Origin of the sequence: Segatella copri (assembly GCF_019249655.2) — a bacterium.
GTDB lineage: Bacteria > Bacteroidota > Bacteroidia > Bacteroidales > Bacteroidaceae > Prevotella.
This window is the reverse complement of the sequence record NZ_CP137557.1, coordinates 2,819,614-2,877,284: the sequence shown is the minus strand read 5'-3', so window position 1 is coordinate 2,877,284 and position 57,671 is coordinate 2,819,614. Positions and strand designations below refer to the sequence as shown.

Below are 57,671 nucleotides of genomic sequence, written 5' to 3'. Positions count from 1 at the left end.
GAAGTTGTTTTTGAGCAGAGTGTTAAGGTGAAATGCTCTTCTTCTGCAGCAGGAAGAACTGCCGAGGTGCTCTTTCCCGACAAGAATGGCGGGAAGGATGTGAACCTGACGGGGAAGATGGCGAATGCCTTTGTGAATTATCTCAAACTGCATCATCTTTCGAACGAGCAGCTTTCTACTTCGGATGGGGTGATGAATGAGAGTGTGGTGGCTTTCTACCAGTATTGGTCCGAGCAGGGTTACTTATATTCGGGTACTCCCAACGGGGCTTCCATTACTAGATTCCTGCAGGAAGACTGTAAGCTAGAGATGAAGGTGACTCCCAAGTCGTATGGCGATTATATCAGAAAGAAGATTAATGCCGGTCATGTTGATGTGGATGTGGAGTGTAATGTTGCGGATTATATGGATTCTATTTGACGTAAAGAAAATATAGTTAATGGCATAACTTGTTAGTATATAGGGCAATCCGAAAGGGTTGCCCTTTTTTATTTTCCGCCGAATTCAATTTGGCGCATTTGGCGGAAATGGCGTAACGGAGATTTCTTTCTACTTTTGCCCCGGATTTCAGAACGAGCCGTGTTCTGGGATTCGGGGCTTTTCCGTTTCCTATCGCCAGGGTGCTGGCATGGATTTCGTGCCATGTTGTAGTTGGCGCAGCGTATCAGCCCATCGTTCTTTGACAAGGCTGATACAATTTTTTAATTTCTATTTTTTATTTATTGAAGTTTCGCAAGTAGCATTCTACCGTCCCCGAAGGGGGCGAATGTGAATAACCGCGGGTGGAATGACCGAAGGGAATGGAACCTGCGGATAGTGACAGAAACTCTCTTGTCGTCCCCGAAGGGGGCGAACAGGAGCAAGACTGGATGAGGTTCGCCCCCTTTGGGGACGCTTTCTCCCTACTATTGGTTGTCCGCAGGTTCCATGACCTTCGGTCATTCCACCAGCGGTTATTGAAAGTTGGCCCCCTTCGGGGACCGGAGGTTACTTGCGAAACTTGAGTTATTTACATTAAATTTTATTCGTTATGATGAAATCAATGAATCAGAAGGCAGAGGGCAGCAAGGCTGCTGGCTCTGCCAAGTGTGGTGCGCTGTCTTCTAAGAATAAGAAGAAGGCGGCACCTGTGTGTGTGTTTGAAAATCCGGAGTTTGGAATGGTTCGCACGGCTACTGATGAGAAGGGCGAACCTTGGTTCTGTGCTAAGGATTTGTGTGATGCGCTGGGATATAAAAATTCGTCAAGTGCTGTAAGTCAACATGTTAGGTCTAGCGATATCGTAAAACGCTATGTTGCTAGACCTGCCAAAAATCGCTTTGGTGTTTGCGAGGGTAAAATGCAGATTGTGCAGATGATCTTCGTTAACGAAAGCGGATTCTATGCCCTGGTGTTGGGTTCCAAGCTGCCATCGGCTCTGATGTTTAAGGATTGGGTTACCTCGGTGGTGCTGCCGCAGATTCGCAAGACGGGCGGTTATATCCCGGTGAATGAGGGGGAGAGCGAGGAGGAGATGATTCGCAATGCCGAACAGATTCTCCGTGCTACCCTGAAGGAAAAGGAGAACCTGCTGGAGAAACAGAAGAAGCTGATGGAGGAGCAGAAGATTCTGATGGAGGAGCAGAAGATTCTGATGGAGGAGCAGAAATCAAAACTGCATCAGCAGGAAGTGCAGATGGGACTCGACAAGAAACTCATCGGCGAGCAGGATGAGGAGATTCATCGACTCAATGAGGAGGTGAACGACCAGATGGTCCGCATGGCTATTCAGGGACAGAATGTGGTGGCTCTGGAGCGTCAGGTGGACGGACTTCTGCCAAAGGCGATGTATTCGGATAATGTGCTGGATTCCGTTTCGTGCTTCACCACCACCCAGGTGGCGAAGGAGCTGGGCATCACGGCGCAGGAGCTGAACCGCTCGCTCTGTTCGCTGCATGTGCAGTATTACCAGAGCGGACAGTATATGCTCTATGCGGAGTATGCGCACATGGGGTTGGCGAAGAGCCGAACCAAGTATCGTGCCTTTATGACGCCTGCGGGCGACGGAACGAAGCGTAAGGTGGGAAAAGTGGTGACGAACACTTACTTGGTATGGACCGAGAAGGGCAGAAAGTTTATCCACGACCTGGTGCATCGCTTCTGGGAACTCGCAGAAATGTATGAGGTGAAGAATCTGGGGTAAATTATTAATCATTTATTATTCATCTTATTCATCGGATTACTCGCGGATTGTTTTTTAGGTCACGCGGATTGTTTTTTAGGTCACGCAGATTTCGCAGATGACGCAGATTTTTCTTTGCTGCTTTTTCTTTAGATGTGACGCAGATTTTTGACCTGTTCGGTCTGGGATGACGCAGATTTCGCAGATGACGCAGATTTTTGACCTGCTCGGTCTGGGATGAAGAAAATTATCCGTGACGCAAGAATGTTCCGTTAACTCTGCGTAATCCGATGAAGAAAATTTAAAAATCATGAGTGTACAAAATGAAACGATGCAACATCTGATTGCATTCAATGAGTTCCGAGGGGGCAACAAGGGCAGCGCATGCTGCCAGCCGCTCTCGGAGTATGACAAGACCATCTCGCTGCCTTGGCTGCACGAGATGGTGCTGCAGATTCGTGGCGAGAAGTCCATTCGCAGCGTGGACAGGGCTGATGAGGCCAAGATTGCCAAGGCGCAACAGAGAATCAAGGGGCAGTTGCCTTTCCGTTGTGCGCATTACTATCGTTTTCTGAAGAATCGAAGGGCGCAGGATAATGCTGATCCTACGGCTTTCCTCTTTCAGACTACCGTGGATGTGGATGAAGCTGAGTATGTGGATCAGGCGATTGAGCGTGCGAGGGTGCTGAACTGCAGCGACACCATCTGGAAGGGGATGCTGCTGCATCTGGAGTATTCCGCCAGAAAGAAACTGCATATCGATATCCGCATGCCGGTGGGGATGACCATCGAGGAGACGCAGCGTGCGTATTGCGAGGCGCTGGGTGTGCCTTATGATGAGAGCTGCATATCGCCCGAGAGAATGATTTACATCACGGATAAGGATTCCGAGATTTACCGTTCGAAGGAGTGGTATGGGGTGCTGCCCGCAGAGGAGATTTCATTGAGAAGAGAGGCTTTCGTGAAGAGGGGGCTGACGATTGACGGAAGAGGTGTGGCAGTTAATAGTTTAAAGTTAAAAGTTAATAGCCTTCAGAAAGTTAATAATTTAGAGTTAAAAGTTAATAGTAATCATAAAGTTCAAAGTTCAAATCTCAAAGTTCAAAGTAAAGACAATGTTCAAAGTAATCGATTTCAGGGCACTAACGGCGATAACGCTGTTTATGCTGGCACTGCTGCTCAGCCTGCCCAACCTGTTGATAGCCATCGTGTTGATGATTCTCATCTCAGCCCTGCTGGAGATGCTCAAGATGTTGGCGGAGTGGCAACCCAAGAAGCAAGTGAGAAGAATCTCATAGCTTTCGAACTCTTCAAGGAGGCTGCGGGATTGAGCGGGATGGATATCGATACCGTGGGGTCCAGACATTCCTCTCTGCTTGCTATTATGAGCGCAGGAGCATCTAGAGTAATGAGCGAGGAGGAGCTGATGAAGGTGGTGGCGAAGAAGATGCCTAGCTATTATGAGGAGCGAGACTGCCACCAGCTGATTCATGACTTCTATGCGAAATATGGAGACAGTTCGAAGCCTTTTTCGCGTGATGTAATCCGCATCAATGCCACGGCAGAGAAGGCTGCCAGCGGCTTGGTTGGGGGTACTATTATGGGGGATGCTGGGTACAGCTTGCTTGCCGGGGATTGCAAATCCCCGGGGCGCCTGGCGGGCTTTAATTCCGATGTTCAAAGTGAAGACGATGAATACCCAGCTCCGCCACCCATGCCCGAGAAGCTGCCCAAGCTGGTAGAACTCCTGGTATCCAAGACTCCGGATATCTACAAGCCTGCCGTGGCTTGCGCCATCTTTCCGCCACTCGCCACGCATCTCTGGCGAACACGCTTCAGATATATTGATAACGTGGAGCATGAAGCAACACTTTCCGTGTGCCTGCTTGCCGGTACCGGTGCCGGAAAATCGTGCGTGCAGATGCCCATCAATTATATCATGGAGGATATCCGTAAGCGTGATAAGGAAAACATGCGCCGTGAAAAGGAATGGAAGGATGAAATGGTGCGAAAAGGTGCCAACAAGGACAAGCGCAAACGTCCGGAAAACCTTATCATCCAGGAGATTGATGCCGATATGACCAATCCGGCTTTCGTGATGCGTACCGCCGAGGCGCAGGAGCATTTTCTCTATACTTCCATGAACGAGCTCGACCAGTTTGACGCCCTCAGGGGAATGGGAAACCAGCAGTTTCGCATCATGTGCCTCGCCTTTGACCCAGGAAATACCTTTGGTCAGCAGCGTGTTGGTGTTCAGAGTGTTACGGAAAGAGTTACCATCCGGTTCAACTGGAATGCGTCTTCCACCATCGACAAGGGACAGCGCTATTTCTCGAAGGTGCTGATAGACGGACCGCTGAGCCGCATCAATTTCTGCACCATCCCCGAACGGGAGATAGGCGAGGACATTCCTGTTTACGGCACCTACGACGAGGCTTATCGCACGGCTTTGAAGCCTTACATCGAGAACCTCTGCATGGCCACTGGACTTGTAGATTGTCCGGAAGCCTTCCAGCTTGCCACGGTGCTGAAGAACGAGAATGCCGAGTTTGCCCGCACCTCCCAGAACCGCATCTACGAGAATTTCAGTTTTCGTGCCAACGTGATAGCCTATCTCAAGGCATGCGTGCTCTATGTGGCGAATGGTTTCAAGTGGGAGCCTGAGATTGATGACTTTATCCGCTGGAGCGAGCGTTACGACCTGTGGTGCAAGATGCGTTTCTTTGGTGATATGATTGCGAAGGAAATGAACAGTGCCGAGAGAAGTTCGAAGCGTGGACCGGAGAATCTGCTGCAGCTTTTGCCCGATGTGTTCACCCTGTCGCAGTTGGAGGCTCTCCGATTGGAACATGGATTGGAGCAGAAGGGCACCAAGGGCATCATCCGCCAGTGGGTTCACCGACAGTATATCGAGCGAATCAAGCCGCAGGGCGAGGATGGGCGTGACAGTTACAGTTGTGACAGTTTTAGAAAGCTTAAGTATAGACACGATTTATAGTTTACAATTTATAGTTTATAGTTTATAGTTCTTTTTTATGGAAATCATTTTGAAGCGTATTGCCAGGAAGGATGCCTATACCATTGGGCATCTGTATATCCTGAAGGATGGGGAGGTGACGAGAAAGGTGAATTGTGCCATGATGAACCCGCATCTGAAGCGTTGGTTCACAAGCACCTTCGACCCCGGGTTGCTGAACGGGGAGTCCTGTTTTTGTGATACCCTGGAGCCTACTTGGCGCAATCTTCTGGGGGTGGAGCTGAAGCCCGAAGAGGAGAATGTGCGATTGGGGCGTGTGTCGGGTAAGAAGGCGCAGAAGATGAAGGGCGCCACGGCGATTCCCGAGGGCACTTACCCCGTGCTGGTTACCAAGTCGCCGAGATTTAAGGAGTGGTTACCCTATGTGCAGGGCGTGCCCGGTTTCGAGGGCATCCGGATTCATGTGGGTAATGAGCCGAAGGATACGCAGGGGTGTATTCTGGTGGGTGAGAACAAGGTGAAGGGAATGGTTGTGAATTCCCGCATCTGGCTGCATCGCCTGATGCAGCGCATTTCGGAAGCGAAGGAGCGGGATGAGGCCATCTGGCTTACCATTGTATAATCGAAAAAGTGGAGGGTGTGTCAAAAGTCCAAGACACACCCTCCTCAACTTTTTCTTAGAACAGCTTGGCGAATGCCTCGGCTGTCTTGCCGGTATATACCTTCATTTCGGTGACTGGCTGGTAGCTGAAGTCCTTGAAGCTCAAAAGCTGGGCGGCAACAAACTGGCCATCCTGCGAGATGCATGCCTCCAGCTTTATGTTGCCCATACCTACGGCAGAAACGGGAAACTTGCTGATGGCTGCCTCCATGTTCTCAGGGGCAGAAGAGAGGATGTTCTCCAGTTTTCTGCCATCCTCTATGGGGTACTCCTGTTCCTTCACCTTGAGCACGCTGTTGGTTGGCTTGTAAACAAGTTTCATAGTCCAACCCATGAAGCCTTTCTTTACCTCGATGTCGTTGAGTGCCATCAAATTCTCTGTCATTTCCAAATGATTTATCTTTGCCATAATAATGTTTCCTTTTCTAAATATAATTGTTTTGTATATATATAATTGAACTGTTTTTTCTTGATAATCAGGGGATTCTGTTAATCCTGCTGATTTAGGATAGGGGTGTGCAAATCCTTATCGCATACCAGAGGGATATACGATATATATGCTCATCAATAAAATGAAAAAAGGAAACTAGCAGAGGAGACGCCGCAGGCAAATGACATAATATTTGCTGGCGACATCAAAGTGGATAGGGGCACTCTCCTGGCGGACAGGCTCCATGCCACCATAAAAGGCGGATAAAAGGGTGGATAATAAACGGATTCTATGTAAGAGCAATCTACTTGCTGCCTGATTGCCACCATGAATATTGCCACTCGGCAATAATCGCTGAGGACGCTCGCTGCATGCCCTGTAGGCCTGTGAAGAGGCATTCTCCAACTGGGCTTCCTGCTGCTGGTCGTGGTGCTCTACCTTCGCCAAGCCGTCCTTCTTCGGGAGGGCTCCGGAAGCAAAATTAGAAGCAGCCGATACATCGCCATGACCTATTAAGACCATGGATACAATCAAAAGAATGTATCGCACCAGCTGCTTCATCATTACCTAAATCTAAATTTTATTCAAAACCTAAATTATGATTTTGAAAACCCACTTTTTTATATAATTTTTAATAACTTCTTGCGATGATGACACGGGCTACGGCTGGCTTGCCGCTAACCATATCTACACCAGGAGTCTGCTCGTAAGCGAATGGCACGCAACGGATAGTTGCCTGTGTCTCCTCCTTGATCTTTGCCTCTGTCTCGGCTGTACCGTCCCAGTGGCAGAGGAAGAAACCGCCATCCTTCACGCGCTCCTTGAACTCCTCGTAGTTGTCGCACTCGTATACGTGAGCATCACGGTAAGCACGGGCTTTCTCGAAGATGTTCTCCTGAATCTCGTCGAGCAGGTTCTTCACGCGATCTACGATGCCATCGAAGCTGACGTTCTCCTTCTCCAATGTATCACGACGCATAATCTCGATGGTGTTGTTCTCCAAGTCGCGGCCACCCATGGCGAGACGCACTGGAACACCCTTCAGCTCATAGTCGGCAAACTTGAAGCCAGGACGCTTAGCGGTGTTGTCATCATACTTCACGCTGATGCCCAGCTCGCGGAGCTGGTCGATAACCGGCTGCAACTTGGCTGTGATCTGAGCCAACTGCTCGTCGCCCTTGTTGATAGGAATGATAACCACCTGGATTGGAGCCAGCTTTGGAGGCAATACCAGTCCGTTGTCATCGCTGTGAACCATGATGAGGGCACCCATCAATCGGGTAGAAACACCCCATGAAGTAGCCCAAACGTACTCAGGCTTGTTCTCCTTGTTCAGATAGGTTACGTCGAAGCTCTTGGCGAAGTTCTGGCCCAGGAAGTGGGATGTACCACTCTGCAGTGCCTTTCCATCCTGCATCATAGCCTCGATGGTATAAGTGTTCAGGGCACCGGCGAAGCGTTCAGTCTCGCTCTTCACACCCTGCAATACAGGCACGCCCATATACTTCTCGGCGAACTCAGCGTAAACCTTCAGCATCTCCTGAGCCTTTGCCTCAGCCTCTTCCTTGGTGGCGTGGGCTGTATGGCCCTCCTGCCAGAGGAACTCTGAAGTGCGGAGGAACGGACGGGTACGCATCTCCCAACGCATTACGTTGCACCACTGGTTGCAGAGGATAGGGAGGTCGCGCCAGGAATGAATCCAGTTCTTGTAGGTGTTCCAGATGATGGTCTCGGAAGTAGGGCGGATGATGAGCTCCTCATCGAGCTTTGCATTCGGATCAACCTCCACCTCGGTGCCATCCTCTGTAGAGCGCAGGCGATAGTGTGTAACCACGGCACACTCCTTGGCGAAACCAGCCACGTGCTCAGCCTCACGAGAGAAGAAGCTCTTCGGGATGAGGAGAGGGAAGTATGCGTTCTGTACACCAGTCTGCTTAAACATCTTGTCGAGCTGCTGCTGCATCTTCTCCCAGATAGCGTAGCCGTATGGTTTGATGATCATACATCCGCGAACTGGCGAGAGCTCTGCGAGGTCAGCCTTCACAACCAAGTCGTTGTACCACTGACTGTAGTTATCAGCGCGCTTGGTCAAATTCTTAAGTTCTTTAGCCATATTCCTATTTATATTTCTTTTTTTTTATATTTTCACTTTATATATAATAATGTATAGCGCCCTGGGCGGAGAAGGAGAAACCTTGATGGAAGGGTCGTCCTGAGTCTCCCGAAATTGGCATTTAGGGGATTTCCTACATGGAAATAGGCATTTTCCCTGCCTCAATTCGGCAAATACATGTAAATTTGCATGCAAAATTACAAAAAAAATATTAGAAACCTATCATTTTTGGGGAAAAATAAGTATCTTTGCACCAAAAAATAGGTTTATTGAACAATTATAACATAATTATAGGAGAATTTTAAAATGAAAAAGATGAATTTAACTGCAGCAGCGCTCTCTATGCTGCTTGTTCTTGGTAGTTGTGGAACCAATCAGCAGACAGGTACTGCCGTTGGTGCCGGTTCTGGTGCTGCTTTGGGTGCTCTCGTTGGCGGTTTGCTGAACAATAGCCATCGTGGAACAGGTGCTGCAGTGGGTGCTGCCATCGGCGCTGCCGTGGGTGGTACTGCGGGTAACTTGATTGGAAAGCACATGGATAAGGTAAAGGCAGAGGCTGCGGCTGTGAAGAATGCACAGGTATCCACAGTGACTGATGCCAACGGACTGACTGCCGTAAAGGTGACCTTCGATTCTGGTATCCTCTTCCCATTGAACGGTTCTACTCTCAACGCCAATGCCAAGAACGATTTGGCTAAGTTTGCTCAGGTGTTGAAGAACAACAGCGACTGTGAGGTTGCTATCCAGGGTTATACTGATGCTACAGGTTCTGATGCCGTAAACGTTCCTCTGAGTGAGAATCGTGCCAAGGCGGTATACAACTATCTTTCTTCTTGCGGCGTATCTGCAAGTCAGGTAAAGAGCGTACAGGGTCTGGGTTCTTCTAACCCAGTGGTTGCTACCAAGGCTGCATGTGCCCAGAACCGCCGTGTAGAGGTTTATCTCTATGCTAGCCAGGCAATGGTTAACGCTGCCAACAACGGTACTTTGAAGTAAGAATCTTTCTTTGCTTCGAAGTTAGGAAAGAAGTAATAAATCGACTTTAAAATTTTTTGTTTTTCAATCTATGGTATTGAAAAAAGTTAGAAATATAATCAAATGGGTGGTGGTGCTGTTTTTCAGCACCACCATTCTTGCTGTAGTAGCCTATCGTTTCATCCCGGTGTATCTCACTCCGCTGATGATTATCCGCTGCTTTCAACAAGTGGCTGATGGCGAGAGTATTACGCTGCATCATCATTGGGTTTCGATGGAGAAAATCTCGCCCCACATGCCTGTGGCGGTGATGGCGAGCGAGGATGCCCGTTTTCTGAAGCATCATGGTTTCGACTTTGATGCCATTGAGCATGCGGCGAAGAACAATGCCCGTGGCGGCAAGGTGCACGGTGCCAGCACCATCAGTCAGCAGACGGCGAAGAACGTGTTCCTCTGGCCGGGCCGTTCGTGGACGCGCAAGGGATTCGAGGTATATTTCACCTTCCTCATCGAACTGATGTGGAGCAAGCAGCGCATCATGGAGGTTTATCTCAACAGCATCGAGATGGGTCCCGGAATCTATGGTGTGGATGCCGTGGCGGAGTATCATTTCGACAAGAAGGCGCAGGATCTGTTTCGTGGCGAATGTGCCCTGATAGCGGCCACGCTGCCTAATCCCCGCAAGTTCAGCTCCCTGCATCCTAGCGCCTACATGAAGAAGCGCCAGCGCCAGATAGAGCATCAGATGAAGTTCATCCCTTCCTTCCCTCGCGAAGGCGAGGATTACGACCCGGGTACTGCCGTGGGAGGATATAGGGGGAAGTGATTGATAATTAATAATTCAAGTTTCGCAAGTAACCTCCGGTCCCCGAAGGGGGCCAACTTTCAATAACCGCTGGTGGAATGACCGAAGGTCATGGAACCTGCGGACAACCAATAGTAGGGAGAAAGCGTCCCCAAAGGGGGCGAACCGCATCCAGTCTTGCTCCTGTTCGCCCCCTTCGGGGACGGTAAGAGAGCATCTGTCACTATCCGCAGGTTCCATTCCCTTCGGTCATTCCACCCGCGGTTATTCACATTCGCCCCCTTCGGGGACGGAAGGATGCTACTTGCGAAACTTCAGTTAATAATTAATAATTGATAAGGGGTGACCTTAAAATGGATTTTAGTCTCAAATATTGATTCATGGATTTACTGAAAGACTTGAACGAAGCGCAGCAACAGGCTGTGAGTTATATAGATGGACCTTCGCTGGTGATAGCCGGTGCAGGTTCCGGAAAGACGCGTGTGCTTACTTATAAGATTGCCTATCTGCTGCAGCAGGGTATGAAGCCCTGGAGCATTATGGCACTCACCTTTACCAACAAGGCAGCCCGCGAGATGAAGGAGCGTATCGGAAAACTGGTGGGCAACGACCTGGCTCAGCATCTCTACATGGGCACCTTCCACAGCATCTTCTCCCGCATCCTGCGTGCCGAGGCGGAGCATATCGGATTCAACAGCAATTTTACCATCTATGATGAATCCGACTCCCGTTCGCTCATCAAGGCGATTGTGAAGGAGAAGGGGCTGGACGAGAAAACCTACAAGCCCGCTGCCGTGCACGCCAAGATTTCGAAGGCGAAGAACAACCTGATGAGTGCTGAGGCATACGATGCCGATGCCGACATCTTTATGCAGAACAAGCGCAGCAACATGGAGAAGATGGGTGAGGTGTACAGGGAGTATGTGCAGCGATGCAAGCAGGCGAACGCCATGGATTTCGACGACCTGCTGGTGCTTACCTTCCAGCTTTTCAGAGACCATGAGGAGGTGAGACGCAAGTATGCCGAGAGGTTTGACTTTATCCTGGTGGATGAGTATCAGGATACCAACCATGTGCAGATGTCGATCGTGATGCAGCTGTGCAGGGAGAAGTTGCGCGTGTGTGCCGTGGGCGATGACTCGCAGAGCATCTACAGTTTCCGTGGTGCCAACATCGACAATATCCTCAACTTCCAGCATCAGTTGCCGGGTACCCGTCTCTTCAAGCTGGAGCAGAACTACCGCAGTACGCAGACCATCGTGGAGGCGGCAAACAGTCTGATTCGCCGCAACCGCAACCAGATTCCCAAGGAGGTGTTCAGCCGGAATGCCGAGGGCGAGAAGATACAGTATAAGCCAGCCTACAGCGACAAGGAGGAGGCGCTGATTGTGGCGAAGGACATCAAGCGCATCAAGCGACAGGACGATTGCGGCTATGATGATTTCGCCATTCTCTACCGCACCAATGCCCAGAGCCGAAGCTTCGAGGAGGAGTTCAGAAAGCAGGGTATTCCTTACCGCATCTATGGCGGACTGAGCTTCTACCAGCGCAAGGAAATCAAGGATATCATCGCTTATTTCCGACTCGTGGCAAATCCTGACGATGAGGAGGCGATTAAGCGAATCATCAATTATCCGGCGCGCGGCATCGGTGCTACCACGGTGGCAAAAGTGGCTGCCTGCGCCCACGAGAACCAGGTGAGCATCTGGGAGGTGATAGGCGAGGCGGCGCATTACGGGCTGAACGTGAACAAGGGTACCTTGACAAAGCTGGAGAATTTCCGACTGCTGATCAGTTCGTTCATCGACCGTTCGCATACGCTTGATGTGTATGCCCTGGGCGATGCCATCATCAAGGAGGCGAGAATCAGCGAGGATATCATGCAGGGCAAGGATGCCGACGACCTGGCAAGACAGGAGAACCTGGAGGAGTTCCTGAGCGGTATGCAGACCTTTGTGGCTGAGCGCCAGGAGGAGGGCAGGATGGATGAGACTTTCCTGACGGATTTCCTGCAGGATGTGGCGTTGCTGACGGATGCCGACAGTGACGGCGAGAAGGATGAGCCGAGGGTTTCGCTGATGACGGTTCATGCGGCGAAGGGTCTGGAATTTGCCACGGTTTTCGTGGTGGGTTTGGAGGAGAACATTTTCCCGAGTCCGATTGCGGCTACCACGATGAGGGAGCTGGAGGAGGAGCGCCGCCTGCTGTATGTGGCGATAACCCGTGCCGAGAAGCATTGCATCCTGACGAATGCGCAAAATCGGTTCAGATATGGCAAAATGGAGTTTGACAATCCGAGCCGATTTATAGAAGAGATTGATCCTGAGTTGATTGAGGAAGAGGGAATGAAGTCGAGATCATCATTTGGTGGCTATGGAAGAAGAAGTTCCTATGGTTCAGATAGAAGTTCCTATGGTTCAGATAGGAGTTCCGGCAGAGATTCTTATGGTTCAGATGGCGGTTATGGCGGAAGAATGCCGTGGGATTCTAAGTCTGTGTCATCGCAGTTTAAGGCAGATCCGAAGCCATCCTATACATCGCCGAAGCCAAAGCCAACTGCATCATCTGCATCATTCTCTTCATCATTAAAGCCTGCATCTGCTGCATCATCCTCTTCTTCATTGAAGCCTGCATCATCATCTTCTTCTTCTCTTCGAGAAGGATGCAAGATAGAGCATCAGCGTTTCGGCATAGGTGAAGTTTTGAAGCTTGAAGGCTCTGGCGAGAATGCCAAGGCAACGGTGGCATTCACCCATGCCGGCACCAAGCAGCTTCTGCTGAAGTTTGCAAAATATACGATTATCGAATAGAAGCCTATGAGGGTGTGTCATCAATCCATGCCACACCCCTGTGGGCTTTCCTTTTATCCCTCTACCTTAAAATACCTTAATATTTTTATGCTTTCTTTGCATTTCTTATCTTTTTTCCTTAAATTTGTACTGATTTTTAAGAACATGAATTTTAATTTAATCATATTTAGGAACAATGAAAACAAAACACTTGAAAATCAGGCTGTTCTCATCCTTGATCGTGATGGGAAGCCTCTTGGTAACCGGTTGTTCTGATAGCGACTATGATTTCAACAACATAGATGCTACCATTGGAATCGGAGGAGATGGGTTGGAATTGCCAGTCAGCAATACCGATAACATCAAACTATCTGAAGTGCTCGACCTGGAGGAAAACGGCTCCGTGGTGGCTGATGCCTCTACCGGATTCGACTATGTATTCCGCCAGCAGGGAAATGAGGTGGAGGCGGCTCATCCTTTTATCAACAGCATCACGGTGGCACGCCGACAGTCAAGCTCCAGCAATATCACGCTTTCGTTCAACTCTTCGGCTCGAAATTCAAGAGCATCAAGAGCTGCAGTCATGCTCCATGGCGAGGGCGACGTGTTTGAATTCTCTTACGAGGGTAACAAGCCTCAGGAGGTGGAAGAACTGACTGCTGCCGAGGTGAGCAGCACCATCAACCTGAAGGTTGACTTCCAGAACCTGGCTAACATGGTAGAGAAATTCGACAAGATTACCCTTACCTTCCCATCCTATATGAAACTTGCCGTGGATGGAAAGCCGGTTGAGGGCAATACCATCACATTAAATAATGTGTTTACTTCGGAAGATCTGGAGAAGAAGATTGACATCGTGGGACTCGATTTCACCAAGAAGGATGAACTGGGCGAACTGAAAATCGCAAAGACTTCACTTGGCGAGAAAATTCAGCTCACCGGTAAGGTTCACATGGCGGTGGAAACCAGCAACTACTCTTTTTCATCCGGTATCTCATCCGTTTCCATGAAGAACAATCTCTCGATGAGCGATATCAAGATTACCGGCGCTACGGGTAAGTTTAACCCAACCATCAACCTGAATACCCTGGGCAATGTTCACATCTCGGGCATTCCAGACTTCCTGAAGGATGGCAACGTGGTGGTGGATCTCTATAATCCGCAAATCTATCTCACACTCAACAGCAACCTCGATATCGAGGGCTTTGCGGGCGGTACGCTCAAAAGTCTGAAGGATGGCAGGGAAATCGCCAGCGTTGAGGTGCCTGAGTTTGCCGTCAAGGCGAATGGCACTACCCATGTGGTAATCTGCCGAAATGCTGCGGCAACGGAAGCTGGCAGCGACGTGGAGAAAGTGGAGGTTCCAAATCTTTCTAATCTCGTGAAGATCATGCCTGATGAGATTACCTTCCAGGCAAACGCCAGAGCCAACAACCAGAAGGCGGGTACCTTTAAGTTGGGCTATCATGACTACGAGGTGGCTCCATCTTACAGTATCGATTCGCCTATCGCCTTTGCCGAGGATGCCTGCATTGAATATTCCGATGATTTGGACGGATGGAACGACGATATCAAGGATTTGAACATGGCGGATGGTGCCTATGTCCAGTTGTCTGCCCAGGTAACCAGTTGTGTGCCAGCTTATCTCAACGTGAAGGCAACCCCTGTGGATGTGTACGGAAGAGAGATCAGCAAGGACGAGCTGGAGGTGGAGATTACGGGCGAAATCAAGGCTTCTGCCGATGGCACGACCCCAGCTACATCGCCTCTCAGCGTGAAGATTCTGCAGAAGAAAGCAGATGCCTTCAAGAAGCTCGACGGCTTGAAGGTGGTGGTTTCGGGCAAGGCCAAGGGCGAGGGCGGAAATGCCGTTACGGGCGTGGTGCTCAATGCCGAGAAGCATACCTTGAAGTTGAACGACATCAAGATTAAACTGGTAGGAAAGGTGATTGGTGATTTTAATTAAATCGAGAAATCTCTTTCGAAGATGATTTTAATTGAATAACAGTTAAGTAGATGATTATGAAGATTTTATCAAAGAAATATATCCTCTCGGCATCCCTGCTGGTGCTGAGTGGCGCAGCGATGGCGCAGAACTTGAACTCTGCCTATTTCACTGAGGGCTATCACTATCGCCACAACCTGAATCCTGCCTTTGGCGATTCATGCAGTTTCATCTCTATCCCGGCTTTGGGAAACATCAGCGTGAATACCCGTGGTAACTTCGGCTATCAGGACGTGGTGATGAAGAATCCGATGTACGGACAGCCGGGACAGAAGCGAATGACCACCTTCATGAACCCTTACATCTCTACGGGCGATGCGCTGAAGGGTTTCAGCAAGGGCGATAATAAGATTGTGGGCGACGTGAACCTCACCATCCTTGCCGCTGGCTTCAAGGCTTTTGGCGGATACAACACCATCGAACTGAGCGAGAAGACCAGCTTCGGCATGGTGCTTCCTTACGAGCTCTTTGAGTTTGCCAAGAACACGGGCAACCAGAATTACAACATCGGCGACGTGAGTCTGCGTGCCCGTTCATACGCTGAGCTGGCGCTGGGCCATTCCCATCAGATTAACGAAAAACTGAGAGTGGGTGCCAAGTTGAAGTTCCTGCTGGGTGTGGGCGCTGCCGACGTGGATTTGAAGAATGTGCAGGCTAATCTGGCGGGCACAGACCAGTGGACGCTTTCGGGTGAGGGAACCGCACAGGTTTCCGTGAAGGGCTTTACTTACAAGAGCAAGGTTTCGGAGTATAACGACCCTAGCCACGTTTCGCCAGACGGCAAACAGGGCAAGTATGAGCATGTGGACGATGTGGACGTGGATGGATTCGGACTGAACGGATTCGGCATGGCACTGGATCTGGGTGCTGAATATAAGATTAACGACGACTGGAGGGTGAGTGCTGCCGTGATGGACCTGGGTTTCATCAACTGGAGCAACAACATGAAGGCGGTGAATGCCAAGAACCAGTTTGTTTTCAACGGTTTCCATGATACCACTGTGGGCAGCGGTTCGGGCGGAACCCTGGATGACAAGATGGACAGTTACGGCGACCAGCTTTCTGATTTCGCCAATCTGAAGGATATGGGCGATGCCGGAAGCCGTTCTACGGCGTTGGCTGCTACCATCAACCTGGGTGCTGAATACACCCTGCCTATGTATAAGAAACTGTCGTTCGGTGCCCTGAGCAGTACCCGTCTGAACGGTTCCTACACCTGGACCGAGGGTAGAGTGAGTGCCAACTGGAAGCCTCTGAGATGGCTGGATGGCGGCGTGAACTTCGCCGTGAACAGTTTTTCAACCAGCATGGGTTGGGTGCTGAACATCCATCCTAGCGGCTATAACCTCTTCATCGGCATGGATCATCTTCTGGGCAAGACCAGCAAGGAGTTCATCCCTCTGAGTTCCAACGCCAGCATCGCCATCGGCATGAACGTGGCGTGGGGTGGCGTAAGCCAGAAGAAACTGGAGAAGGAATCGAAGAAAAAGGCTGTGGCCGAGTTGTAATACGAAAGCAGCTGTGCCCAAGTTGTAATACGAAAGAAGCCTGTTTAGCAGATTCGCTAAACAGGCTTTCTTATAATGCTTCGTTATCTATAATGCTTCGTCATCCGGCCGCTGAATCTGCGCTGGCGTTTTCAGCTTGGGCAGATGGCGCTTCTTTCTGAGCCATGCAGCTTTGCGCTGCTCGTAATCTTCGCGGTGGCGTTCAAGGAAATTATCTGCCATGATTCTATCAAATAAAATCTATCAAATAAATTCATTCAAATGATGAACTTATTCCTTGAATCGGCTGTAAATCACCTTGATCTGCACTGGGCCCGCTGCTACCTTGTTTCCACTCTTATCCAGGGTGTAATCCTTGTTGGCATCATCCGTAGCCTTGATGAGACGGGTAGAAGAGAGCGACATATCGTGGTTGATCTTGGTAACCACCGTAGAGTTGTTGATGGTGCTCGTCTTCAGCGTCACTGGCACCAGCATCACCTTGTTCCAGTTAGGATGCTCGTTCACCCAGTTGGCATTCTTCTTCTCGCCCTCCAGCTTGGCATTATGCATCTTCGTAACCAGGTTACTGATATTATAGAAGGTATAAGCGTTCTTCCTGCTTGTAGAGGCACTGTAGGATGCCGTATACGAAGAACGGTTGTCCGTGAGCTTGCTCTGCTCGAAGAAGGCATTCAGGCTATCAGCCTCTACCATCAGAATGGTGGAAGGAGCGCTGAACTGATACTTGCTGTCTTCTACATTATTCATTCTAGGGAATGAGATAGAGGCTGTGTTGAGCGTATCCTTCTCGTGACCCTTGATGATGTCTTCCACTGGCAGCGTTACCTCGGTGAAGATTCCGGCAGGCGACTTGATGAAGGTACACTCCTCGTTGCTGGCCAGCGTCTCCAATGTCTTGGTATCGTTGGTAATCTTGTTGAGCTGAAGCACCTCCTCGGTTCCGTCGAAGCGGTTGTAGGTGTAGCCCGAAACAATGCTGTCGTTGCCATGAGAATCCTTCACGGTCTTCTGAATCTTCCAGTAGAGCTGCAGCTCGGTGTTCCAGATGTTGGCCACGTTTCCGATACCGCCGGTGTTCTTGATGTAGAATCCAGGGCATACGTTGTTGAGGAAGCGGTAGTTAGACTTGAAGTACTCCGGATGCTCCACGTAGGTGTTCATGATGTAGGTACCGTAGTTCTTGTAGGTCTTTCCGTCTCTTGCCTTGTAAGGCCCGTTGAGATAGATTCTGAACGCCATGGTAGAGCCCTCGCTCAGGTTGTAGGTGGCGCTGGCGTGGTAGTTGTCCTCGCTAACCCATCCGCCCTTGAAGGCATCATAGTCGGAGTAATATTCCTCGTCTTCCGTCATCGGCTTGCTCATCTCGTATGCCGTCACCTTCATGGGTGCCAGCGAATCGCCGTAGATGGTTTTGTAGGAAACCAGCAGGAAGCAGGAGTCTGCCTCGATGTTTCCATTGTGTGCATTGCGGATATACTCCAGTGTGTCGAGAGAGAACGATGACAACACGCCAAACTGGGTCATATAGTCGCCGGTGACGTAGGTCCCCGTCTCTGGGTCTTTCACCATGCCTATCATACCCGTATTGTTTCGGCTCAAAACCGGTCCTGAGACTACCGAGCGGGATGTTACGTTGAACACCTTCTGCTGGATAGAGAGGTTGTCCACCTCGTTGGTGACGGACGAACCGATGTTGTCAGTCGTGTCATCGCAGGCGGTGATAGCCATGGCTGCGATGAATAACGCTGTAAATAGTCTTAAAATCTTCATTATCCTTGAAATGTGAATCTATGGTTTCGAGGTATTATTCCTCATCCGGGAACACCTCGTTGATGAATGTCTTGTAGGCATCTGCAAAGTCATCACCTGGATAGTTGAGCACAGGCTTGTTCTTTTCCCCGGCATATTCGAGGAGTTTGACGCCTGCACCGTCTTCACCCTGGATGACACCGTCGCTATAATCGATGGCCATCTTGCCCAGCTCCGTGAAGTCGAAATTCTCCTTGTAGTCGGCGAGCAGTTCTGCCTTGGCATCGCGATAGTCCACGCACTGCTTGAAGTTGGTTCCCAGTTCGGCCTTCAGCTCGTTGGTATAGAGTGAGAGGATTACCTTCGAGTTTGCGAATGAAGGCTCTTCAGCGTATGCGGTCTTGATATAGAAAGGCACCACGGCGCTCACCCATCCCTGGCATACGATGACATCTGGCTGCCAGCGAAGCTTCTTCACTGTTTCCAAAACGCCACGTGCGAAGAAGATGGCTCTCTCGCCGTTGTCTGCATATTCCACTCCCTGTTCATCGGCTGCCATCTGTCGGCGGTTGAAGTAATCTTCGTTGTCGATGAAATAAATCTGCTGTCGTGTTGTTGGTATAGATGCTACCTTGATGATCAGCGGATGGTCTGTATCATCAATGATGAGGTTCATACCAGACAGGCGAATAACCTCGTGCAGCTGGCCGCGACGCTCGTTGATGGTGCCCCATTTAGGCATAAAGGTGCGAATCTCAAAACCTGCTTCCTGCATCTTCTGAGGTAATTCGCGTCCCATGATGGACATGTGGGTCTCGGCTACGTATGGGTCGATCTCCTGATTGATAAATAATACTTTCTTTGCCATAAAATTTAAATTTTATTCTTACGAATTAGGTGCAAAGGTACAAAAAAATATCCGAAAAGTGGCATTTTTGCTCTGAAATTCAATAATTTCGGCAATAATTCGCATATTTTTAGGTTTTTTCTTTCTTATTTGAGAAAAAAGTTGTTATTTTGCACCCCGTAACAGATTAAGAAGATGAAAGTATTCAATAAGATTGTTGACCTCCAGAGCGAACTTGACCAGTGTCGCAAGGAGGGAAAGGAGATTGGCCTTGTGCCTACAATGGGTGCGCTTCACGAGGGTCACGCCTCGTTGGTGAAGCGAAGTGTGAAGGAAAATGGTGCTACGGTGGTTTCGGTGTTCCTGAACCCTACGCAGTTTAACGACAAGGGTGACCTGGACCGCTATCCTCGTACCCTGGATGCCGACTGCAAGCTGGTGGAGGCGTGTGGTGCCGACTATGTGTTTGCGCCTTCGGTGGAGGAGGTGTATCCTACTCCTGATACCCGTCATTTTGAGTTTCCACCGGTGAGCACGGTGATGGAGGGTGCCAAGCGCCCGGGTCACTTCAACGGTGTGTGCCAGGTGGTGAGCCGCCTGTTTGACATCGTTAACCCAACCCGTGCCTATTTCGGCGAGAAGGACTGGCAGCAGATTGCGGTGATCAAGCAGCTGGTGAAGTTCATGGGCAGCAGCGTGAAGATTGTGGAGTGCCCTATCATCCGCGATGAGGACGGCTTGGCAAAGAGTAGCCGCAACACTTTGCTGGCTGCTGACGAGCGTGCCATTGCTCCTGCTATCTTCAAGGCTTTGAAGGCGAGCGTGGAGTATGCCAAGAATCACAGTGTGAAGGAGACTCACGACAAGGTGGTGAACGAAATCAACGCCGTGGACGGACTGGAGGTGGAGTATTTCCAGATTGTGGATGGCGACAGCCTGCAGGATGTGGCTTCATGGGATGAGAGTGATTATGTGGTAGGTTGCATCACCGTTTACTGCGGCAAGACTCCTATCCGCCTGATTGACCATATCAAGTATAAAGGATAAAATATAGTATTATTATAGTGTTATTATAGTATTATGCAGATTGAAGTATTGAAGAGTAAGCTCCATTGTGTGACTGTGACTGAGGCGAATCTGAACTACATGGGCAGCATCACGATAGATGAGGACTTGATGGACGCAGCTAATCTGATAGCAGGCGAGAAGGTGCAGATTGTGGATAACAACAATGGTGAGCGCCTGGAGACCTATATCATCAAGGGTGAGCGTGGCAGCGGCTGCATCTGTCTGAACGGTGCTGCGGCACGCAAGGTTCAGGTGGGTGACACGGTGATTATCATCGCCTATGCCCTGATGGACTTTGAGGAGGCAAAGACCTTCAAGCCTACCGTGGTTTTCCCAAAAGAGGGAAACAAGGTATAGGATTCTATTCAATGGAAAATGATAGAAGGTGTGGCAGAAGTGAATATCTCGCTTCTGGCACACCTTCTTTTATGTCACGCAGATTTTTATGTTTTAGTCGCCGCAGATTTCGCAGGATGCACGCTTCTTCACCTTGATGGTGCGGAAGTTCATCGTCTTGGCATCGAAGGTGAGCAGTCGGTCGGTGAGCAGTTCGCCTACACCGAGGAAGTACTTCAATGCCTCGGCAGCCTGAATGGTTCCGAGCATACCGGCGATGGCTCCCAGAACGCCTGCCTGGCTACTGGTAGGAACAGTGCCTGCTGGAGGTGGTTCCTTGAAGAAGCAACGGTAACATGCCGTGCCTGGCAGGTGGGTAAAGGTCTGGCCCTGGAATCTCAGGATGCCGCCATGCGAGAATGCCTTGCCCAAGCGCACACAGGCATCATTGATGAGGAACTTCGCAGGGAAGTTGTCTGTGGCATCGATGATGAAATCCCATGGCTTGATGATTTCCTCGGCATTGTCTGAGGCGAGGAAAGTATGATATGTTGTCACCTCCACATCAGGATTGATGGCAATCATCTTCTCCTTGGCACTTTCCACCTTAGGAGTGTTCAAGTCCTTGGTCTGGTGGATGACCTGGCGTTGCAGGTTACTGAGGTCAACCACATCGGCGTCCACGATACCGATATGTCCCACGCCAGCCGCAGCGAGGTAGAGGGCTACTGGGGAACCCAAGCCTCCGGCACCAATGATGAGCACCTTGGCATTGAGGAGCTTTTCCTGTCCCTCGAGTCCTACATCCTGAAGGAGGATGTGGCGGCTGTATCTTTCAATCTGTTCTTCTGTTAAATCTATCATTTTATTGTACTTTATGTCTTTTTTCTTTGGTAAAAAAATACTTTGTATAGCAGTTTATGCTCATACAGCAGTATAGAAAAAGGTCGCAAACTATCGTAGCTTGCGACCTTTGATATTCTTTATAAATTCCCGAATCATAAATTCCCGAATCAGGAAGTATAATTCTCAAATTACTCGATAACCACGAGCGCATCCTCTTCGAGTACAGCCTGACCAGGCTTTACGCAGATAGCTGTAACCTTGCCATCCTTCTCAGCCTCGATGTTGTTCTGCATCTTCATAGCCTCGAGAACGACAACAGTGTCACCTGCCTTCACCTCCAGACCAACTGCTACCTCGATGCTGGTGATAGTACCAGGGAGAGGAGCCTTCACAGCGTTGGCTGTGTTTACGTTGGCAGCTGGAGTAGCCTCAGCATCATCAGATGCAGCGGCAGGCTGACCGAGCACTACCTTCTTCTTCTCTGGCTCAGCCTCCTGTTCCATCTCAACCTTGTAAGCTTCGCCATTCACGTTCACGCTTGCGATGTTACCCTCAACACCGTCAATCTGAACCTTATACTCTTTTCCGTCAATTGTATATTTAAACTCTTTCATTTCTATATCTTTATGGTTTAGCTGTTAAACTCAAGAACTTGGCGTTCCACATCGTCTGACGTGGCTTGATAGTGATGATGCCAGGCTCCTTGTCGTGTACGTTATTGCCCTGGTACTCATAGAGTGCCATGGCAATCGCAGCATAAATATTCTTATCCATTTATTCTAATGTTTAATTATATCATTACATTGGCATACAGCCATGCTTCTTAGCTGGCAAGTTCTGACGCTTGGTTGCGAGCTGAGCCAAACCACGGCAGATGCGGAAACGGGTGTTACGTGGCTCGATAACGTCATCAATGTAACCATACTGAGCTGCCTGATATGGATTAGCAAACTTGTCTGTATACTCCTGCTCCTTCTCTGCCAGGAATGCCTTTACATCCTCGCCAGCTTCCTTCTTAGCCTTAGCTTCCTTACCACAGAGAACGGCAACGGCACCGCTGGCACCCATTACGGCAATCTCTGAAGATGGCCAAGCGAAGTTCAAGTCGGCACGCAACTGCTTGCAACCCATCACGATGTGGCTACCACCATAGCTCTTACGCAATGTGATAGTAATCTTTGGCACGGTAGCCTCGCCGTAAGCGTAGAGCAACTGTGCACCGTGAAGGATGACAGCATTGTACTCCTGACCTGTACCTGGCAAGAATCCTGGTACGTCAACGAGAGATACGATAGGAATATTGAAGGCATCGCAGAAACGGACGAAGCGGGCTGCCTTGCGGCTAGCGTTTACATCGAGTACACCTGCGTAAGCTGCTGGCTGGTTGGCTACGATACCAACGCTCTGACCATTGAAGCGGGCGAAACCTGTGATGATGTTCTTGGCGAACTTAGGCTGAACCTCGAAGAACTCACCGTTATCGGTTACGGCGCCGATTACCTTATACATATCGTATGCCTGGTTAGGATCCTCAGGGATAATCTCGTTCAGAGAGTCGTCCATACGGTCGATAGGGTCTGTGCACTCTACGCGTGGAGCCTCTTCTGTATTGTTGCTAGGGATGAAAGAGAGCAGGCTCTTGATCATCTCGATAGCCTCTTCCTCTGTCTTAGCAGCGAAGTGGGTTACACCACTCTTGGTTGCGTGAACAGATGCACCACCAAGGTGCTCTGCATCGATATCCTCACCAGTTACGGTCTTAACCACCTTAGGACCAGTCAGGAACATGTAAGAAGTCTGCTCCTTCATGATGATGAAGTCGGTCAAACCTGGAGAGTAAACTGCACCACCGGCGCAAGGGCCCATGATAGCAGAAATCTGTGGGATGACACCAGAAGCGAGGATGTTGCGCTCGAAGATCTCACCATAGCCGGCAAGAGCGCAGATACCTTCCTGAATACGAGCACCGCCTGAGTCGTTCATGCAGATTACAGGTGCACCCATGGTCATAGCCATATCCATCACCTTGCAGATCTTCTGTGCCATTGTCTCAGAGAGTGAACCACCGTTTACGGTGAAGTCCTGAGCATATACGTAAACCAGGCGGCCTGCTATAGTAGCGCTACCAGCTACCACACCATCACCGAGGTACTGCTTCTTCTCCATGCCGAAGTTAGTGCAACGGTGCAACTTGAACATGTCATACTCCTCGAAGCTACCAGCGTCAACCAACATTTCGATACGCTCACGAGCGGTATATTTGCCACGTGCATGCTGCTTCTCGATGGCCTTCTCGCCACCGCCAAGACGAGCCTGTTCGCGCTTAGCGATCAGCTCCTTAATCTTTTCTACTTGTTTACTCATAATTGATTATTATGTATTATTTTCTTATTCTTTTAGAATGATATTCTGAATATATGGGGTGATGGAGCGAACCAACATCGCATAATTCGGGCGCAAAGATACGAAAAAAACCGCAGATAGCGAACTATCTACGGTTAAATATTTAGAATAATGTGAAAAATCACTATTTTCGGGTTCTAAATCTCCCGGCTTTCAGCTATATGTTCTCCGTTTCTGGCTTTGCGCTCTCCGTTTCTGGCTATGCGCTCTCAGTTTCCGGGTCCTTACTTATCAGAATTCTATCAGTACTCGTGCATTGAGCTGTCGACCCGTTAAGTAATTAGGCACGGCATACTGCTGGTTGGTTACATCCGTTACCCAGTAGTAGCTGTTCACATTGTCGATGCCGAAGAGGTTGAGGCAATCCACACCGAGCATCACGCTCTTGAGGAACGTCTTCTTCTCGTGGTGCTTGTTGTCGAGCAGATGATAGCTCATTCCGATATCGGCACGGCGATAGGCGGAAGCACGGAAACTGTTGGTTTCCAATTCTCTATGTGGAGCTGCAAAAGGCAAACCGTCGGCGAAGGCGAGCTTCAGCGACATCTGCCATTTCTTGCTTCCAGGGAAATAGTCGGTGAAATAGAGATTCACCGCATATCGCTGGTCGGTAGGCAATGGGATGCTCTTGCCATTGAGCTTCATCTTCGTATTCATCAGCGAGAGACTGATCCAGGAATCTGTGCCCGGTACAAACTCGCCATAGAGCTTGAAGTCCAAGCCTGCCGCATGGCCGCTACACTCGTTCTGACCATAGTAAACCACCTTCACATTGCTTACGGAGTAAGGCACCAGGTTGTTCAAAGCCTTGTAATATGCCTCAGCCGAGAACTTATATCGCTGGTTGTTCAGCGAGAAGCGATGGTCGTAGCCGGCAATGAAGTGGATGCTTCGCTGACTCTTGATCTTCTGGTTGAGCGTTGCCACGGTGATGCCGTTGACGGTGGATGTATCTCTAAGTTCCTTGAAGAATGGAGCCTGATAGTAGAGGCCTGCCGCAAAGCGGAGCGTGGTATTCTCGTGGTAAGCCGGAATGATGGCGAGGGAGACACGAGGACTGAAGATGGTTTCCTGATTGAAGTTCCAGTGGCTCATGCGCACACCATAGTTCAGGGTGTAGTGGGTCTGACCATGTCCCGTGCTGTCGGCTGCGCCACTCGCAAAGCGGTAGGTGTCTTGAATGTAGGTCTCTATACGGTTGGCATTCAGCTCGTTTCTGGCCTTCATCGAATAAACCATGTAGAGGTCCTTGCCGTTGTGCGGAATGCTGTATCCTGCGGAATCTCTCATCTCGTATTCGATGGAGTTCTCTTCGATATGCTCTCGCTTGAAGGTGAAGGCTGCCTCTACATCATGCTTCTTTGCCTTGTGCTTCAGCATCAGCTTGCCGCTCATCACTCGGGCTGAGAGATAGTTGCGGGCATGTTCAAAATAGGTTCCTACACCCAGGTTCTCCGAAGTTTCGGTCTGATCGAGCCAATACTGTCCCTGAATATCATATTTCTCCTGCTCCTTGGTGTAGAAAGCGCTACCCAGCAGCGAGATGCTAGTGTTGTCGGTGATGTTGCGGGTGATGCCGAGGGTTCCGAAGTAGGTGAGGAATCGGTCTTTTTCCTGTCCGTCGAAGAACACCTTGAAGCTCTTCACGTTCTCCATCGTTCCGAAAGTGGTCTCACGGTCGGATGGCTCGAAGTTGTAATGATTATCCGAGATGTATCCAATGAAGTCCAGTTTCCAGCGCTTGTTGGGCTGATAGCTCAGATAAGTCTGGTAATCGAGATAGTTTGGTTTATACTCGCCCTTGGTCTCCATGGTGCCCAGGAGATAGGAGGTGGTCTTGTATCTTACGCTGTTGAGCCATGACAGTTTCTGGGTTCCCAGCCCCACGTAGGCATCGGCTCCCAGCAGACTGGCTGCTGCGCTTCCTTCCACCACCGGTTTCTTGCCCTTCGCCTTCAGGGTCTTATAGGTGATATCGAGTGCCGAACTCATCTTGTCGCCATATTTCGCCCCATAGCCTCCGGTGGAGAAGCCAATCTTATCAACCATATAAGGGTTGATGACGGAGAGACCTTCCTGCTGACCGCTTCTGACGAGGAACGGGCGATAGACTTCCACATTATTTATATATACGGAATTTTCGTCGAAGGCACCGCCACGTACGTTGTATTGCGAGGAAAGTTCGCTGTGGGTACTTACGCCTGCCTGTTGCTGGATGATACCCTCCACGGTGTTTCCGCTAGCCGAAGGAGCCATCTTGATATCCTTGATCTTGATTTCCTGGGTCTGGTCGGTCTGGATTTTCTCGCCTGTTACGTTCACCTCGCCGAGCATGGTGGCATCGGCATGGAGCACTATCTGCAGGGTCTGCTTGCCGCGCGGGCGTCGCAGAACTCTCGTTTTCGACTTGTATCCAATCATGGAGAATTTAACTGCCACGCTGTCAGCCGAGTGTAGCCTCATGCTGAACTCTCCCTTCAGGGAGGTGAAAGCCACCTTCCCCTGGCTCAATACCGAGACGGTAACGAGTTCCACAGGGTTGTTGTCATCGTCCATGACTCTACCTTGCAGCGTAAATTCCTGTGCCATCATCTTCAGGGTGGCAAGCAGGCATATTGTAAAAATGATGATTCTCTGTTTCATACCTTATTAAACGCAGAAACGGGCGATTTATTATAAATGCTGGCTAAAGTTCAATAAAAAACCCTTAAGGAAAACAAATTGATTCCTTAAGGGCTCCTATTTGATTTTTAATGTGATATTACTTGTTCATAGCGAAGTACAAGCCGCCGTTCATGGCCATGCGAACCTGGTAGAGACCATATTCATCGGCAGAAACGTTCATCTTCTCGCCGCTAGGCAAGCAAGCCTGGATGCTGCCATCCTCGTTGAAACTGAAGAGTTCACGGATGTCGCCATCCTTGCTGTATGACCAGCTCTTGTTCTTCTTGTCGAATACAAAGTATGATTTCTCGCCTTCTGGGTCGGTAATCTCGTAACCGTTCTTCAAGGTCTTGATGGCATAGAGTCTGCCGTCCTTGCCGGTTACGTTCTTGGTCTTGCCCACGTTGGCTACCACCTTGTCGCCTGTCCAGAACTCGATAGTATTGAGTACAAACAAGTCGGCTACCGAGCATACTGCGTAGGCAGGAGAGATAACCAGGAAGATCAATTCGTTGATGAACTTGTTGTCAGTTGCACCCTTGTTCCAGTCGAGCACTTTGTTGGTCAAACCGAAAGAACCGATGCAGGAACTCAAAGTCATGGCGCCTAATGAGACTGCGATGACTGCATTAACCATAAATTTCTTCATTATTCTAATTGTTTAGAGGTTATAAAAAATAGGCTTGCATGCCAAATAATACAAGCATACAAGCCCATGTACTATTTTATTCTGGATGTATAGCCGTTCAAGCTGGTAGAGGCTGGCTTGTTCTGGCCAGTCTGATAGCGCAATGCTGTGTCGGCTTACTTGGCTGATTCGAATTCGCGCAGGAAGCGGGTATCGTTCTCCGAGAAGAGACGAAGGTCGCTCACGCGATACTTCAGGTTAGTGATACGCTCTACGCCCATACCGAAGGCATAGCCTGTATAGACATTGCTGTCGATGCCGCAAGCCTCCAGATCGTGAGGGTCAACCATACCGCAGCCCAAGATTTCAACCCATCCTGTGTGCTTGCAGAAGTTACATCCCTTACCGCCACAGATGTTGCAGGAGATATCCATCTCGGCACTAGGCTCTGTGAATGGGAAGTAGCTAGGACGCAGGCGGATCTTGGTATCAGCACCAAACATCTCGCGGGCGAAGGTAAGGAGCACCTGCTTCAGGTCGGTGAAGCTTACGTTCTTATCTACATAGAGACCCTCCACCTGGTGGAAGAAGCAGTGGGCACGGGCACTGATGGCCTCGTTGCGGTATACTCGTCCTGGGCAGAGCACACGGATAGGTGGCTCGTGGGTTTCCATATAGTGAGCCTCGTCGTTGGAAGTATGGCTACGGAGAATCACATTCTTGGTAACGTCGTCAGAATTGGTCTTCTCTACAAAGAAGGTATCCTGCATGTCGCGGGCTGGATGGTCGGCAGCGAAGTTAAGCATGGTAAACACGTGCTTGTCGTCATCTACCTCAGGACCCTGGAACAGAGTAAAGCCCATGCGGCCGAAGATGTCGATAATCTGGTTCTTGACTACAGTCAGTGGGTGGCGTGTACCGAGAGCCACTGGGTAAGCAGTGCGGGTCAGGTCGATATCATCGCTAGATGACTCGGCTTCTTCCATCTGCTCCTTCAATCCGTTGATCTTGGCAAGTGCTGCCTGCTTCAATTCGTTGATTTTGATACCCACCTCTTTTTTCTGGTCGCCTGGCACATTGCGGAAGTCGACCATGAGGGCGTTGATCTCACCCTTCTTGCTGAGATACTTGATGCGAAGCTGCTCTACCTCCTCAGCGTTCTGGGCTGTGAGGGCATCCACTTCCTTCAAGAGTTCTTCAATTTTCTCTAATAACATATCTTATTAAATTGTCTGTTTACAAATTTGTTGAATTGTCTGTTTGCAAATGAAAAAGCGGGTGATTTGCGTGCCTTTGGGCTTGCAAAACTCACTTATTTGCTTATTTTGAGTGCAAAGATAACATTTTTTGCTTAAAATATGAAATATCTCAAAAGAAAGTTGTACTTTTGCATGGAAAATTTGAGAAATTTTATAAGTTTATGAAGAAACTATCTTTGATAACAGTCATGATGGCGGTGTTTACCATCGTTTGCTTCACCTCTGTGGGATGCACAGACAAGAAGCCGGCACCTGCCATCGATTCGACTGCGGCTGATACAACCGTGGCCGACACACAAGCTATGGACTCAACGGAGAAGATCATCGAGGAGACTCCGATGCCGAAGGCAGCCGATGAGTTGTTTGATGATTTCGTGTTCAATTTTGCGGCAAACCGTAAGTTGCAGATGAGTCGTATCAATTTCCCTCTTCCTGTTTATCACAACGACAAGCTGAAGAAGCAGATTGAGAAGAAACATTGGAGGATGGAGCATTTCTTTATGCGCCAGGACTACTACACGCTCATCTTCGACAACCGCAGGCAGATGAATCTGGTGAAGGATACCACCATCGACCATGTGATTGTAGAGAAGGTGTTCTATCGCAAGAAAGTGGTGCAGCAGTTCCTCTTCAATCGCATCAACGGTCTCTGGATGATGACCAGCATCAACTACAAGCCGATGTATCAGAATATGAATGCCAGCTTCCTGAAGTTCTATGGCGCCTTTGCCACTGATACGGCTTTCCAGGCACGCCATCTGCATAATCCAGTGAAATTCACCGGTCCTGATCCTGATGATGATTTCAGTACGATGACCGGTGACATCGAGCCGGAGACTTGGCCAGCCTTTGCACCGCAGTTGCCTCATGGCATGATTTACAACATCATCTATGGTCAGAAATACACCGAAAGCAGCCAGAAAATCTTCGTGATTCGAGGCATTGCCAATGGGCTGGAGACCCAGCTTACCTTCAAGAGAATAGGTGGCAAGTGGCAACTGATGAAGCTGGAGATGTAGTTCTTTTAAAGTTGATAGTTAAAAGTTAATAGTTGATAGATTAAAGTTGATAGTTAACAGTTAATAGTTTAACCAGATATGAAGGATATTCGTGACTATAGCCTTTTGGCTCACAATACGTTTGGAATTGATGCCAAGTGCAGGAGATTCCTTGAATACTCATCGGTAGAAGAGGCGCAGCAGATTGTGGCTGCACTTACCGATGCCGATAAGCCGCTGCTCATCTTGGGTGGCGGCAGTAATCTCTTGCTTACAGGCGATTACGCGGGCACGGTGCTCCATTCTTCCATCATGGGTATCGAGGTGCTTGGTAATGGCGAATTGGCTGCTGCTGAGCATGATGATGCCTTGCTGAATCCGGAGTTCGTGTTCCTGCGTTGCGGCAGTGGCGAGGTGTTCGACGATGTGGTGGCTTACGCCGTGGAGCATGGCTATCATGGTGCCGAGAACCTGAGCATCATTCCGGGCGAAGTGGGAGCGAGTGCCGTGCAGAACATCGGAGCCTATGGCGTGGAAGCGAAGGATATTATATATAAGGTGGAAGCCGTGGAGATTGCTACGGGCAGGGTAGTTGTGTTCGATAACCAGGATTGCCATTACTGCTATCGCCAGAGCAAGTTCAAGCACGAGTGGAAGGATAAGTATCTGGTTACCCATGTCGTCTATCGACTTTCCCGGAGCTTTGTGCCTGATCTGGATTACGGCAATATCCGTGCATCCCTGGCTGCCAAGCATATCGAGAATCCTACAGCCCAGCAGCTTCGTGACGTCATCATTGAGATTCGCAACGCCAAGTTGCCAGACCCTAAGGTGCAGGGCAATGCGGGCAGCTTCTTCATGAATCCTATCGTGGAGAAGGCAAAGTTTGAGGAGCTGGCTGCGCAATATCCGGGCATGCCTCATTATACCATTGATGGGGAACACGAGAAGATTCCTGCAGGCTGGATGATTGACCAGTGTGGCTGGAAGGGAAAGAGCCTGGGCCGTGCCGGAGTGCACGATAAGCAAGCGCTGGTACTGGTGAATCGTGGTGGTGCCACGGGCGGGGAAATCGTGAACCTCTGCGAAACTATCCGCAAGGATGTGAAGCAGAAGTTTGGCATCGATATTCATCCGGAGGTAAATGTTAAGTGAAAAGTGAAGAACGAAGAGTGAAGAACGAAGAGTTAAGAACGAAGAGTTAAGAATTCGCGGTTTTTCAGATAAAGATTTGAATATTAATGAAGGTAACTTTATTGGGAACAGGAACATCGAGTGGTGTTCCTGTTTTAGGTTGTAATTGTGAGGTGTGTCGCAGCAAGGATCCGCGCGACAACCGCTTGCGCTGTGCAGCGTTGATAGAAACGGAGAATACCCGAATCCTGATAGATGCGGGACCTGATATCCGCCAGCAGCTCCTGCGTGTGCCTTTCCGCAAGATAGATGGTGTGCTGATTACTCATATCCATTATGATCACGTAGGAGGCATAGATGATTTGCGCGGTTTCTGCATATTTGGTGATATCAATATCTATGGAGATAAGCTGGTAACGGATTCCCTGCCGCATACCATGCCCTACTGTTTTCCGAAGGAAGCCGAGAAACTCTATCCGGGCGCACCGAAACTGAAGCTACATACCATCAATCCGCATGATACCTATCAGATAGGCGACATCGAGTTCATGCCTATCCGGGTGATGCACGACAAGATGCCTATTCTGGGCTACCGTTTCGGAAAGTTTGCCTATATCACGGATATGAAGTCGATGGACGATGCTGAGTACGCCTATCTGGATGGGGTAGAGACTCTGGTGATCAATGCCCTTAGATTCGATAAGCCGCACCATAGCCATCAGTTGGTAGCTGATGCCATCAAGGTGGCTCGCAGGATAGGGGCTAGGCAAACCTATCTCACCCATGTTACCCATCAGATAGGCTTGCATGATGCAGCCAATGCCCGATTGCCCGAAGGGTTCCAATTTGCCTATGATGGATTGATACTTTGATAAAAATATAACATTGTGGCTTTTCTTATTCCTGTCTTTAGGATAAGAAAAGCCTTTGTTTTATGGCGAAAAATAAAAAAGCACTACATTTATAGTTAATAAGAATTAAAAGAGTGTACTTTTCTTAGAAAAAGCTTGCAGGGTTCGTATATTATTTCTATATTTGCATGTGTGTTTTTCATAGTATTAGATTTAAGGTTAACAAGGTAATGGGTCACGGCGGTGACCCTTTTTTTATTTCTACCCCTTTGTATGGGCATTTTTCTCCCTTCGGTAAATGCATTTTTCTCCCTTCAGTAAATAAAGTATGGGCATAAAAAATGCGGCCTTTCGAGCCGCACTTCTTATTATAGAGTTCCCTCATTTCCGCTTTGGGATATTTGGAATCTTATTTCTTTCTTTTGAATTTCCGATAGAGCTTCCATGCCAGAAGCGCTCCATCGAAAGCACCCGTTCCAACGGAAATCATGCTTGCTATTCTTCTGCCCCTGCTGGCTTCCTTCGAGAAAGCGTCAGGTTTGGTGAAGAGCGAGTTCCATAGGGTCTTGATCTTCTTGTCGTCAGCCTCAATGCTCTTGCGGAGCGCCTCCTTGCGCAGTCTGATGTCGTTGAGGCTCCTGTACTCGATGCAGCTATCGCCGTCATTCATGCACAGCTCGTCGTTGTCTTGCTCTTTAGTCATCATAATGCTCAGGTATTATTTTTGCATGAGGAGGCTGGCCAGGAATTTCACCAGCGGTTTCTCGATCCATTGATGTCGGAACAGGATGAAGAGAACCAATATCAATAAGTATGCTCCCGCCACGATGCAGAATGCAGGTGCCAAGCCCACATAGTCGGCCAGGGCGAATGCGGCAGCAAACGAAAGATATATCATTGATATGGCAAGCAGGGTGAACAGCAGAAAGCAGATGGCAATTGCCGTAATCAACCTGACCACCTTATCCACGACATCAAGCTTCATGTACTCCGACTGAAGCCCGATGTAATGCTTGAGCACCTCTACGAGCTGCCCGATGGTTTCTACATTCTTGTCACTAGAAAACATCCTTATCGCCTGATAAAGTTAATTTCTTGCTGTTATACCTCAGGAGCAGCTTCCTTGATGTCGTCAACCAAGTCTTCCACTTCCTTGCGGCTCAACTTGATATCGTGCTTCTTGCAAAAATCATCCACTGCGCCAGCAATCTTGCTGCGTGTATCTGCGCCCTTCTCAGGAGCAAAAATCAAACCAAGTGCTGTACCTGCGAGTGCACCACCGAGGAATGCACCAATGTAACCTAATGCCTTCATAATTCTTAAGTTTTAAATGTTATACAATTATATAGCTGTTGATAGCCGAAATGCGCCTCGACACCCCAGGGGCATCTGTTGTGCGTGTTTTGCTTATCAACTGCAAATATACTAATATTTCTCCAAAAAACAAGTTTTTAACTCTTAATTTTTCGTTAAAAGTGTTGTTTTACCTTGAGTTTAACAAACTTTATGCAGTAAACCTTTCTTTCTTAGCAAAATATTTTGTATTTTCGCAGAACAAAAGCGAACTATGCCTGTATAACCAGTAAAAAAGTGCAGCGTAGGCGCTATATATAATAAGGTGAATTAATTAATATAACATTTAAACATCAATACATTTTTTAAAACAATTATGAAGAAATTATCAGTTTTCAGCTTAGGATTGTGTGCTGTATTGGCACTCGCTAGTTGTGGATCATCTAAGGAAAGTGCTTACAAGAAGGCATACGAGAAGGCTCAGCAGCAGGAGGCTCAGCAGGAGACTCCAGCTCCAGAACCAGTGGTTACTCCATTGGAGACTACTACTCCTGCAGAGAGCACAACTACAGAGGTTGACAATGCTACAGTACGTCAGGAGAACTTGGACCTCATCTCAGGTTCTGGTCTGCAGAACTACAGCGTTGTTGTAGGTTCTTTCTCACTCAAGGCTAACGCAGAGGGTTTGGCTAGCACATTGAAGAGTGCCGGCTATGATTCTCAGATTGCATACAACAGCGAGCGCAACATGTATCGTGTCATCGCTGCTACATTCGTAGACAAGGCAGGTGCCGTTAAGAGCCGCAACAAGCTCCGCGCAGGCAAGTATCCTGATGCATGGTTGCTCTTGAAGAAGTAATTCTTTTGCGTTTCACCAAGATTCTGAAATTTTCGTTTGAATGCGAATTTTATCAATAGATTACGGTAAGAAACGTACCGGACTGGCAGTTACCGACCCATTGCAGATCATTGCTAATGGGTTGGCAACTGTTGCTACGTCTGAGCTCTTCGAGTTTTGCGAAGCCTATATCCAGAAGGAGCAGGTGGAGCGCATCGTCATCGGAAAGCCTACTCAGCCCAACGGGCAGCCCAGCGAGAACCTGGCGCGAGTAGAGAACTTCTACAATCGCTGGCGCAAGGCGCATCCCGAGGTGCCTATCGAGTATTACGATGAGCGATTCACCTCTGTTCTTGCCCATAGGGCGATGATAGACGGCGGCGTGAAGAAGAAGACGAGAAGAGAAAACAAGGGATTGGTAGATGAGATAAGCGCTACCATCATATTACAGGATTTTATGCAATCAAGAAGATGATTTTACCAATTTATATTTATGGTCAGCCTGTTTTGAGAAAAGTGGCTGAAGATATTACTCCAGATTACCCTGAACTCAAGGAGTTGATTAATAATATGTATGAAACCCTCGATTCCAGCAATGGCATCGGCCTGGCTGCGCCGCAGATTGGCTTGGCCATCCGCCTGGTGGTCATCGACCTGGATGTGCTCAGCGAAGATCTTCCTGAGTATAAGGGATTCCGCCATGCGTTCATCAATCCGCATATCTTGGAGTATGATGAGGAGGCTGAGAAGGATTCTTCTGACGAGGGTTGTCTCTCTATCCCAGGCATCAACGAGAAGGTGGTTCGTCCTACACGCATCCACGTGAAGTATATGGACGAGCAGTTCCAGGAGCACGATGAATGGGTATCTGGTTACCTGGCGCGCGTCATGCAGCATGAGTTCGACCATTTGGAGGGAACCATGTTCGTAGACCGTGTGTCTCCACTGCGTAAGAACATGATTGCCGGAAAGCTCAAGAACATCATCAAGGGCAAGTTCCGCTGCAGCTATCGTACTAAGATTCGTCGATGAAAAAGTTTATTTTCACTTTTGTGCTGATGCTGACCGCTTTGTCGGCATCGGCGCAATATAGAGTTGACCGGCTCGTCACTGCCGGCAGAAGTGCCTTGTATTACGAGGACTTCGTTCTTTCCATTAAGTATTTTAATCTAGCCATCGGTGCCAAGCCTTATCTCTATGAGCCTTGGTATTACCGCAGTGTTGCCAAGTTTAATCTCGATGATTACATGGGTGCTGAGAGCGATGCCTCTGAGGCATTGAACCTCAATCCCTATATCAACGATATCTACGACTTGCGTGCCATCTGCCGTATCCGTCAGAACCGTTTCTCGGATGCCATCGCCGATTACGATGCAGCCATCCGTCTGGAACCGCGCAACCGCAACTACTGGTTCAATCGTGCACTCTGCCTCATGGAGGAGAAGCATTACGACCAGGCGCAGCTGCAGCTGGATACCATCATCACCAAATGGAAGGATTATTCCAACGCCTATTCCCTGAAGGCCGAGGTGTATCTGCATCAGAAGGATACCGTGCTGGCGGAGAAATGGCTCGACCAGAGCCTCAAGCTGAACCCTTTTGATGGAGATGCATGGACCACGCGTGCCTATATGGCACTTGCCCGAAAGGAATGGAAGACGGCGGATGAGGCGCTCACCAAGTCGCTGCATTTCAAGCCGAACAATGTAAACAGTTACATCAACCGTGCGTTGGCTCGTATCAACATCAATAATCTACGAGGTGCGATGAGCGACTATGATGCTGCCATCGACCTTGATCCCAACAATTTCCTGGCCCACTACAACCGTGGCTTGATGCGTGTGCAGTTGGGCGATGACAACCGTGCCATCACCGATTTCGACTTCGTCATCAAGATGGAGCCGAAGAACTTCATGGCCATCTTCAACCGTGCCCTGCTGCACGACAAGACGGGTAACCTGAAGGCAGCTATCCGTGATTATTCTACGGTTATCGGGCAGTTTCCAAACTTCTGGACGGGTCTTTCCTATCGTGCCCGCTGCTATCGCCGCCTGGGTATGACGGCAAAGGCTGAGATGGATGAGTTCCGCATCTTCAAGGCGCAGATGAACAAGCACATCGGCATTCAGCCTCGTTGGAGTGCGAAGACCAAGAAGGAGATGCGCAAGCGTTCGGAGATAGACCCGGATAAGTTTGCTTCGCTCGTGGTGGATGATGAGCCGAAGTATGAGCACAATTACAAGAGTGAGTATCGTGGCAGGGTGCAGAACCGCCAGGTGGAAACCAACTATCTGCCTATGTTCCAGCTCTCTTATTTCCCTAATGCTCAGAATGTGAGTGGGGTACAGGCGTTCGATAAGGCTGTGGAGGATTTGAACCAGCAGCTTAGTACTCTTGCTTTAGGTTCTTCTGCATCAGGTTCCAAGGCTGCTGCTAAGGGTAAGACTTCTGATAAGGTGTATATCGTATGCTCTAAGGAGCAGTTGGATGAGAATGGTTCCATGAAGATATTCTCTCTGATAGATAAGCTCTCGGCAGAGCTGAGTGTGGCAAAGGATATCGAGCAGAAGAAGCTGATTCTCATGCGTCGTGCCATCGCCCACAGTGTGCTTCGCGATTTCGAGGCAGCCATCAGCGATTTCACCTATTATATATCTCTGGATGATAAGAATGCCCTGGCCTATTGGCAGCGTGCCGTATGCCAGGCTGAGATGGACGAGTTCAACAAGGCAGAGGGCAAGGGAGTGGTGAATATCCATTCTGCCGAGGCTGATTTCAGCGATGCCATCCGCCTGAGCAGCAACAATGCCTACATCTATTATAACAGAGGTAATCTGCATGCCGGCAGAAACGAGCTTTCCAAGGCGATAGACGACTATTCCATCGCCCTGAAGATTGATAATCGATTGGCCGAGGCTTATTATAATAGAGGTATCGCCCGTGCCAAGAGTGGCAATAAGCAGGCTGGCATCCAGGATCTCTCCAAGGCTGGAGAGCTGGGCTTGTATGATGCTTACTCTGTCATTAAGCGATTGAATAAGGCGAAATAATAATAAAAAAATCCCGCAGATTGATAGTCTGCGGGATTTTTTTTTATATTCTCGTCACCTGCTTTACGCCCTTTACGGCACTCAGTTTCTTGATCAGTGCATCCGTCTTGCCGGCATCATCAATCATCACGGTTACATTGCCCGAGAACAGGCCATCTTTTGATGAGATGTTGATGCCTCTCATCACGAGCTTATCCTCTTTCGAGATGATGTTCGTGATGTTGCTCACGATGCCGATATCATCATTTCCGATGATTCTCAGGGTGATGGCATACTTCGATGTACCCTTGCCGCTCCATTTCGCCTTCACGATGCGATAACCGAAACGGCGGCGCAGCTCCTTGGCGTTAGGACAGTCGATGCGGTGAATCTTGATACCCTTGCTGATGGTCACGAATCCGAAGATAGGGTCGCCGTAGATAGGGTGGCAGCAGTGGGAGAGCTCGAAGTCGATGCCCTTCAGGTGCTCATCTATTACCAGCACGTCGTCGCTCTGCTTCAGCAGTTCCTCGGTAGGGTTCTCGAACTCAAAGTTCTCGGCACTCTCGGCAGGCTTGTTGGCGTTGCTGAGGTTGAGGTCGTGGTCGCGCTCCTCGATGTATTTTTCCACCACGGTGTTCACGTCGAGTTTCTCTTCTGCCACATCCTTGTAGAAATCAGAGTTCTCCTTGTATCCCATCTTCTTGATGATGCGCGCCATGGTGCTCTCGTCAATCTCTATCTTGCGGTTCTTGAATCGGCGTTCCAGCAGTTCCTTGGCATAGAGTCCGTCCTTCTTCTGCGTTTCCTTCAGGGCGAGGCGAATCTTGGCCTTTGCCTTCGAGGTCTGCACGATGTTGAGCCATTCTCTTCTAGGCTTCTGGTTGCTCTGGGTGAGGATTTCCACCTGGTCGCCCGAGTGCAGTTCCTGTCGGAAGGTCACCGCCTTGCCGTTGATTTTTCCGCCCACGCAGGTGTTGCCGATGCGCGAGTGGATGTAGTAGGCAAAGTCGAGCACCGTGGCACCCTTAGGGAAGTTCAGCAGGTCGCCCTTAGGCGTGAACACATATACCTCGTCTTCCTTCAGGTCGGTGGTAAACTGGTCCATAAGCTGCAGGTCGTCGTTGCTTTCCAGGGCGGCACGGATGTTGGCGAGCCATTCGTCTATGCCTCCTTCTCCCTGCTTGATGCCCTTGTATCGCCAGTGTGCAGCCAGACCGTGTTCGGCAATATCGTCCATTCTTTCGGTTCTGATCTGCACCTCCACCCATTTGTTCTCAGGTCCCAGAACGGTGGTGTGCAGACTCTCGTATCCGTTGCTCTTAGGCACGCTGAGCCAGTCGCGCATACGCTTCGGGTTCGGCTGATACATATCTGTAATCAGGGCGAATGTCTGCCAGCACTGCATGTATTCCTTCTCTCTTGGTGCATCAATGATGATGCGGATGGCGAAAAGGTCGTACACGCCCTCGAAGGCGCATTTCTGTTTCTTCATCTTCTGCCAGATGGAGTGGATGCTCTTGGTGCGTCCCTTCATGTGATATTTCAGTCCGGCAGCATCGAGCTTTTCCTGGATAGGCTGGATGAATCGGGCGATATAGGCATCGCGCGAAGCCTTGGTGGCATTCAGCTTCTCCTTGATCATGTAGTAGGCATCGTGCTCCAGATACTTCAGGCTCAGGTCTTCCAGCTCGCTCTTCAGCTTGTAGAGACCCAGCTTGTGGGCGAGTGGGGCATAGAGGTAGCTGGCTTCCTCGCTCACCTCGTGCTTCGCCTCCTTTTGGTCGGTGTCGCGAATCTGTCGCATCACGTTCACGCGGTCGGCTATCATGATGAGAATCACGCGCATGTCTTCCGAGAAAGAGATGAGCAGGTTTCTGAAGTTCTCGCTCTCGATGATAGGGTTGCGCTTGTAGAGGTCGTGGATGCGGAGCAGTCCGCTGATGATGTGCGCCACGCTGTCGCCGTATTTCTGCTGGATGTCCTCGATGGTCTGATAGCCGTCGATAACGCTGGTCTGCATCAGGATGGCGATGATGCCGTCTCTTTTCAGACCGATTTCGTTCACAGCGATTTCTGCTGTCTGCAGGGCTGCGAGTATAGGGTTCATGCCGAAGACGTTGCGCTTAATCTGGTGGTTGATGAAGGCATGCTGTATGTCTTCACGCAGATGCTGCTCGTCGCCCGGCTTGAATGTGTCGCCCACGGCGTTTCTCAGGCGCTCCAGTATCTGGAGTGTCTGTTCCTTTTCTTCGGTTGTGAATTTAAAAGTTGTTTCATTCATTGTCGTTCCCTCCCGTTGATTATATATTATTGAGTTTTATAACTCGTCTATCCATTTCTGGCCTGACTTGGTGTTGAGCCAGATGGCGAAGCTGGTGCTGATAATTAGTCCCAGCGAAAAAATAAACATTAATCCATCCATCATTACGATAGTTTTGGATTATAAATTGTTTATCCACTTTCTGCCAGATTTGGTGTAGCTCCAAATGGCTAAGCTCATACCAATAACAGCTCCTATACACATTACTAAAGCAAATCCTTCCATAAAACTTATATTATATGTTATAAACTATCTATCCACTTCTGGCCTGATTTTGTGTTAAGCCAGATGGCGAAGCAGGTTCCTATCAAGGCTCCTAGCCCCATAAATATAGTATATAGTTCCATGATTATAGCTCATCTATCCATTTCTGGCCAGACTTGGTGTTGAGCCAGATGGCGAAGCTGGTTCCTATTACCATCATGATAAACATGAATAGAGTAAATACTTCCATAATTAAAAATTTTAATCGTTATATTTCATTACTTTGTTTGCTGCATAGGCGAACATAAAAGCAGATAATGTACCAAATGCTAGACAGAGGTAATTGAATACTGCTATTTCTTCACCTGTGACAAGTGGTGATAAACCACCGATTCCTGTTCCGCTAAGAACAAGATTAGACACTCCATAAAGATAGTGTGATAGGCCTGTTCTGCGGTCGTGTTCTCTTGTTAATTTACTAACCATATCTGAAAGATCCTATTTTAAATTTGTCAAACAATGGCGTTTCGGCGTTAAAAAACGCCTACTTCGTTAAATTTTCATTGCAAAGGTACAAAAAAAAGCGGAAATATTTCTGATTATCAGAAAAAACTATTATCTTTGTAGCACATATAGTGTAAATTTAACATAAATATGGTATTATGAATCAGCAAGATCTAAACCAAATCGCTGCCCGCGGCATCTCCGAGCAGCAGATTGAACACCAGTTGGAACAAATCAAGAATGGTTTCCCATTCCTCAAACTAGAGGGTGCGGCTGCCATCGGTAAGGGTATCATGGCTCCTACAGCCCAGGAAGTGGAAGACTACGAGAAGGCGTGGAACGACTACAAGGCTGAGGGTCACAAGATTGTGAAGTTCGTACCTGCTTCAGGTGCGGCAAGCCGCATGTTCAAGAACATGTTTGCATTCCTCGATGCTCCATACGATGTTCCTACTACTGACTTCGAAAAACAATTCTTCGAGAATATCAAGAAGTTTGCTTTCCGCAAGGCGCTCTGCGACAAGTGTCATGTGAACAATGAGAAGGGCATCATGTGCCTCATCAAGAAGGGCGATTACAAGGCCATTGTGGCTAATCTCCTCAAGCCAGAGGGATTGAACTACGGACAGTTGCCTAAGGGATTGCTCCAGTTCCACGAGTATGAGGACGAGGTTCGCACCCCAATGGAGGAGCACCTGGTTGAGGCTGCGCTCTATGCCAGCAGCAACGGCGAGGCAAACGTTCACTTCACCGTTTCTCACGACCACCTGGAACTCTTCAAGCAGATGGTAGCCGAGAAGGCAGATAAGTATGCACAGCGATACGGCATCAAGTACAACATCTCATTCTCTGAGCAGAAGCCTAGCACCGATACCATCGCTGCCAATCCGGATAATACTCCATTCCGCAACGAGGATGGATCATTGCTGTTCCGTCCGGGCGGTCATGGCGCACTCATCGAGAACCTCAACGAGATTGATGCAGATGTAGTATTCATCAAGAACATCGACAATGTGGTTCCTGATCGCCTGAAGGCAGAGACTGTTACCTGGAAGCAGGTGATTGCAGGTGTATTGGTTACCCTCCAGAAGCAGGCTTTCGATTATCTGAAGGTTTTGGATTCCGGACAGTACAACCACGAGAAGCTGGAGGAAATCATTCGCTTCGTTCAGCGCGACCTCTGCTGCCGCAAGGCTGATATCAAGGAGCTGGAGGATGCCGAACTGGTTATCTATCTGCGCAAGAAGCTCAACCGCCCTATGCGTGTATGCGGCGTGGTTAAGAACGTGGGCGAGCCTGGCGGTGGTCCATTCCTTACCTACAACCAGGATGGCACTGTTAGTCTTCAGATTCTGGAGAGCTCACAGATTGACAAGAATAACGAGGAGTACATGAAGATGTTTACCGAGGGTACACACTTCAATCCGGTAGATCTCGTTTGCGCAACCAAGGATTACCAGGGCAATGCTTTCGATCTTCCTAAGTTCGTAGATCCATCCACCGGTTTCATCTCAAGTAAGAGCAAGAACGGTAAGGACTTGAAGGCCTTGGAGTTGCCAGGTCTCTGGAATGGTGCGATGAGCGACTGGAACACCATATTCGTAGAGGTTCCTCTGGGCACCTTCAACCCAGTGAAGACCGTGAACGATCTGCTCCGCGACCAGCATCAGGCCGTAGAGGGTGGCATCAAGCACGAGCATCACCACGACGGAGGTTGCTGCAAGCACTAGCCCACGGATTATTTTTTAGTCCCACGGATTATTTTTTTTAGTCCCACGGATTTCACAGATTTACACAGATTTTTTTCTGGTTAGAGAATTACATCTGTGTAAATCTGTGAAATCTGTGGGACATTGACTTTAATCTCCGTGGGACATTGACTTTAATCTCCGTGGGACATTGACTTTAATCTCTGTGGGACATTGACTTTAATCTCCGTGGGACATTGAATTTAATCTCCGTGGGGGGTACAAATACAATAAAGGCTCAATTCCCGATGCATCGAGGATTGAGCCTTTATCATTTTGAGATTAAGAGGTTGGTCATGAAATGAAGGAAAACTTATCTAGCTGCGAGAATACGACTTCTGCAAGAGATAGATTTTTGATGATTCCTTGATCTCGCTCTTCATTTCTTCTAAATGCATCAGATTTCTCCATTTTGTTAGTTTTTGGTTATATCTGACGCTTGTTACATCTGTTTTCTCTGATTCTGGTGGAATTCAATACTAATTGTACCAGATTTCTCCGCCTAAAACGTTTGGATACTCTTCAGATGCTGTTCTTTCTACGGGAGCAGTAATCTCTACGAACTCACCATACTTCTTAGTGTTGTTGATCTGCATAATTGTTGGTTTTGTTGATTGTGAATTATTGGATTGACTATATCGGTGATAGATAGCATGGGCTCTCGCCCTTCATCATATCATCTTTTTACTTTTCTATATCTTTACATCTTAATTTCTGATGCAAAGGTACGCAAAAAATTGATATAAAGCAAGTGTGTGTAGAAAAATACTATATTTTTTAATCATTTTTAAAACGAAAGTGAATAAAAAGTGTATAAATATAAAAAAGCACCTGCCCATCACGGGTAAGTGCTCTTAATAACCTTCGTTTCTATCCGCTGGTAGAAACTTACAAGGTTTTAGATATATTGTTTTTAATATCGATCTTGTTATTTAAATCGTGATTTCACCCGCAAGCGATTGCTTGAGCATCTCTCTCACCTTGCGGTTGTCCTCGTATCTGCCCTGCAGATACATCAGCTTCGTTACCGTCGCCTCCACCGTAGAGTCGTAGCCGCTGATTACGTGGGCGGTCTTCAGCTGGAATCCCGCTCCGTAGCGTTCCATCTCCACGCTGCCCGTGAGGCATTGGCTGATGTTAACGATGTTCACGCCGCGGTGGGCTGCCTGGTCGAGCAGGCGCATGATCCATGGCGCATGTGGCGCATTGCCCGAACCGAAGGTACGCATCACGATGCCTCGCAAGTCGGGCGATTCCATCACGTGGCGCACGATGTTGTCCTGGATGCCCGGAAAGAGACTGAACACAATCACGTTCGGGTCGAGCTTCAGATGGGGCACCATCGGCTTGTTGTAGTCTGGCGTGAGGATGTGGTGCCTGTGATACTGGAAGTTGATACCCACATCGCAGAGGTGCGGATGGTTGAACGATTCGAAGGCATGAAATCCCTCGGCATTGATCTTGATGGCACGGTTGCCGCGAATCAGTTTGCCGTTGAAGAAGATGCATACCTCCGGCACCATCGGATGTCCCTCCTCGTCCTTTGCCGAAGCAATCTCAATGGCAGTCATCAGGTTCTCCTTGCCGTCGGTGCGCAGTTCGCCGATAGGCAACTGGCTTCCGGTCAGAATCACCGGCTTGGTCAGATTCTCGAGCATGAAGCTCAGGGCTGATGATGTGTAAGCCATCGTATCCGTGCCGTGCAGGATAACGAATCCGTCGTAGTCATCATAGTTCTTGGCGATGATGCTGACGATTTCAGCCCATCTCATCGGGTCCATGTCGCTGGAGTCGATAGGAGGGTCAAACTTTCTCACGTCGATTTCCGCCTGAATCAGTTTGAATTCTGGCATGGAAGAGACGAGGTGGTTGAAGTCGAGAGGCTCCAGTACGCCTGTCACGGGATCCTTTCCCATGCCGATGGTACCTCCTGTATAGATGATGAGAATCTTGGGTGTTGCCATTTTATTTATCAATATTTACTTTTTGTCACTTAATCGAGTGCAAATATACAGAAAATATTCGATATGACCAAGTGTTTCCCCGAAAAATATGCCATGTTTTAACATTTTGTTATCATTCGATAGCAAATCCTGCCGGTTCCTTCCAATCCTGCGTTTTTTCAGAAATCCTATATATATAATAAGGTGTAACCACAAAAGTGTCGCCATTTAGTGGAGATTTGAAAATAAATGCATTTTTTATGCAAAAATATTCGCTCGTTACAAAAAGAAATAGTACTTTTGCACACGATTTAATAAAAATACTAAGTTGTTATGGTAAAAATCACATTCCCAGACGGATCTGTTCGTGAGTATGAGCAGGGCGTAACTGGCTTACAAATCGCCGAGAGCATCTCACCGGCTCTCGCTCGCAACGTTGTATCTTGCGGTGTTAATGGTGAGACAGTAGAGTTGAACCGTCCTATCAATGAGGATGCTAACGTAGAACTCTACAAGTTTGAGGATGAGCAGGGTAAGCACACATTCTGGCATACATCTGCCCACTTGTTGGCTGAGGCTCTCCAGGAGCTTTACCCAGGCATCCAGTTCGGTTTCGGTCCAGCCGTAGAGAGCGGTTTCTTCTACGACGTGATGCCAGCCGAGGGTCAGGTGATCTCAGAGAATGATTTCGCCAAGATTGAGGCTAAGATGATGGAACTCGCCAAGAAGAACGAACCAGTGGTTCGCAAGGAGGTGGCTAAGGCTGATGCTCTCGCTGAGTTCAAGGCCGATGGTCAGACCTACAAGTGCGAGCACATTGAGCAGGACTTGGAGGATGGTACCATCACCACATATACCCAGGGCAACTTCACCGACCTCTGCCGTGGTCCTCACTTGATGAACACTGGCCTTATCAAGGCAGTGAAGATTACAAGTGTGGCAGGTGCTTTCTGGCGCGGTGATGCCAAGCGCGAGCAGATGACCCGTATCTATGGTATCAGCTTCCCTAAGAAGAAGATGCTCGATGAGTACCTGGTTATCCTCGAAGAGGCTAAGAAGCGCGACCACCGCAAGATTGGTAAGGAGATGGAACTCTTCATGTTCTCAGAGCGTGTAGGTAAGGGTCTTCCTATCTGGTTGCCAAAGGGCACTCAGCTCCGCCTCCGCTTGCAGGAGTTGCTCCGTTCTCTCCTGAAGCCTTATAACTATCAGGAGGTTATCTGTCCTGGTATCGGCGGCAAGAGCCTCTATGTAACATCTGGTCACTATGCTCACTATGGCAAGGATGCATTCCAGCCTATCCAGACTCCTGAGGAGGATGAGGAGTATATGCTCAAGCCAATGAACTGTCCTCACCACTGCGAGGTCTACGCTCGTAAGCCTCGTTCTTACAAGGATCTTCCTTTGCGTATCGCTGAGTTCGGTACCGTATTCCGCTATGAGAAGAGCGGTGAGCTCCACGGTTTGACCCGTGTTCGTACATTTACTCAGGATGATGCCCACATCTTCGTTCGTTCAGATCAGGTGAAGTCTGAGTTCGAGAATGTAATCGACGTAATCTTGAAGGTATTCAAGATTTTCGGTTTCGAGAACTACGAGGCACAGATTTCTCTCCGCGACCCTAAGGATACAGAGAAGTATATCGGTTCTGATGAGATTTGGGAAGAGAGTGAGAACGCTATCCGCGAGGCTTGCAAGGAGAAGGGTCTTGAGACTCGTGAGGAGATTGGCGAGGCTGCCTTCTATGGTCCTAAGCTCGACTTCATGGTGAAGGATGCCATCGGTCGTCGCTGGCAGTTGGGTACCATCCAGGTGGATTACAACTTGCCTGAGCGCTTCAAGCTGGAGTATACCGCTGAGGATAACTCAAAGAAGACTCCTGTGATGATTCACCGTGCGCCATTCGGTTCACTGGAGCGTTTCACAGCCGTTCTCATCGAGCACACCGCCGGTCACTTCCCATTGTGGTTGACTCCAGACCAGGTTGCAATTCTTCCTATCTCAGAGAAGTTCAACGACTATGCTCAGAAGGTACGCCAGTACTTCGACAAGCAGGGTGTTCGTGCTTTGGTAGATGATCGTAACGAGAAGATTGGCCGCAAGATTCGTGACAACGAGTTGAAGCGTGTGCCTTACATGGTCATCGTAGGTGAGAAGGAGAGTGCCGAGGGCCTCGTTTCCATGCGTAAGCAGGGTGGTGGCGAGCAGGCTACCATGAGCATGGAAGAGTTTGCTCAGCGCATCAACGCCGAGGTTGCAGAGCAGCTGAAGGCAGCTGAGGAGTAGATTTTTTCACGCTGATAGATATTTTTTCACGCTGAAATATTTTTCACGCTGAAATATTTTTTTTAGTCACGCAGATTTCGCAGATGACGCAGATTTTTTCTTGGGGTATTCTTTGTTGTAGGGTACTGGAAAAACGGCGTAGTTTGGGGAGTCTGCGTGAGTTTTTTAGGGAATACTAAAAACTTGATGTTATGACAGAAAACGAAATATCTTATAAGGTTATCGGAGCAATATATAAGGTGTATAATGAGCTTGGTCCTGGCTTGTTAGAGTCTGTTTATGAAGCTGCCCTTTGCTATCAACTCAGAAAAGATGGTTTGAAGGTTGATAACCAGGTGAGACTCCCTGTAATATATGATGGGCACGTCTTGCCTGTAGATTTGCGATTGGATGTTTTGGTTGAGGATAAGGTAATCGTAGAATTGAAGGCGGTTGCAGAAATGAAGGCGGTTTATGGCAAACAGCTTCTTACTTATCTGAAAATATCTCATCTAAAACTTGGATTGCTGGTTAATTTTGATACGTCTGATATTCGTTCATCTATTCATCGGGTCGTTAATCACCTTTAGTTCACGCTGATATGTTTTTTTCTCACGCTTGATTATGTTTTTTTAGTCACGCAGATTTCGCAGATGACGCAGATTTTCATTGCCATGACATTCTTGGGAGAGTATCAAGAAAGATCTGCGAAATCTGCGTGACTTAAAAAGCAATCTGTGGGGTTAAAATATTAAATCCATTAGAAAAACAAAGAATCTGCGGGCAAAAATGAAAATAACCAGCTGAAAATTTGGTGGTTTCATGGAAAATTCGTAACTTTGCAGCCGTTTAATCAAAAAGACAAAAGAATATATCGAATAGTTAATGAAAAATGACAAAATGAAAAATCAGTACCGCGTAAACGAACAGATACGCGTACGTGAAGTGAGAGTTGTAAGTGAAGGCGGAGCTGAAGTGATGCCTACACGTAAAGCGTTGGACTTGGCACGTCAGCAAGAGCTTGACTTGGTCGAGATATCCCCTAATGCCCAGCCACCAGTTTGCCGTATTGTTGACTATTCTAAGTTCCTTTACCAGCAGAAGAAACATGCTAAGGAAATGAAGCAGAAGCAGGTGAAGGTGGAGACCAAGGAGATCCGTTTCGGACCTCAGACCGATGAGCACGACTACCAGTTCAAGCTCAAGCACGCCAAGGAGTTCCTCAGCGAGGGTAACAAGGTTCGTGCATACGTGTTCTTCCGCGGTCGTTCTATCCTCTTCAAGGAGCAGGGTGAAGTTCTCCTCCTCCGTTTCGCCAATGATTTGGAAGAATACGGAAAGGTAGAGCAGATGCCACGCCTCGAGGGTAAGAAGATGTTCCTCTACATGAGTCCAAAGAAGGCTGGCACAGCCAAGAAGAGCCAGCAGAAGATGGACCGTGAGAAGCGAGAGGCTGAAGCCAAGGCTGCTGCTGATGCAGAGCGCGAGGCTAATGCCGAGAAGAATGGCTTGCTCGCCAATGCCAAAGGCGGCGATGCCCTGAAGAAACTCGCAGAGGGAGCAGAGGATTAAGAATGAAAAAGATGCGTAACGCCCTGGTATATGCGTTGCCATCGCTATAATAAATAACAATTTAAATTAAAAGTAAAAATGCCAAAAGTAAAGACTAATTCCGGCGCAAAGAAGAGATTCCGTTTCACCGGTACAGGTAAGATTAAGCGTCATCACGCTTATCACAGTCACATCTTGACTAAGAAGACAAAGAAGCAGAAGAGAAACCTCCTCGGCGAGACTCTCGTAGACCGTTCAAACTTGAAGCAGGTTCGCGACTTGCTCTGCCTCCGTTAATTATTAACTTTTTAGTCGAACTTTTAAAGAAAAAAAATTATGCCAAGATCAGTAAATCACGTTGCATCTAAAGCAAAGAGAACAAAAATCTTGAAGCTCACTAAGGGTTACTATGGAGCTCGCAAGAATGTATGGACAGTAGCTAAGAACACTTGGGAGAAGGGTCTTACCTACGCTTATCGCGATCGTCGTAACAAGAAGCGCACATTCCGCGCATTGTGGATCCAGCGTATCAACGCTGCTGCTCGCCTCGATGGTATGAGCTACAGCCAGTTGATGGGTGCTCTTCACAAGGCAGGTATCGAGATCAACCGCAAGGTTCTCGCTGACCTCGCTGTTAACAACCCAGAGGCTTTCAAGGCTATCGTTGCTAAGGTGAAGTAAATCCGACGCTAAATTTTTTATCGTGTTAGTGATAACACATAGGGAGTTTAGCCTCTAGATTTTGAAAAGATTGAATCCCCAGCTATCATTCATTTGATGGCTGGGGATTTTTCATGTTCTATAAAAAATATATTTTCTATATAATTTTTTGTTTTCTGTATAATTTATTATTTTTTCAAGTTTCGCAAGTAACCTCCGGTCCCCGAAGGGGGCCAACTTTCAATAACCGCTGGTGGAATGACCGAAGGGAATGGAACCTGCGGACAACCAATAGCAGGGAGAAAGCGTCCCCAAAGGGGGCGAACCACATCCAGTCTTGCTCCTGTTCGCCCCCTTCGGGGACGGTAGAGAGTTTGTCTGCTATCCGCAGGTTCCATTCCCTTCGGTCATTCCACCCGCGGTTATTCACATTCGCCCCCTTCGGGGACGGTAGAATGCTACTTGCGAAACTTCAGTTATTTTCTATATAAAAAAAACATGCGTCCCGGAGTGGGGCGCATGCCTTTTATCTAAATATATTTTAACTTTTATTTCTTGATCAATTATTTCTTGATCATTTACTTCTTGATCATTTACTTCTTAATCATCTTCTTGCTCTCGCCGTTGGTATACTTTACAATGTAAACCTGGCCACTCTGCATGCTGGTAACCTGCTGACCTGCCATGTTGTAGATGGCCTTCACGCCATTTGGCAAGGTGATGGTCTCGAGGTTCTTAATGCCAGTGGTATAGTCCTTGAAGGTGATGGTGCGGGTTACGCAGTTCTTCAGGTCGTTGGATGTAACGGTGAAGCTTACGTAGGTATTAAAGTCATCTGCTGTAATCTTCTTGGTAACATAAGCACCGGCACCGATAGCCTCCAACTGGAAGTTGTTGATATCCAAATTCTTATTGTAGCCTTCAATCTCCAACTCGCCGGCTTCATCAAACTCGTTTGTGATGTCCTTACCATCCATGGTAACCTTCTTCACGTCAGCATTGTAAACCATCTCTACATCGTCTACATACAATACATCAGGATTGGTCTCGCTCTTGCTGCCGCCGCTTGGCACAGCGCAGGTTGACATGGTAACCAGGGCTGCCTTAGGCATTTCATTCTCATTATCATAGGTGAATGGGATGGTAATCTCCTGCCACTCGTCCTTGCTCTCGATAGAAGAGTTGTTGGCACGGGCGATGATGTTGGCTGCATACTTGTCATCTTCTGGGTCCTGAGCATACTCGCCGTTGGTCAAGAGGGCACTGATGGTAGCCTTAGGATTCTTGTTGCCGTCGCCAGCCTTGAACTTCACCCAAACCTTCATGGCATCAGGCTTGTTGTTGAGCACAGCATAGAATGGATCGCCGTTGGCATCAACATCTGTTGAGTTGAAATCCAGGAATGAGCAGTTGTCCTTGCTAGTTGCATCCATGTTGCCTGCCTTCAGACGACCGGTGGTGATGGTACCGTTGGCAGAAGCTGCAACAATTGGACCCACTTTCACTGGAGTAGAAACTATCTTTACACACTGCTTGTTGTCTTCTGCTGCGTTCTCGCGCACTTCAGAAGAAGCATAGGTATGTACAGGTGATGAAACCATGCTTGCGTACTTGCCGGTAGAGCTCATGAATGAGTGCCATCCGTCAGGCTCCTGGCTCTTGGCGCTGCTGTATGATGCCTCGTGGAATTTCTCGAAACCGGCGTTTGGCAACTGACCCATCTCATTGCAATTTTCGCCGAGTTTCACGCCGACAATCATGCCGCCAGCCAATGGAATGTTGAGGTAGGCGTTGAAATTGTCGCCCTTCAGTTCTCCCTTGAAGATGATGTTCACGTTGCCGAGACCTGGTCCCATCCATTCTACGTTCTTGTCGTCACCCTCGGTAATCTGGATGTCCTTTGCAGCATTGAGCATGATGACGTTGCCACACTTAGTTGCCTCTACGTCCTTGATAACGATGTTGCCAATCTGCATGTAATCGGTCATCTTGAAGTTGAGCAAACTCATGGTATATTTGCCTTCTCCCTGCTCATCTACGTTCACCTTCACGTCGCCCACTGGCATGTCCATTCCCATCATGTTAACTACGAGAGGGCAGGTGTACTCCTTTGCCATCATCGACATGGAGCAGAGTGCTGCTGCTACTAGAGTAAAAATTTTCTTCATAATTTTTCCTTTCTTTTATTATATTTTTGAAATAATTCTTTTATTTTGAAATAATTGATTTTCCTTTATTTCAGCTGATAGCTCAGTCCGATGGTGCCGTAGATGGGATACATCGACTGCTCTATCACGTGGAAGTCTTTCTTGAACACTTCTGATAAGCCCCAGGTTAAGCCCACGTAGCCGCCCCAGCGCTTCGAGAAATTCCAGTCGGCACCTACGTCGATGCCAAACTGCCAGTTGCGCATATCGCCCGAGAAGTCGTATTCGCCACGCTCTCCGTCCTCATGTCCCAGTTCTACCTTGGGCCCCGTAGGGTCGCCCTGGCGCAGATAACCGTCGTAGGCGCTGCCCTCAAACTTATGCGAGGTGACGTAGGAGAAGTAAGGACCCAGCTTCAGACGAAGCTTCTCTGTAACGTCGTAAGTGGCTTGCACTGGTATAGTTGCGAGGCTCTGGTCAACCTTTGTTATAACGTTGCCCGTGAACACGCCATCCAGCTGTTCACCACCTTTCACCATGGTCATGTGGTAGTTCTTTACGCCCGCATCAATCTTCATGCCCTTGCCTTCGAAGTGCAGACCGAACATCAGTCCCCACTTGTTGTCCAGGGGATAGTGGGCGTCGATGCCGAGCAGCAGGTTAGGCTGCAGCGTGTAGCTGTGGAGGGTTCGGATGGTGGCAGGCATGCCGATAGGGGCAGTGCCACCCAGGTTGTAGCCGATGCGTGCCTGGTAGGTGAATTTGTGGAGCAGTTCTCCCAGATTCTGTCCCCATGCCTCAGCAGAGCAGAGGCATAGGATTGCGGCTGATATGATGAATGGCTTTTTCATTGTCTTGTCTTCTTTTTTCTAAATCTTCTCAATCTCTTCTTAATGAATCTTCTTTGTAAGAATCTTCTCATTGAATCTTCTTTGGCAGAATCATTTATTCCTTTTCGCAGGCGATGCGGAACTGATCCACCCACAATGTACTTCCGATGGCTCCCATGAACGAGGCGCCTTCTACGCTCGATGAGCAGACGATGGCCATGCTGTAGCCCATGTTTCTGAGTTTCTGGGCATCCACCTCCTTCTTATAAACGAAGTCGAGGTCGAAATGGGTCCACTCGGGCGTGTCGTCGATGTCTGGCAACTTGGCGATTGCCACCACCTGAGGGCTGGTCTGCACGTTGTCGCCATAGAGCACGATGCTGTTGCCCTCGGCGTCGTGGTTGTCGTAGAACACGGCATAGATGGTGCCGTAGTCTTTCTTGCCTTCCACCACCTTCTTCTGGCGGTTGGTGAACACATCGCCACGCTTGTATCGGTAGTAGCCGCTGAATTTGGTGGGCTTGAAACTTACGGGCACGCCAAACTGGGTGGCCTTCATGGCATCCTTCAGTGCCTGACTGGCGTCGAACTTTCCGATGAAGAGGTTGCCCGCAGCGATAGGCATCTTGGCCATTGCGCCAAACTGGTCGGTATCGCTGGTGGTGAGCTTCACGCAGGCACCGTCGTAGCCTTGCTCCACAGGTACCGTTGGATATTGGTCTGGCTTGGCTGAGCTTCGGCTCATGTAGAAGCCCGGATTTCCCGTAGCCCAGTTGTTGGCAAGCGTACCGTCGTCGTTCTTGTCGCTCCAGACATAATATTTATGAACGGGCTTGTTTTCGTTGAGGAAATAGTTTTCGAAGTCGTACTTCATCATTTCGTAAACCACGGGCGGGAAGGTGAATCCCACTCTGTACTGCCGTTTCCAGTTGCCATCCTCGGAAGTAACGGTGTAGGTTACTTGCCCGTTGGTGAAATCCTGCATCGAACCGTTGGCAGGCGATAGGGTTGCGCCTGGTGTAATCTGGAATTTCGGTGCGAAGTGCGAGAGATCGGTTCCCTTTTTTACGAGGAAGCAGATTTCATTTTCCGTAGACATCACGTTCTGCAGTGTATCTGTGGCTTTGAGGAAGCATTCTTCCCAGTTGCCGTTGTTGGGGATGAAGGCCTGCTCAATGTCGCATTCGGCATTGAGGGGTTCATCCTTGAAGCACGAGGTGAATGCTGGGGCAGATAGTGCTATCGCGAGGATAGGTATGAATTTTGAATATCTTTTCATAAATGTCTCCTTATATTATATTTATTCGTGATGTTTCAGCTGCAAAATTAAGCAGAAAACTCGAAATTACCAAATATTTTCCTCTTTTTAGATATATTAGTTCCGAAATTAAACAAAATTAAGGCGGCGAAGCCCTAGAGACTTCGTCGCCTTTCAGATTTTCAAGTGCTATATCAATCTATAGTACTTTCAGATTTTCCTGTGCTGCGTAATCTAGATGGTTTCCCCCGTCTAGATTACTACGTCAGTAGAGTCGCCGCCGCTGCCGGTGTCCTTACCGCCGCCGTCGCTGCCTGAACCCGTGCTGCCCGGATTCTTGTCGCCGGTGGTGCCTCCGGTGGAGCTTCCGCTGCTGCCACCAGCGTTGCCACCGGCGTTGGTTCCGCCGCCGTCAGAACCATCGTCGAGACCGTTGTACTCGGTCATCTCCTCCACCTTCACGCCACGGAGCATCGACTTGATGCGCTTGTTCATGTACATCTCGATGGCTGGTGCGAAGACCACGTGGAAGCCCTTGATGTTGGCGATGGTGAACTTTTTCGGGGTATCGGCAGGGGAGGTGCTGATGCCCACCTTGAAGGAACCGAATCCGTCGAGGATCACGCGCTTGCCGTCGGCGAGGGCATAGGCGATTTCTGTTTCCAGTGCGTTGATCACGGCGATGATGTCTGGCTCGGTGAGGGTGCATCGCTTACCGATTTTCTCGGCGATTTCCTTGGTGCGGATCACGCCGTCTACTACGGCTTTGCCGTAGATTTTGCCGCGGGTTGCTGAGCCCTTGCGGTTGTTCTTCACTTTTCTGTACTTTACGCTCATAATACAAAGATTTAAAGGGTTAATAAAATAATTTAATAAAATAATTTGGTGAATCAAATTGATTGCTATCAGCTCATGCACGAGCTAACGCCAAGCGATGTGGCGATGGCTGTGAGCACCGAGATGACAATCTGAATCACTGCTTTCCATGTCTCTTTCTTCATACAATCTCCTTTCTTGAATCATTAACTGAAGTTTCGCAAGTAGCATTCTACCGTCCCCGAAGGGGGCGAATGTGAATAACCGCGGGTGGAATGACCGAAGGGAATGGAACCTGCGGATAGTCACAGATACTCTCTTATCGTCCCCGAAGGGGGCGAACAGGAGCAAGACTGGATGTGGTTCGCCCCCTTTGGGGACGCTTTCTCCCTACTATTAGTTTGTCCGCAGGTTCCATGACCTTCGGTCATTCCACCAGCGGTTATTGAAAGTTGGCCCCCTTCGGGGACCGGAGGTTACTTGCGAAACTTGAATCATTAAAATAAAATCTGATAACGGTTCTTCCTTCGCATCGTATAGCTCACATGAAGCCAGCGCTGCGTGCCGGGCGAGGCGCCGCGAGGCTCCAGGATCATCTGGTCGAAATGGCAATGCTCCTCGATGAAGCCGGAATACTTCTTCAGAATCTCATCGTTGGGGATGAAAAGATCGGCAGCCTCGCCCAGGGTGTGCTGACTGCCCGGCACGCCGTGCACAGCCAGGTTCAGCTGCGGACAGCGATAGCCACTCGTAACGGTGATGACTCCGAAATTCTTTCTCAGGGGTTCCAATACCTGCTCGCAGAGCATCATCAGGCGGATGATGATGATGGCATCCTGCGGCGTGTTGTCGATGCCATACTTGATGGCGGTGCCCGAACGGAGAAACTCTCCTAGGGTGAAGTGGGTGGAGAGGAGCATCTGCTGCATCCTCTCCAGTTCCAGTTCTGTGTGTTGTTCCATACGCATTAGATTATTAATTTGTGAATCAAACTTTTGCCTACTACTTTCTTCTGAATTACACTGCAAAGATACAAAAAAAAATGGCTCTTGTCAAGAGTTTCAGGGTTACATTGTGGGTTACATCGTGGGTGACATTTCAGAGGCAAGCTTTGCGCCAACAGGAAGAAAGCCTTACTCCAATCCGGAGTAAGGCTCACTCCGGCTTGGAATGAGCCTTACGTAACGTTCGTTTGAGCCTCACCCCGGCTCGGAGTAAGCCTCACTTCAGATTCAATCTAGCCTCCCTTTGACTCAATCTCTGTTCATCATCAGCAGCAGTTCGATGATGCGGCAGGGAGGATTCTTCTGCATCTCCTTCATGTAGAACAGGGTGATGCTGTCGGGTAAGATGCGGCGGCGCTGCTCCATGGATCTCAGCTTGCTCAGTGCATTGGCGGGGTGTTGGGGCACGGGGATGCCCACCTGGCGGCAGATGACCTTATAGAGCTGCTGCAACGACAGCGGACGGAAATGGGCGTCGTGCCAGGCGTCGCAGGGGTCCTCCGCTTCCTCCCCGCTGATGCTCTTCTGCGAGGCGATATCCCTCACGTCGTGCACGAACTCGATGAGCCAGCACTGCGTATGCGTCCACTGATACCGCTGCGGGTCCTGCTGCAATATCCACTCATAGTCGGCGAGCATCATCTCGTGTGCCCGCTCCTTCAATTCATTGTATTCTTCTTTTGTCATAGGTGTATCGTCTTGAAAATAAGATTGTTAACTATCAACTATCAACTATCAACTATAAACTCTCAACTCTCAACTCTCAACTCTCCCACGGCTCCTCGTCCTTCGGCAATACCTTGGCATACAATACCTCGGCGATGCATTCCTCTTCTGATGCACGCTCGTCGTATCTGCCGCAGGGCTGCCTCATGTAGTACACCTTGCCCGGACGGCAGAACTCCTGGTCTCTCACCTTCAGCATCTCTACGATGGAATACGTCTTGCCCTCCTGAGGCTTGTTCACGCGAGTCACCGTGAGCAGATAATCCGCAAGATTCGCCCACTGCGCACTGCCCGCAATGCTGTAGAGATCCAGCGGCGGGAATGCCTCGTGGCCGTCCTTATACTGAATTCTCGGGTGCGCCACCACCACCGTCCAGACGTGATGCGCACGGCTCCACTGCTGCAGTCGGGTAAGCATCAGCTTCACCTTCTCCGTCTCCGTGGCACGGCTGCCGCCCTCCGTCACGTTGATGAACACATACGGGTCTATCACCAGGAAATCTATCTTCTGCTTCTTCTTCCTCATCTCGCTCTCGGCAAGTTCCGTGATGTATTTGCTGTCGGGCAGACGGCTCTTGGTGTCGAAGTCCACCATGTGGCTCATCAGGAATTTCAGGGCGTGGCGGTTCACCAGGCGCGCCTCCTCGGGCGATTCGTTGCCGTCCATCGTCTCCGTGTTCTCCACGCCCAGGGCTATGCGCGCTATCTCCCTCACGTGCTTGCCCTTGATAGGCTTCTCGAACGAGAAGAAGGCCACGCGCTTGTTGCAGTTGTACATCAGATGCGCCATCATGCAGTTCAGGAAATCCGTCTTTCCCGAGTTCGGGCGACCCGTCAGGATGATGAGCCCGCCATCCGAAGTGGGGTGGAAGATGCCGTCGGTGAGCTTGCCCATGCCCACCTCGTAGCCGTGGTCGTAGTTGCCCATCAGAATGTCAAGCACCTCGTCGGCATTCTCCTCCAGGTCGTACACGTCGCCCTCGTTCGCCGGCTTGGCCTCGCTGATGATTCTCGCCACCTCGTCCCTGCCGAACGCCTCGTACACCTCGCTGATGTCTTTCTTGCCGCTGGGCAGGCTCGCCACCTTGGCACGGGTGGGATACTGGTTGATGAGCGACTTGACGAGCATTCTTCCCGGACGGTCGGAGTCGCCGCATATCACGATGTCCTCAGCCTGCAGAATCCATTCCTCAAAGGCCTCGTGGCTCTCGGCGATGTTGGTGGCGGCGCCGTTGGCTACGCTCAGCACGTAGGGGAATCCGCAGCTCATCAGGGTGAGGCGGTCTTTTTCGCCCTCGGTGATGATGATCTGTCGGATGATTCCGGCTTCGGGGCGCAGGTCGTTGATGCTGTCGATGCCGTAGGGGGCGCAGGGCTTGGTGGGCGAAATCTGGGTGAATCCCTTGCTCCATTCGCCGATGACGGGGTTCTGCTGCACGCTGCGGAACTTGGCGTTGATGATTTTTCCGAACAGTCGGTTGCAGTATACGATGGCAGGCACTTCCTCCACGCCCTTGGGGTCCTCGCTCTTGGCGTCGTTGGCGGGCTGCATGATGAAGGCGCACATCACGCCCTCCTTTCGGATGACGTCGGGCGATAGGTTCATCGCCTGGATGTATCTCTGCACCATGCCCTGGAGCGAGAGGATGCGCTGCGGCGGGAGCATGGGTTTCGCCTTGGGGTTGCGCTGGGCAACGTTGGCGGGGTGGAAGTGCTCGATGAACCGTGCCTCTTCCTCGGGGTCGCTGAAGGGGTAGATGGGGTAGAGGATGGAGCGGGTGGCGGCATCTATTTCCTTGTAGTCGTCGGTGCTCATGGGCACGTAGTTGTCGGGCAGGTCCTTGCCGTTGCGTTTCTTGGCGGCGTAGCTGCCGTCGGGGTTGAAGCTGCCGTCGGCTCCCTGCTGTGCGTTGTAGCTGCGTGATTTCATCTCGTCGAGTTGTCCCTTCATTTCGCACGAGAAGCAGTAGATTCTGCCGTCGGAACGTTTCACGTAGCAGTGTTTCTTTCCGCAGGTAGGGCATGTCACTTTGATGTTGACGGGCTGCTTGTGGATCTCCTTCATGGCGTCCTGCGTGATTTTTCTGAGTTGCGCCAGGGTTACCTTTTCGGAGGATGCATCGCTGGATGAGGATGCATCTCTGAATGATGATGCATCGTTGAATGATGAATCATCGCTTTTCTTGGATGCGAATTTTCCGATACCATGGAATTGTTCCTGGTATCTCAGATAGAGTACTCTATCCGCTAGAGAAATTTTCTCTAGGATTTCGGGGAAGTCTGTTGCATAGTATCGAGGCTTCTCTCTTTTGTTTAGTTGCTGATTGTCAGTCATAATTTATGTTTGTTTAAATTCAAAAATTCAGTATTGAAGTTTCGCAAGTAGCATTCTACCGTCCCCGAAGGGGGCGAATGTGAATAACCGCGGGTGGAATGACCGAAGGGAATGGAACCTGCGGATAGTGACAGATACTCTCTTATCGTCCCCGAAGGGGGCGAACAGGAGCAAGACTGGATGTGGTTCGCCCCCTTTGGGGACGCTTTCTCCCTATTATTGGTTGTCCGCAGGTTCCATGACCTTCGGTCATTCCACCAGCGGTTATTGAAAGTTGGCCCCCTTCGGGGACCGGAGGTTACTTGCGAAACTTGAATTTGTTTAAATTAAAAATTCAGTATTGTTGTTGTTTTGATGAGAGGGTGTTTCTTCTCTTACGTCTTCCGCTAGGCGTACCGTCGGATTTGCAATCTGGCGTTAAAAAATGTCCCAACCTATTGATGCTCTGCGGATTTGCAATCCGCAGCAAGGGAGCATGCCATCTCCTCCATCTTCCAGCAGTGTGTAAACTTGCTCCAGGTGGCCTGGTCGGATGGTCGGGGTGGGGCTTCTGGCGGGATGCGGTGCTGTGCGCTGGCACCATTGGGCAGCAGGGTGTCGTAGAATCTCTGCTTCGACGCCTGGTCCTGATACTCGAATGGAGAGACGGGGCGATTCTGTCGGATCCTCTCCCCGGGATGCTCTGCCAGATACTTCTTCGTGTCGGCGATGGCCTGCGTCACTTTCTTTAGCATGAACTCCTGGTTGATCAGGTTCTTGAGCCAGCAGCTCTGTCCCTCTATGGTACGGATGCTCATCATGCGATTGCTGTTGTTCAGCAGATAGGGATAGAGATAGTTGTTGAAGAACAGTTTCGTTGCAATGTTGGTAGGGCATGCGGCGTTGGGGTCGGTGTAGAGCCCTACCATCATTTTCTCGGTGGCATCGTTCACGGGTTTCACCACATTGGCGTAGGCATCGGGGTTGGTTTTCACGTAGTCAAGCAGC

General features: G+C 49.2%; 52 protein-coding genes (2 of these 52 only partly in view). 24 read left to right on the top strand and 28 right to left on the bottom strand.

What is annotated here, in order from left to right; translation table 11 throughout:
- The 4 genes from KUA49_RS11830 to KUA49_RS11815 all read left to right on the top strand — a co-directional run.
- Nucleotides 1-420 carry the 3' portion of a hypothetical protein gene (locus KUA49_RS11830; protein ID WP_203050643.1) on the top strand. Its footprint begins 117 nt before the window's first position, so the window shows 420 of its 537 coding nt (coding positions 118-537); the start codon falls outside the window, past its left edge; it ends in the stop codon at nucleotides 418-420.
- Between the two features lie 610 nt (nucleotides 421-1,030).
- Entirely contained in the window at nucleotides 1,031-2,182 is a 1,152-nt protein-coding gene (locus KUA49_RS11825) for a BRO family protein (RefSeq protein WP_256624902.1), read from the top strand.
- 289 nt (nucleotides 2,183-2,471) lie between these two features.
- Nucleotides 2,472-5,159 carry a hypothetical protein gene (locus KUA49_RS11820; RefSeq protein WP_256624903.1) on the top strand — a complete coding sequence of 896 codons (2,688 nt, stop codon included), beginning with the start codon at nucleotides 2,472-2,474 and terminating at the stop codon, nucleotides 5,157-5,159.
- Between the two features lie 37 nt (nucleotides 5,160-5,196).
- Nucleotides 5,197-5,760 (top strand): DUF5675 family protein, encoded by a 564-nt coding sequence (locus KUA49_RS11815; RefSeq protein WP_217765050.1) that lies wholly within the window; start codon nucleotides 5,197-5,199, stop codon nucleotides 5,758-5,760.
- A 55-nt stretch (nucleotides 5,761-5,815) separates the two neighbouring features.
- On the opposite strand, the gene KUA49_RS11810 is transcribed toward KUA49_RS11815, so the two are convergent.
- The 3 genes from KUA49_RS11810 to proS form a co-directional block, all read right to left on the bottom strand.
- Entirely contained in the window at nucleotides 5,816-6,208 is a 393-nt protein-coding gene (locus KUA49_RS11810; protein ID WP_218413278.1) for a hypothetical protein, read from the bottom strand.
- A 177-nt stretch (nucleotides 6,209-6,385) separates the two neighbouring features.
- The gene (locus KUA49_RS11805) at nucleotides 6,386-6,793 is read right to left on the bottom strand and encodes a hypothetical protein (protein WP_218413279.1); all 408 of its coding nucleotides are present in this window, start codon (nucleotides 6,791-6,793) and stop codon (nucleotides 6,386-6,388) included.
- Between the two features lie 67 nt (nucleotides 6,794-6,860).
- Complete coding sequence (gene proS / locus KUA49_RS11800; protein WP_217765048.1) at nucleotides 6,861-8,342, bottom strand: proline--tRNA ligase; 1,482 nt, start codon at nucleotides 8,340-8,342, stop codon at nucleotides 6,861-6,863.
- A gap of 306 nt (nucleotides 8,343-8,648) precedes the next feature.
- Here proS and KUA49_RS11795 point away from each other — a divergent pair, with 306 nt between their 5' ends.
- From KUA49_RS11795 to KUA49_RS11775, 5 genes are all read left to right on the top strand, one after another.
- Nucleotides 8,649-9,338, top strand: coding sequence for an OmpA family protein (locus tag KUA49_RS11795; protein WP_218413280.1), 690 nt, complete (start codon nucleotides 8,649-8,651; stop codon nucleotides 9,336-9,338).
- Nucleotides 9,339-9,408: 70 nt separating this feature from the next.
- A complete protein-coding gene (gene mtgA, locus KUA49_RS11790; RefSeq protein ID WP_203051301.1) occupies nucleotides 9,409-10,143 on the top strand; it encodes a monofunctional biosynthetic peptidoglycan transglycosylase in 735 nt (244 codons plus the stop codon).
- 359 nt (nucleotides 10,144-10,502) lie between these two features.
- Nucleotides 10,503-12,932: an ATP-dependent helicase gene (locus KUA49_RS11785; protein ID WP_218413281.1), complete on the top strand. Its 2,430-nt coding sequence runs from the start codon at nucleotides 10,503-10,505 to the stop codon at nucleotides 12,930-12,932.
- A gap of 175 nt (nucleotides 12,933-13,107) precedes the next feature.
- Complete coding sequence (locus KUA49_RS11780; protein ID WP_218413282.1) at nucleotides 13,108-14,877, top strand: hypothetical protein; 1,770 nt, start codon at nucleotides 13,108-13,110, stop codon at nucleotides 14,875-14,877.
- A gap of 56 nt (nucleotides 14,878-14,933) precedes the next feature.
- Complete coding sequence (locus KUA49_RS11775; protein WP_218413283.1) at nucleotides 14,934-16,424, top strand: DUF5723 family protein; 1,491 nt, start codon at nucleotides 14,934-14,936, stop codon at nucleotides 16,422-16,424.
- A gap of 87 nt (nucleotides 16,425-16,511) precedes the next feature.
- Here the strand turns inward: KUA49_RS11775 and KUA49_RS11770 are convergent, their stop codons facing one another.
- From KUA49_RS11770 to KUA49_RS11760, 3 genes are read right to left on the bottom strand one after another with little or no spacing between them, the layout of a single operon-like run.
- Nucleotides 16,512-16,646, bottom strand: a complete 135-nt coding sequence (locus KUA49_RS11770) for a dehydrogenase (protein ID WP_203041494.1) — start codon at nucleotides 16,644-16,646, stop codon at nucleotides 16,512-16,514.
- 48 nt (nucleotides 16,647-16,694) lie between these two features.
- Complete coding sequence (locus tag KUA49_RS11765; protein WP_318331610.1) at nucleotides 16,695-18,197, bottom strand: DUF4270 domain-containing protein; 1,503 nt, start codon at nucleotides 18,195-18,197, stop codon at nucleotides 16,695-16,697.
- A 34-nt stretch (nucleotides 18,198-18,231) separates the two neighbouring features.
- Entirely contained in the window at nucleotides 18,232-19,044 is an 813-nt protein-coding gene (locus KUA49_RS11760) for a glycogen/starch synthase (RefSeq protein ID WP_203041492.1), read from the bottom strand.
- A gap of 174 nt (nucleotides 19,045-19,218) precedes the next feature.
- On the opposite strand from KUA49_RS11760, the gene panC reads away from it, so the two are divergent.
- Together panC and panD are read left to right on the top strand one after the other, a co-directional pair.
- Nucleotides 19,219-20,070, top strand: a complete 852-nt coding sequence (gene panC / locus KUA49_RS11755) for a pantoate--beta-alanine ligase (protein ID WP_203041491.1) — start codon at nucleotides 19,219-19,221, stop codon at nucleotides 20,068-20,070.
- A gap of 33 nt (nucleotides 20,071-20,103) precedes the next feature.
- Nucleotides 20,104-20,448 (top strand): aspartate 1-decarboxylase, encoded by a 345-nt coding sequence (gene panD / locus KUA49_RS11750; protein WP_117692769.1) that lies wholly within the window; start codon nucleotides 20,104-20,106, stop codon nucleotides 20,446-20,448.
- Between the two features lie 93 nt (nucleotides 20,449-20,541).
- Here the strand turns inward: panD and KUA49_RS11745 are convergent, their stop codons facing one another.
- The 7 genes from KUA49_RS11745 to pheS form a co-directional block, all read right to left on the bottom strand.
- On the bottom strand, nucleotides 20,542-21,288 hold the full coding sequence (locus tag KUA49_RS11745; RefSeq protein ID WP_367396581.1) for a HesA/MoeB/ThiF family protein: 747 nt from the start codon (nucleotides 21,286-21,288) through the stop codon (nucleotides 20,542-20,544).
- A 173-nt stretch (nucleotides 21,289-21,461) separates the two neighbouring features.
- The gene (locus tag KUA49_RS11740) at nucleotides 21,462-21,887 is read right to left on the bottom strand and encodes a biotin/lipoyl-containing protein (RefSeq protein WP_218413058.1); all 426 of its coding nucleotides are present in this window, start codon (nucleotides 21,885-21,887) and stop codon (nucleotides 21,462-21,464) included.
- 10 nt (nucleotides 21,888-21,897) lie between these two features.
- Complete coding sequence (locus tag KUA49_RS11735) at nucleotides 21,898-22,047, bottom strand: hypothetical protein (protein WP_176425588.1); 150 nt, start codon at nucleotides 22,045-22,047, stop codon at nucleotides 21,898-21,900.
- Between the two features lie 24 nt (nucleotides 22,048-22,071).
- Nucleotides 22,072-23,637, bottom strand: a complete 1,566-nt coding sequence (locus KUA49_RS11730) for an acyl-CoA carboxylase subunit beta (protein WP_203041488.1) — start codon at nucleotides 23,635-23,637, stop codon at nucleotides 22,072-22,074.
- A gap of 270 nt (nucleotides 23,638-23,907) precedes the next feature.
- Complete coding sequence (locus KUA49_RS11725) at nucleotides 23,908-26,319, bottom strand: carboxypeptidase-like regulatory domain-containing protein (RefSeq protein ID WP_203051308.1); 2,412 nt, start codon at nucleotides 26,317-26,319, stop codon at nucleotides 23,908-23,910.
- Nucleotides 26,320-26,437: 118 nt separating this feature from the next.
- Nucleotides 26,438-26,989: a DUF3332 domain-containing protein gene (locus tag KUA49_RS11720; RefSeq protein WP_203041486.1), complete on the bottom strand. Its 552-nt coding sequence runs from the start codon at nucleotides 26,987-26,989 to the stop codon at nucleotides 26,438-26,440.
- A gap of 155 nt (nucleotides 26,990-27,144) precedes the next feature.
- Nucleotides 27,145-28,185 (bottom strand): phenylalanine--tRNA ligase subunit alpha, encoded by a 1,041-nt coding sequence (pheS, locus tag KUA49_RS11715; RefSeq protein ID WP_218413057.1) that lies wholly within the window; start codon nucleotides 28,183-28,185, stop codon nucleotides 27,145-27,147.
- 203 nt (nucleotides 28,186-28,388) lie between these two features.
- On the opposite strand from pheS, the gene KUA49_RS11710 reads away from it, so the two are divergent.
- From KUA49_RS11710 to KUA49_RS11700, 3 genes are all read left to right on the top strand, one after another.
- On the top strand, nucleotides 28,389-29,246 hold the full coding sequence (locus tag KUA49_RS11710) for a DUF4348 domain-containing protein (RefSeq protein ID WP_218413056.1): 858 nt from the start codon (nucleotides 28,389-28,391) through the stop codon (nucleotides 29,244-29,246).
- 78 nt (nucleotides 29,247-29,324) lie between these two features.
- Complete coding sequence (murB, locus tag KUA49_RS11705; protein ID WP_218413055.1) at nucleotides 29,325-30,380, top strand: UDP-N-acetylmuramate dehydrogenase; 1,056 nt, start codon at nucleotides 29,325-29,327, stop codon at nucleotides 30,378-30,380.
- 86 nt (nucleotides 30,381-30,466) lie between these two features.
- The gene (locus KUA49_RS11700; RefSeq protein ID WP_218413054.1) at nucleotides 30,467-31,231 is read left to right on the top strand and encodes an MBL fold metallo-hydrolase; all 765 of its coding nucleotides are present in this window, start codon (nucleotides 30,467-30,469) and stop codon (nucleotides 31,229-31,231) included.
- Nucleotides 31,232-31,619: 388 nt separating this feature from the next.
- On the opposite strand, the gene KUA49_RS11695 is transcribed toward KUA49_RS11700, so the two are convergent.
- The 3 genes from KUA49_RS11695 to KUA49_RS11685 are packed head-to-tail and all read right to left on the bottom strand — an operon-like array spanning nucleotide 31,620 to nucleotide 32,524.
- Nucleotides 31,620-31,916: a hypothetical protein gene (locus tag KUA49_RS11695; RefSeq protein ID WP_318331609.1), complete on the bottom strand. Its 297-nt coding sequence runs from the start codon at nucleotides 31,914-31,916 to the stop codon at nucleotides 31,620-31,622.
- A gap of 12 nt (nucleotides 31,917-31,928) precedes the next feature.
- Nucleotides 31,929-32,279, bottom strand: coding sequence for a phage holin family protein (locus KUA49_RS11690; RefSeq protein ID WP_217763850.1), 351 nt, complete (start codon nucleotides 32,277-32,279; stop codon nucleotides 31,929-31,931).
- 32 nt (nucleotides 32,280-32,311) lie between these two features.
- The gene (locus tag KUA49_RS11685; protein ID WP_203038619.1) at nucleotides 32,312-32,524 is read right to left on the bottom strand and encodes a YtxH domain-containing protein; all 213 of its coding nucleotides are present in this window, start codon (nucleotides 32,522-32,524) and stop codon (nucleotides 32,312-32,314) included.
- Nucleotides 32,525-32,879: 355 nt separating this feature from the next.
- Here KUA49_RS11685 and KUA49_RS11680 point away from each other — a divergent pair, with 355 nt between their 5' ends.
- The 4 genes from KUA49_RS11680 to KUA49_RS11665 are packed head-to-tail and all read left to right on the top strand — an operon-like array spanning nucleotide 32,880 to nucleotide 36,391.
- Nucleotides 32,880-33,362: an SPOR domain-containing protein gene (locus KUA49_RS11680; RefSeq protein WP_203038621.1), complete on the top strand. Its 483-nt coding sequence runs from the start codon at nucleotides 32,880-32,882 to the stop codon at nucleotides 33,360-33,362.
- 40 nt (nucleotides 33,363-33,402) lie between these two features.
- Complete coding sequence (gene ruvX, locus KUA49_RS11675) at nucleotides 33,403-33,816, top strand: Holliday junction resolvase RuvX (RefSeq protein ID WP_203038623.1); 414 nt, start codon at nucleotides 33,403-33,405, stop codon at nucleotides 33,814-33,816.
- A complete protein-coding gene (def, locus tag KUA49_RS11670; RefSeq protein ID WP_218413053.1) occupies nucleotides 33,813-34,373 on the top strand; it encodes a peptide deformylase in 561 nt (186 codons plus the stop codon). Before ruvX ends, def begins: the two co-directional genes overlap by 4 nt.
- The gene (locus tag KUA49_RS11665) at nucleotides 34,370-36,391 is read left to right on the top strand and encodes a tetratricopeptide repeat protein (RefSeq protein WP_218413052.1); all 2,022 of its coding nucleotides are present in this window, start codon (nucleotides 34,370-34,372) and stop codon (nucleotides 36,389-36,391) included. The genes def and KUA49_RS11665 overlap by 4 nt, the downstream gene beginning before the upstream one ends.
- A 43-nt stretch (nucleotides 36,392-36,434) precedes the next feature.
- On the opposite strand, the gene KUA49_RS11660 is transcribed toward KUA49_RS11665, so the two are convergent.
- Both KUA49_RS11660 and KUA49_RS11655 read right to left on the bottom strand, forming a co-directional pair.
- Nucleotides 36,435-38,654 (bottom strand): RelA/SpoT family protein, encoded by a 2,220-nt coding sequence (locus KUA49_RS11660; protein ID WP_203038628.1) that lies wholly within the window; start codon nucleotides 38,652-38,654, stop codon nucleotides 36,435-36,437.
- A gap of 504 nt (nucleotides 38,655-39,158) precedes the next feature.
- Entirely contained in the window at nucleotides 39,159-39,383 is a 225-nt protein-coding gene (locus KUA49_RS11655) for a hypothetical protein (RefSeq protein WP_218413051.1), read from the bottom strand.
- Between the two features lie 176 nt (nucleotides 39,384-39,559).
- Between KUA49_RS11655 and KUA49_RS11650 the strand changes: the two genes are divergently transcribed.
- Complete coding sequence (locus KUA49_RS11650) at nucleotides 39,560-41,131, top strand: DUF4301 family protein (RefSeq protein ID WP_218413050.1); 1,572 nt, start codon at nucleotides 39,560-39,562, stop codon at nucleotides 41,129-41,131.
- Between the two features lie 950 nt (nucleotides 41,132-42,081).
- Here the strand turns inward: KUA49_RS11650 and KUA49_RS11645 are convergent.
- The gene (locus KUA49_RS11645) at nucleotides 42,082-43,113 is read right to left on the bottom strand and encodes an asparaginase (protein WP_218413049.1); all 1,032 of its coding nucleotides are present in this window, start codon (nucleotides 43,111-43,113) and stop codon (nucleotides 42,082-42,084) included.
- 312 nt (nucleotides 43,114-43,425) lie between these two features.
- On the opposite strand from KUA49_RS11645, the gene thrS reads away from it, so the two are divergent.
- The 5 genes from thrS (at nucleotide 43,426) to rplT (ending at nucleotide 47,589) form a co-directional block, all read left to right on the top strand.
- Nucleotides 43,426-45,378, top strand: a complete 1,953-nt coding sequence (thrS, locus tag KUA49_RS11640; protein WP_218413048.1) for a threonine--tRNA ligase — start codon at nucleotides 43,426-43,428, stop codon at nucleotides 45,376-45,378.
- A 191-nt stretch (nucleotides 45,379-45,569) separates the two neighbouring features.
- Entirely contained in the window at nucleotides 45,570-45,947 is a 378-nt protein-coding gene (locus KUA49_RS11635) for a GxxExxY protein (protein ID WP_218413047.1), read from the top strand.
- Nucleotides 45,948-46,242: 295 nt separating this feature from the next.
- Entirely contained in the window at nucleotides 46,243-46,929 is a 687-nt protein-coding gene (gene infC / locus KUA49_RS11630) for a translation initiation factor IF-3 (RefSeq protein ID WP_203038636.1), read from the top strand.
- Between the two features lie 78 nt (nucleotides 46,930-47,007).
- The gene (gene rpmI, locus KUA49_RS11625; protein ID WP_022111351.1) at nucleotides 47,008-47,205 is read left to right on the top strand and encodes a 50S ribosomal protein L35; all 198 of its coding nucleotides are present in this window, start codon (nucleotides 47,008-47,010) and stop codon (nucleotides 47,203-47,205) included.
- Between the two features lie 39 nt (nucleotides 47,206-47,244).
- Nucleotides 47,245-47,589: a 50S ribosomal protein L20 gene (gene rplT / locus KUA49_RS11620; RefSeq protein WP_089544559.1), complete on the top strand. Its 345-nt coding sequence runs from the start codon at nucleotides 47,245-47,247 to the stop codon at nucleotides 47,587-47,589.
- 572 nt (nucleotides 47,590-48,161) lie between these two features.
- On the opposite strand, the gene KUA49_RS11615 is transcribed toward rplT, so the two are convergent.
- The 9 genes from KUA49_RS11615 to KUA49_RS11575 all read right to left on the bottom strand — a co-directional run.
- On the bottom strand, nucleotides 48,162-49,736 hold the full coding sequence (locus tag KUA49_RS11615) for a calycin-like domain-containing protein (protein WP_218413046.1): 1,575 nt from the start codon (nucleotides 49,734-49,736) through the stop codon (nucleotides 48,162-48,164).
- A gap of 65 nt (nucleotides 49,737-49,801) precedes the next feature.
- Nucleotides 49,802-50,566: a porin family protein gene (locus tag KUA49_RS11610; protein ID WP_218413045.1), complete on the bottom strand. Its 765-nt coding sequence runs from the start codon at nucleotides 50,564-50,566 to the stop codon at nucleotides 49,802-49,804.
- Nucleotides 50,567-50,660: 94 nt separating this feature from the next.
- The gene (locus KUA49_RS11605) at nucleotides 50,661-51,824 is read right to left on the bottom strand and encodes a PCMD domain-containing protein (RefSeq protein WP_218413044.1); all 1,164 of its coding nucleotides are present in this window, start codon (nucleotides 51,822-51,824) and stop codon (nucleotides 50,661-50,663) included.
- 231 nt (nucleotides 51,825-52,055) lie between these two features.
- Nucleotides 52,056-52,640 carry an HU family DNA-binding protein gene (locus tag KUA49_RS11600; RefSeq protein WP_218413043.1) on the bottom strand — a complete coding sequence of 195 codons (585 nt, stop codon included), beginning with the start codon at nucleotides 52,638-52,640 and terminating at the stop codon, nucleotides 52,056-52,058.
- Nucleotides 52,641-52,708: 68 nt separating this feature from the next.
- Nucleotides 52,709-52,804, bottom strand: coding sequence for a smalltalk protein (locus KUA49_RS11595; protein ID WP_203038646.1), 96 nt, complete (start codon nucleotides 52,802-52,804; stop codon nucleotides 52,709-52,711).
- Between the two features lie 312 nt (nucleotides 52,805-53,116).
- Nucleotides 53,117-53,581: a D-Ala-D-Ala carboxypeptidase family metallohydrolase gene (locus tag KUA49_RS11590; protein WP_238405122.1), complete on the bottom strand. Its 465-nt coding sequence runs from the start codon at nucleotides 53,579-53,581 to the stop codon at nucleotides 53,117-53,119.
- A 291-nt stretch (nucleotides 53,582-53,872) separates the two neighbouring features.
- Nucleotides 53,873-54,310, bottom strand: a complete 438-nt coding sequence (locus KUA49_RS11585) for a hypothetical protein (RefSeq protein WP_218413042.1) — start codon at nucleotides 54,308-54,310, stop codon at nucleotides 53,873-53,875.
- Between the two features lie 76 nt (nucleotides 54,311-54,386).
- The gene (locus KUA49_RS11580) at nucleotides 54,387-56,684 is read right to left on the bottom strand and encodes a bifunctional DNA primase/helicase (protein WP_218413041.1); all 2,298 of its coding nucleotides are present in this window, start codon (nucleotides 56,682-56,684) and stop codon (nucleotides 54,387-54,389) included.
- A gap of 434 nt (nucleotides 56,685-57,118) precedes the next feature.
- Nucleotides 57,119-57,671: the end of a hypothetical protein gene (locus KUA49_RS11575; RefSeq protein ID WP_218413040.1), read on the bottom strand. It continues 614 nt past the right edge of the window; only the last 553 of its 1,167 coding nucleotides appear in the window; its start codon lies off the right edge, out of view; its stop codon occupies nucleotides 57,119-57,121.

Bases quoted from the DNA above. Each gene is read 5' to 3' on its own strand.
- KUA49_RS11825 (WP_256624902.1), top strand. From the start codon at position 1,031: ATGATGAAATCAATGAATCAGAAGGCAGAGGGCAGCAAGGCTGCTGGC.
- KUA49_RS11820 (WP_256624903.1), top strand. From the start codon at position 2,472: ATGAGTGTACAAAATGAAACGATGCAACATCTGATTGCATTCAATGAG.
- KUA49_RS11815 (WP_217765050.1), top strand. From the start codon at position 5,197: ATGGAAATCATTTTGAAGCGTATTGCCAGGAAGGATGCCTATACCATT.
- KUA49_RS11810 (WP_218413278.1), bottom strand. From the start codon at position 6,208: ATGGCAAAGATAAATCATTTGGAAATGACAGAGAATTTGATGGCACTC.
- KUA49_RS11805 (WP_218413279.1), bottom strand. From the start codon at position 6,793: ATGATGAAGCAGCTGGTGCGATACATTCTTTTGATTGTATCCATGGTC.
- proS (WP_217765048.1), bottom strand. From the start codon at position 8,342: ATGGCTAAAGAACTTAAGAATTTGACCAAGCGCGCTGATAACTACAGT.
- KUA49_RS11795 (WP_218413280.1), top strand. From the start codon at position 8,649: ATGAAAAAGATGAATTTAACTGCAGCAGCGCTCTCTATGCTGCTTGTT.
- mtgA (WP_203051301.1), top strand. From the start codon at position 9,409: ATGGTATTGAAAAAAGTTAGAAATATAATCAAATGGGTGGTGGTGCTG.
- KUA49_RS11785 (WP_218413281.1), top strand. From the start codon at position 10,503: ATGGATTTACTGAAAGACTTGAACGAAGCGCAGCAACAGGCTGTGAGT.
- KUA49_RS11780 (WP_218413282.1), top strand. From the start codon at position 13,108: ATGAAAACAAAACACTTGAAAATCAGGCTGTTCTCATCCTTGATCGTG.
- KUA49_RS11775 (WP_218413283.1), top strand. From the start codon at position 14,934: ATGAAGATTTTATCAAAGAAATATATCCTCTCGGCATCCCTGCTGGTG.
- KUA49_RS11770 (WP_203041494.1), bottom strand. From the start codon at position 16,646: ATGGCAGATAATTTCCTTGAACGCCACCGCGAAGATTACGAGCAGCGC.
- KUA49_RS11765 (WP_318331610.1), bottom strand. From the start codon at position 18,197: ATGAAGATTTTAAGACTATTTACAGCGTTATTCATCGCAGCCATGGCT.
- KUA49_RS11760 (WP_203041492.1), bottom strand. From the start codon at position 19,044: ATGGCAAAGAAAGTATTATTTATCAATCAGGAGATCGACCCATACGTA.
- panC (WP_203041491.1), top strand. From the start codon at position 19,219: ATGAAAGTATTCAATAAGATTGTTGACCTCCAGAGCGAACTTGACCAG.
- panD (WP_117692769.1), top strand. From the start codon at position 20,104: ATGCAGATTGAAGTATTGAAGAGTAAGCTCCATTGTGTGACTGTGACT.
- KUA49_RS11740 (WP_218413058.1), bottom strand. From the start codon at position 21,887: ATGAAAGAGTTTAAATATACAATTGACGGAAAAGAGTATAAGGTTCAG.
- KUA49_RS11735 (WP_176425588.1), bottom strand. From the start codon at position 22,047: ATGGATAAGAATATTTATGCTGCGATTGCCATGGCACTCTATGAGTAC.
- KUA49_RS11730 (WP_203041488.1), bottom strand. From the start codon at position 23,637: ATGAGTAAACAAGTAGAAAAGATTAAGGAGCTGATCGCTAAGCGCGAA.
- KUA49_RS11725 (WP_203051308.1), bottom strand. From the start codon at position 26,319: ATGAAACAGAGAATCATCATTTTTACAATATGCCTGCTTGCCACCCTG.
- KUA49_RS11720 (WP_203041486.1), bottom strand. From the start codon at position 26,989: ATGAAGAAATTTATGGTTAATGCAGTCATCGCAGTCTCATTAGGCGCC.
- pheS (WP_218413057.1), bottom strand. From the start codon at position 28,185: ATGTTATTAGAGAAAATTGAAGAACTCTTGAAGGAAGTGGATGCCCTC.
- KUA49_RS11710 (WP_218413056.1), top strand. From the start codon at position 28,389: ATGAAGAAACTATCTTTGATAACAGTCATGATGGCGGTGTTTACCATC.
- murB (WP_218413055.1), top strand. From the start codon at position 29,325: ATGAAGGATATTCGTGACTATAGCCTTTTGGCTCACAATACGTTTGGA.
- KUA49_RS11700 (WP_218413054.1), top strand. From the start codon at position 30,467: ATGAAGGTAACTTTATTGGGAACAGGAACATCGAGTGGTGTTCCTGTT.
- KUA49_RS11695 (WP_318331609.1), bottom strand. From the start codon at position 31,916: ATGATGACTAAAGAGCAAGACAACGACGAGCTGTGCATGAATGACGGC.
- KUA49_RS11690 (WP_217763850.1), bottom strand. From the start codon at position 32,279: ATGTTTTCTAGTGACAAGAATGTAGAAACCATCGGGCAGCTCGTAGAG.
- KUA49_RS11685 (WP_203038619.1), bottom strand. From the start codon at position 32,524: ATGAAGGCATTAGGTTACATTGGTGCATTCCTCGGTGGTGCACTCGCA.
- KUA49_RS11680 (WP_203038621.1), top strand. From the start codon at position 32,880: ATGAAGAAATTATCAGTTTTCAGCTTAGGATTGTGTGCTGTATTGGCA.
- ruvX (WP_203038623.1), top strand. From the start codon at position 33,403: ATGCGAATTTTATCAATAGATTACGGTAAGAAACGTACCGGACTGGCA.
- def (WP_218413053.1), top strand. From the start codon at position 33,813: ATGATTTTACCAATTTATATTTATGGTCAGCCTGTTTTGAGAAAAGTG.
- KUA49_RS11665 (WP_218413052.1), top strand. From the start codon at position 34,370: ATGAAAAAGTTTATTTTCACTTTTGTGCTGATGCTGACCGCTTTGTCG.
- KUA49_RS11660 (WP_203038628.1), bottom strand. From the start codon at position 38,654: ATGAATGAAACAACTTTTAAATTCACAACCGAAGAAAAGGAACAGACA.
- KUA49_RS11655 (WP_218413051.1), bottom strand. From the start codon at position 39,383: ATGGTTAGTAAATTAACAAGAGAACACGACCGCAGAACAGGCCTATCA.
- KUA49_RS11650 (WP_218413050.1), top strand. From the start codon at position 39,560: ATGAATCAGCAAGATCTAAACCAAATCGCTGCCCGCGGCATCTCCGAG.
- KUA49_RS11645 (WP_218413049.1), bottom strand. From the start codon at position 43,113: ATGGCAACACCCAAGATTCTCATCATCTATACAGGAGGTACCATCGGC.
- thrS (WP_218413048.1), top strand. From the start codon at position 43,426: ATGGTAAAAATCACATTCCCAGACGGATCTGTTCGTGAGTATGAGCAG.
- KUA49_RS11635 (WP_218413047.1), top strand. From the start codon at position 45,570: ATGACAGAAAACGAAATATCTTATAAGGTTATCGGAGCAATATATAAG.
- infC (WP_203038636.1), top strand. From the start codon at position 46,243: ATGAAAAATGACAAAATGAAAAATCAGTACCGCGTAAACGAACAGATA.
- rpmI (WP_022111351.1), top strand. From the start codon at position 47,008: ATGCCAAAAGTAAAGACTAATTCCGGCGCAAAGAAGAGATTCCGTTTC.
- rplT (WP_089544559.1), top strand. From the start codon at position 47,245: ATGCCAAGATCAGTAAATCACGTTGCATCTAAAGCAAAGAGAACAAAA.
- KUA49_RS11615 (WP_218413046.1), bottom strand. From the start codon at position 49,736: ATGAAGAAAATTTTTACTCTAGTAGCAGCAGCACTCTGCTCCATGTCG.
- KUA49_RS11610 (WP_218413045.1), bottom strand. From the start codon at position 50,566: ATGAAAAAGCCATTCATCATATCAGCCGCAATCCTATGCCTCTGCTCT.
- KUA49_RS11605 (WP_218413044.1), bottom strand. From the start codon at position 51,824: ATGAAAAGATATTCAAAATTCATACCTATCCTCGCGATAGCACTATCT.
- KUA49_RS11600 (WP_218413043.1), bottom strand. From the start codon at position 52,640: ATGAGCGTAAAGTACAGAAAAGTGAAGAACAACCGCAAGGGCTCAGCA.
- KUA49_RS11595 (WP_203038646.1), bottom strand. From the start codon at position 52,804: ATGAAGAAAGAGACATGGAAAGCAGTGATTCAGATTGTCATCTCGGTG.
- KUA49_RS11590 (WP_238405122.1), bottom strand. From the start codon at position 53,581: ATGGAACAACACACAGAACTGGAACTGGAGAGGATGCAGCAGATGCTC.
- KUA49_RS11585 (WP_218413042.1), bottom strand. From the start codon at position 54,310: ATGACAAAAGAAGAATACAATGAATTGAAGGAGCGGGCACACGAGATG.
- KUA49_RS11580 (WP_218413041.1), bottom strand. From the start codon at position 56,684: ATGACTGACAATCAGCAACTAAACAAAAGAGAGAAGCCTCGATACTAT.